This is a genomic window from Collinsella sp. AM42-18AC, assembly GCF_003467965.1.
In the GTDB taxonomy this organism is placed as follows: Bacteria; Actinomycetota; Coriobacteriia; order Coriobacteriales; family Coriobacteriaceae; genus Collinsella.
Map to the genome: position 1 here is coordinate 75,102 of NZ_QSFY01000005.1, position 57,671 is coordinate 132,772.

General features: G+C 60.1%; 51 protein-coding genes and 1 riboswitch (1 of these 52 only partly in view). Of the genes, 26 read left to right on the forward strand and 25 right to left on the reverse strand.

What is annotated here, in order from left to right; all coding sequences use genetic code 11:
* Window positions 1–894 (reverse strand): hypothetical protein (locus DW913_RS04260; RefSeq protein ID WP_117797726.1); only part of this gene is annotated, 894 nt, incomplete at its 3' end.
* A gap of 214 nt (window positions 895–1,108) precedes the next feature.
* On the opposite strand from DW913_RS04260, the gene DW913_RS04265 reads away from it, so the two are divergent.
* The gene (locus DW913_RS04265; RefSeq protein WP_117797687.1) at window positions 1,109–1,519 is read left to right on the forward strand and encodes a peptide deformylase; all 411 of its coding nucleotides are present in this window, start codon (window positions 1,109–1,111) and stop codon (window positions 1,517–1,519) included.
* A gap of 183 nt (window positions 1,520–1,702) precedes the next feature.
* Here the strand turns inward: DW913_RS04265 and DW913_RS04270 are convergent, their stop codons facing one another.
* Window positions 1,703–3,223: an aminotransferase class I/II-fold pyridoxal phosphate-dependent enzyme gene (locus tag DW913_RS04270; protein WP_117563530.1), complete on the reverse strand. Its 1,521-nt coding sequence runs from the start codon at window positions 3,221–3,223 to the stop codon at window positions 1,703–1,705.
* Window positions 3,224–3,385: 162 nt separating this feature from the next.
* A complete protein-coding gene (locus DW913_RS04275; RefSeq protein ID WP_117797688.1) occupies window positions 3,386–4,243 on the reverse strand; it encodes a LysR family transcriptional regulator in 858 nt (285 codons plus the stop codon).
* A 118-nt stretch (window positions 4,244–4,361) separates the two neighbouring features.
* Between DW913_RS04275 and DW913_RS04280 the strand changes: the two genes are divergently transcribed.
* Window positions 4,362–5,273, forward strand: a complete 912-nt coding sequence (locus DW913_RS04280; RefSeq protein ID WP_117757313.1) for a DMT family transporter — start codon at window positions 4,362–4,364, stop codon at window positions 5,271–5,273.
* A gap of 136 nt (window positions 5,274–5,409) precedes the next feature.
* Window positions 5,410–7,656, forward strand: a complete 2,247-nt coding sequence (locus tag DW913_RS04285; protein WP_117797689.1) for a KUP/HAK/KT family potassium transporter — start codon at window positions 5,410–5,412, stop codon at window positions 7,654–7,656.
* Window positions 7,657–7,737: 81 nt separating this feature from the next.
* On the opposite strand, the gene bsh is transcribed toward DW913_RS04285, so the two are convergent.
* Window positions 7,738–8,703 (reverse strand): choloylglycine hydrolase, encoded by a 966-nt coding sequence (gene bsh / locus DW913_RS04290; protein WP_117629622.1) that lies wholly within the window; start codon window positions 8,701–8,703, stop codon window positions 7,738–7,740.
* Between the two features lie 131 nt (window positions 8,704–8,834).
* Window positions 8,835–9,254 (reverse strand): peptide deformylase, encoded by a 420-nt coding sequence (locus DW913_RS04295; protein WP_117563534.1) that lies wholly within the window; start codon window positions 9,252–9,254, stop codon window positions 8,835–8,837.
* 193 nt (window positions 9,255–9,447) lie between these two features.
* On the opposite strand from DW913_RS04295, the gene DW913_RS04300 reads away from it, so the two are divergent.
* From DW913_RS04300 to DW913_RS04315, 4 genes are all read left to right on the forward strand, one after another.
* Entirely contained in the window at window positions 9,448–10,761 is a 1,314-nt protein-coding gene (locus DW913_RS04300; RefSeq protein ID WP_117797690.1) for an NCS2 family permease, read from the forward strand.
* Window positions 10,762–10,968: 207 nt separating this feature from the next.
* The gene (locus DW913_RS04305) at window positions 10,969–12,744 is read left to right on the forward strand and encodes a carbohydrate-binding domain-containing protein (protein ID WP_158566192.1); all 1,776 of its coding nucleotides are present in this window, start codon (window positions 10,969–10,971) and stop codon (window positions 12,742–12,744) included.
* Between the two features lie 271 nt (window positions 12,745–13,015).
* Window positions 13,016–14,791, forward strand: coding sequence for a carbohydrate-binding domain-containing protein (locus tag DW913_RS04310; protein ID WP_158566193.1), 1,776 nt, complete (start codon window positions 13,016–13,018; stop codon window positions 14,789–14,791).
* A gap of 208 nt (window positions 14,792–14,999) precedes the next feature.
* Complete coding sequence (locus DW913_RS04315) at window positions 15,000–15,665, forward strand: alpha/beta hydrolase (RefSeq protein ID WP_117716506.1); 666 nt, start codon at window positions 15,000–15,002, stop codon at window positions 15,663–15,665.
* A 61-nt stretch (window positions 15,666–15,726) separates the two neighbouring features.
* Here the strand turns inward: DW913_RS04315 and DW913_RS04320 are convergent, their stop codons facing one another.
* The 4 genes from DW913_RS04320 to DW913_RS04335 form a co-directional block, all read right to left on the reverse strand.
* Window positions 15,727–17,061 carry a uracil-xanthine permease family protein gene (locus tag DW913_RS04320; protein ID WP_117797693.1) on the reverse strand — a complete coding sequence of 445 codons (1,335 nt, stop codon included), beginning with the start codon at window positions 17,059–17,061 and terminating at the stop codon, window positions 15,727–15,729.
* Between the two features lie 123 nt (window positions 17,062–17,184).
* A complete protein-coding gene (locus tag DW913_RS04325; protein ID WP_233541992.1) occupies window positions 17,185–18,318 on the reverse strand; it encodes a 5-methyltetrahydropteroyltriglutamate--homocysteine S-methyltransferase in 1,134 nt (377 codons plus the stop codon).
* A gap of 155 nt (window positions 18,319–18,473) precedes the next feature.
* Window positions 18,474–19,370 (reverse strand): LysR family transcriptional regulator, encoded by an 897-nt coding sequence (locus DW913_RS04330; RefSeq protein ID WP_117769836.1) that lies wholly within the window; start codon window positions 19,368–19,370, stop codon window positions 18,474–18,476.
* Window positions 19,371–19,380: 10 nt separating this feature from the next.
* On the reverse strand, window positions 19,381–20,289 hold the full coding sequence (locus DW913_RS04335) for an HAD-IIB family hydrolase (RefSeq protein ID WP_117769837.1): 909 nt from the start codon (window positions 20,287–20,289) through the stop codon (window positions 19,381–19,383).
* A 61-nt stretch (window positions 20,290–20,350) separates the two neighbouring features.
* Window positions 20,351–20,461, forward strand: a riboswitch (TPP riboswitch).
* Between the two features lie 51 nt (window positions 20,462–20,512).
* Here DW913_RS04335 and thiM point away from each other — a divergent pair.
* The 3 genes from thiM to DW913_RS04350 are packed head-to-tail and all read left to right on the forward strand — an operon-like array spanning window position 20,513 to window position 22,389.
* Complete coding sequence (gene thiM, locus DW913_RS04340) at window positions 20,513–21,352, forward strand: hydroxyethylthiazole kinase (protein WP_117797695.1); 840 nt, start codon at window positions 20,513–20,515, stop codon at window positions 21,350–21,352.
* Window positions 21,353–21,355: 3 nt separating this feature from the next.
* The gene (locus tag DW913_RS04345) at window positions 21,356–21,697 is read left to right on the forward strand and encodes a thiamine-binding protein (protein WP_233541993.1); all 342 of its coding nucleotides are present in this window, start codon (window positions 21,356–21,358) and stop codon (window positions 21,695–21,697) included.
* Window positions 21,694–22,389 (forward strand): thiamine phosphate synthase, encoded by a 696-nt coding sequence (locus DW913_RS04350; protein ID WP_117797696.1) that lies wholly within the window; start codon window positions 21,694–21,696, stop codon window positions 22,387–22,389. The genes DW913_RS04345 and DW913_RS04350 overlap by 4 nt, the downstream gene beginning before the upstream one ends.
* Window positions 22,390–22,501: 112 nt before the next feature.
* Here DW913_RS04350 and DW913_RS04355 read toward each other — a convergent pair whose 3' ends face one another.
* Window positions 22,502–23,371 (reverse strand): patatin family protein, encoded by an 870-nt coding sequence (locus DW913_RS04355; protein WP_199580753.1) that lies wholly within the window; start codon window positions 23,369–23,371, stop codon window positions 22,502–22,504.
* 324 nt (window positions 23,372–23,695) lie between these two features.
* Here DW913_RS04355 and DW913_RS04360 point away from each other — a divergent pair, with 324 nt between their 5' ends.
* Together DW913_RS04360 and DW913_RS04365 are read left to right on the forward strand one after the other, a co-directional pair.
* On the forward strand, window positions 23,696–26,413 hold the full coding sequence (locus tag DW913_RS04360; RefSeq protein ID WP_117797697.1) for an EAL domain-containing protein: 2,718 nt from the start codon (window positions 23,696–23,698) through the stop codon (window positions 26,411–26,413).
* 127 nt (window positions 26,414–26,540) lie between these two features.
* Window positions 26,541–28,070, forward strand: coding sequence for a diguanylate cyclase domain-containing protein (locus DW913_RS04365; protein WP_117797698.1), 1,530 nt, complete (start codon window positions 26,541–26,543; stop codon window positions 28,068–28,070).
* A 286-nt stretch (window positions 28,071–28,356) separates the two neighbouring features.
* Here DW913_RS04365 and DW913_RS04370 read toward each other — a convergent pair whose 3' ends face one another.
* Window positions 28,357–28,677, reverse strand: a complete 321-nt coding sequence (locus DW913_RS04370; protein WP_117797699.1) for a hypothetical protein — start codon at window positions 28,675–28,677, stop codon at window positions 28,357–28,359.
* A 334-nt stretch (window positions 28,678–29,011) separates the two neighbouring features.
* On the opposite strand from DW913_RS04370, the gene DW913_RS04375 reads away from it, so the two are divergent.
* The 4 genes from DW913_RS04375 to DW913_RS04390 all read left to right on the forward strand — a co-directional run bounded on the left by DW913_RS04375 (window position 29,012) and on the right by DW913_RS04390 (window position 31,901).
* The gene (locus tag DW913_RS04375) at window positions 29,012–29,635 is read left to right on the forward strand and encodes a flavodoxin family protein (RefSeq protein ID WP_117797700.1); all 624 of its coding nucleotides are present in this window, start codon (window positions 29,012–29,014) and stop codon (window positions 29,633–29,635) included.
* A 12-nt stretch (window positions 29,636–29,647) separates the two neighbouring features.
* Entirely contained in the window at window positions 29,648–29,989 is a 342-nt protein-coding gene (locus DW913_RS04380) for an arsenate reductase family protein (RefSeq protein ID WP_022093957.1), read from the forward strand.
* A gap of 86 nt (window positions 29,990–30,075) precedes the next feature.
* Entirely contained in the window at window positions 30,076–31,206 is a 1,131-nt protein-coding gene (locus DW913_RS04385; protein ID WP_117797701.1) for a GTP-binding protein, read from the forward strand.
* Window positions 31,207–31,301: 95 nt separating this feature from the next.
* Window positions 31,302–31,901: a tRNA (cytidine(34)-2'-O)-methyltransferase gene (locus DW913_RS04390; protein WP_117797702.1), complete on the forward strand. Its 600-nt coding sequence runs from the start codon at window positions 31,302–31,304 to the stop codon at window positions 31,899–31,901.
* Window positions 31,902–31,930: 29 nt separating this feature from the next.
* Here DW913_RS04390 and DW913_RS04395 read toward each other — a convergent pair whose 3' ends face one another.
* The 4 genes from DW913_RS04395 to DW913_RS04410 form a co-directional block, all read right to left on the reverse strand.
* The gene (locus DW913_RS04395) at window positions 31,931–34,444 is read right to left on the reverse strand and encodes an excinuclease ABC subunit UvrA (RefSeq protein ID WP_199580755.1); all 2,514 of its coding nucleotides are present in this window, start codon (window positions 34,442–34,444) and stop codon (window positions 31,931–31,933) included.
* Window positions 34,437–35,555, reverse strand: a complete 1,119-nt coding sequence (locus DW913_RS04400; RefSeq protein WP_117797704.1) for an AAA family ATPase — start codon at window positions 35,553–35,555, stop codon at window positions 34,437–34,439. The genes DW913_RS04395 and DW913_RS04400 overlap by 8 nt, the downstream gene beginning before the upstream one ends.
* 93 nt (window positions 35,556–35,648) lie before the next feature.
* The gene (locus DW913_RS04405; protein ID WP_117797705.1) at window positions 35,649–37,652 is read right to left on the reverse strand and encodes a translation factor GTPase family protein; all 2,004 of its coding nucleotides are present in this window, start codon (window positions 37,650–37,652) and stop codon (window positions 35,649–35,651) included.
* A gap of 306 nt (window positions 37,653–37,958) precedes the next feature.
* A complete protein-coding gene (locus DW913_RS04410) occupies window positions 37,959–38,447 on the reverse strand; it encodes an N-acetyltransferase (RefSeq protein WP_117797706.1) in 489 nt (162 codons plus the stop codon).
* A 77-nt stretch (window positions 38,448–38,524) separates the two neighbouring features.
* Between DW913_RS04410 and DW913_RS04415 the strand changes: the two genes are divergently transcribed.
* Window positions 38,525–38,821 (forward strand): hypothetical protein, encoded by a 297-nt coding sequence (locus DW913_RS04415; RefSeq protein WP_055310006.1) that lies wholly within the window; start codon window positions 38,525–38,527, stop codon window positions 38,819–38,821.
* Window positions 38,822–38,869: 48 nt separating this feature from the next.
* Here the strand turns inward: DW913_RS04415 and DW913_RS04420 are convergent, their stop codons facing one another.
* Window positions 38,870–39,574, reverse strand: coding sequence for a class I SAM-dependent methyltransferase (locus DW913_RS04420; protein WP_117797707.1), 705 nt, complete (start codon window positions 39,572–39,574; stop codon window positions 38,870–38,872).
* 434 nt (window positions 39,575–40,008) lie between these two features.
* Here DW913_RS04420 and DW913_RS04425 point away from each other — a divergent pair, with 434 nt between their 5' ends.
* Window positions 40,009–40,410 (forward strand): hypothetical protein, encoded by a 402-nt coding sequence (locus tag DW913_RS04425; protein ID WP_117797708.1) that lies wholly within the window; start codon window positions 40,009–40,011, stop codon window positions 40,408–40,410.
* Window positions 40,411–40,535: 125 nt separating this feature from the next.
* Here the strand turns inward: DW913_RS04425 and DW913_RS04430 are convergent, their stop codons facing one another.
* Window positions 40,536–41,348 (reverse strand): putative RNA methyltransferase, encoded by an 813-nt coding sequence (locus DW913_RS04430; RefSeq protein WP_117797709.1) that lies wholly within the window; start codon window positions 41,346–41,348, stop codon window positions 40,536–40,538.
* A gap of 193 nt (window positions 41,349–41,541) precedes the next feature.
* Here DW913_RS04430 and DW913_RS04435 point away from each other — a divergent pair, with 193 nt between their 5' ends.
* A complete protein-coding gene (locus DW913_RS04435) occupies window positions 41,542–42,924 on the forward strand; it encodes an MATE family efflux transporter (protein ID WP_117797710.1) in 1,383 nt (460 codons plus the stop codon).
* 29 nt (window positions 42,925–42,953) lie between these two features.
* Here the strand turns inward: DW913_RS04435 and DW913_RS04440 are convergent, their stop codons facing one another.
* Window positions 42,954–43,820, reverse strand: a complete 867-nt coding sequence (locus DW913_RS04440; protein WP_117797711.1) for a LysR family transcriptional regulator — start codon at window positions 43,818–43,820, stop codon at window positions 42,954–42,956.
* Window positions 43,821–43,978: 158 nt separating this feature from the next.
* On the opposite strand from DW913_RS04440, the gene DW913_RS04445 reads away from it, so the two are divergent.
* Both DW913_RS04445 and DW913_RS04450 read left to right on the forward strand, forming a co-directional pair.
* Window positions 43,979–44,881: a DMT family transporter gene (locus DW913_RS04445; protein ID WP_117797712.1), complete on the forward strand. Its 903-nt coding sequence runs from the start codon at window positions 43,979–43,981 to the stop codon at window positions 44,879–44,881.
* Between the two features lie 88 nt (window positions 44,882–44,969).
* Window positions 44,970–45,695, forward strand: a complete 726-nt coding sequence (locus tag DW913_RS04450) for a uracil-DNA glycosylase (protein WP_117797713.1) — start codon at window positions 44,970–44,972, stop codon at window positions 45,693–45,695.
* A 50-nt stretch (window positions 45,696–45,745) separates the two neighbouring features.
* Here DW913_RS04450 and DW913_RS04455 read toward each other — a convergent pair whose 3' ends face one another.
* From DW913_RS04455 to DW913_RS04465, 3 genes are all read right to left on the reverse strand, one after another.
* Complete coding sequence (locus tag DW913_RS04455; RefSeq protein WP_117797714.1) at window positions 45,746–46,426, reverse strand: SDR family NAD(P)-dependent oxidoreductase; 681 nt, start codon at window positions 46,424–46,426, stop codon at window positions 45,746–45,748.
* A 9-nt stretch (window positions 46,427–46,435) separates the two neighbouring features.
* Window positions 46,436–47,158 carry a VUT family protein gene (locus DW913_RS04460; RefSeq protein ID WP_233541995.1) on the reverse strand — a complete coding sequence of 241 codons (723 nt, stop codon included), beginning with the start codon at window positions 47,156–47,158 and terminating at the stop codon, window positions 46,436–46,438.
* A 156-nt stretch (window positions 47,159–47,314) separates the two neighbouring features.
* A complete protein-coding gene (locus DW913_RS04465; protein ID WP_055286676.1) occupies window positions 47,315–48,928 on the reverse strand; it encodes a peptide chain release factor 3 in 1,614 nt (537 codons plus the stop codon).
* 215 nt (window positions 48,929–49,143) lie between these two features.
* Here DW913_RS04465 and DW913_RS04470 point away from each other — a divergent pair, with 215 nt between their 5' ends.
* Genes DW913_RS04470 through DW913_RS04480 form a run of 3 tightly spaced genes read left to right on the forward strand, consistent with a single transcriptional unit; the run spans window position 49,144 to window position 51,124 of the window.
* Window positions 49,144–49,524, forward strand: coding sequence for a GntR family transcriptional regulator (locus DW913_RS04470; protein WP_117743314.1), 381 nt, complete (start codon window positions 49,144–49,146; stop codon window positions 49,522–49,524).
* Between the two features lie 23 nt (window positions 49,525–49,547).
* Window positions 49,548–50,429 carry an ABC transporter ATP-binding protein gene (locus tag DW913_RS04475; RefSeq protein WP_117797715.1) on the forward strand — a complete coding sequence of 294 codons (882 nt, stop codon included), beginning with the start codon at window positions 49,548–49,550 and terminating at the stop codon, window positions 50,427–50,429.
* Window positions 50,426–51,124, forward strand: coding sequence for an ABC-2 transporter permease (locus tag DW913_RS04480; protein WP_117797716.1), 699 nt, complete (start codon window positions 50,426–50,428; stop codon window positions 51,122–51,124). The genes DW913_RS04475 and DW913_RS04480 overlap by 4 nt, the downstream gene beginning before the upstream one ends.
* Window positions 51,125–51,212: 88 nt before the next feature.
* Here the strand turns inward: DW913_RS04480 and DW913_RS04485 are convergent, their stop codons facing one another.
* From DW913_RS04485 to DW913_RS04495, 3 genes are all read right to left on the reverse strand, one after another.
* A complete protein-coding gene (locus DW913_RS04485; RefSeq protein ID WP_117797717.1) occupies window positions 51,213–52,517 on the reverse strand; it encodes a chloride channel protein in 1,305 nt (434 codons plus the stop codon).
* A 125-nt stretch (window positions 52,518–52,642) separates the two neighbouring features.
* On the reverse strand, window positions 52,643–53,176 hold the full coding sequence (locus DW913_RS04490) for a TIGR00730 family Rossman fold protein (RefSeq protein ID WP_117797718.1): 534 nt from the start codon (window positions 53,174–53,176) through the stop codon (window positions 52,643–52,645).
* 36 nt (window positions 53,177–53,212) lie between these two features.
* Window positions 53,213–53,638 (reverse strand): potassium channel family protein, encoded by a 426-nt coding sequence (locus tag DW913_RS04495; RefSeq protein ID WP_117797719.1) that lies wholly within the window; start codon window positions 53,636–53,638, stop codon window positions 53,213–53,215.
* A 274-nt stretch (window positions 53,639–53,912) separates the two neighbouring features.
* Between DW913_RS04495 and DW913_RS04500 the strand changes: the two genes are divergently transcribed.
* Both DW913_RS04500 and DW913_RS04505 read left to right on the forward strand, forming a co-directional pair.
* Window positions 53,913–56,717, forward strand: coding sequence for a transporter substrate-binding domain-containing protein (locus DW913_RS04500; protein WP_158566194.1), 2,805 nt, complete (start codon window positions 53,913–53,915; stop codon window positions 56,715–56,717).
* A 42-nt stretch (window positions 56,718–56,759) separates the two neighbouring features.
* Window positions 56,760–57,239: a pyridoxamine 5'-phosphate oxidase family protein gene (locus DW913_RS04505; protein ID WP_117797721.1), complete on the forward strand. Its 480-nt coding sequence runs from the start codon at window positions 56,760–56,762 to the stop codon at window positions 57,237–57,239.
* A 69-nt stretch (window positions 57,240–57,308) separates the two neighbouring features.
* Here the strand turns inward: DW913_RS04505 and DW913_RS04510 are convergent, their stop codons facing one another.
* A protein-coding gene (locus DW913_RS04510; RefSeq protein WP_117797722.1) for an ATP-binding protein crosses the window boundary here: on the reverse strand, window positions 57,309–57,671 show its final stretch. The gene runs 1,830 nt beyond the window's last position; the window shows 363 of its 2,193 coding nt (coding positions 1,831–2,193); its start codon lies beyond the right edge, outside the window; the stop codon is at window positions 57,309–57,311.

The window sequence follows — 57,671 nt, forward strand, 5'->3', positions numbered from 1 at the left end:
GCGGAAGCCGCCACCGTTGCGGCCGCCGCGATCACCACCGCGACCGCCGCGGTCGCCGCCACGGTTGCCGCCGAAGCCGCCACGGTTGCCGCCACGGTCGCCAAAGCCACCACGGTTGCCGCCAAAGCCGCCGCGACCGCCGCGGTCGCCGCCACGGTCGCCAAAGCCGCCACGGCCGCCGCGATCGCCGCCGCGACCGCCGCGGTCACCGCCACGGCCACCGCGATCGCCAAAGCCGCCGCGACCGCCACGGTCACCGCCACGGCCACCGCGCTCGTCACGGCCGCCACGAGGACCGCGGTCCTCGTCCAAGCCCATGGCGACAAGCGGAGCGATAACCTTATCGAGGGCGGCCATCAGCTCGGTGGCCTCCTCATAAGAAAGCTCGGGCAGGAGCTTCTCCTTCTTGTTGGCAAGCTCGACCAGGCCCTCAGCAGCATCCTCGGCAGCGAAGACGACGATCTTGCGCATATCGCCCTCGGCGTCGTCGATGCGGCCGACCAGATCGGCAGCCTCGGCCTCGGCCATCAGGCCATCAAGCTCACGAAGGCGCATGCCCAGCAGGTCGGACATCTCCTTCTGCTCCATCTTGGGCTTGAGGTCAAGGAGCTTGATGGCGCGCTCGATGTTTGCCATGCGCTCGGCCTTGGCCTCCTCCTCCTTGGAAATAGCAAAGCGACGGCTACGCAGCAGGCGGGCGGCCTTCTGCATCTTGTCCATCAGCTCTTCGTCATCGTAATCAACGGTGGCCTCGACAACCTCGGCCTCCTCGGCGGAAACCTCGTCAGCAGCCTCAATCTCGGCAGCTTCGGTCTCCACGGTCTCGACTGCCTCGACCTCGGCAGCCATGGTCTCGTTCTCGGTCTCGTTCATGATCTCTTCGTTCTCGGACATGAGACTCCTTCTTGGCCCTCTCGGGCATCATCGCCCCATTCGCGGGGCCCGTCGCGCACTCTTTGCGCTTTAAACATTCATGCCTCTCGGCAAAACGTCCACTAGTTTATGGTCTCGCCCGCCAATCTAGCTGCAGAATCTATGTGCACACATTAATGCGACATGTCGCGGTATCATGACCTGAACCAAACGTGTCCACCTTAAGGAGCCCGCCATGATTAAGCCCATCATGAAATCCGAGTTCTTTTTACGCCTGCCTTCCGAAGACGCGGGACCCGACGACGCCGTAATCGGACAAGACCTCCTGGATACGCTCCATGAGCATGAGCACGAGTGCGTGGGTCTCGCCGCCAACATGATCGGCGTGCGCAAACGCATCATCTGCGTAAAGGACGGCAACAGGGCGCTGCTGATGTACAACCCTCAAATTCTTGAGCAGGTCAATTCCTATCAGACGAGCGAAGGATGTCTCTCGCTTTCCGGCGAGCGCCCCTGTACTCGCTATCGCCGCATTAAGGTTGAGTATTTGGACGAGAATTTCGTCCACCGCATCAAAAACTTCTCGGGCTACACCGCCGAGATCATCCAACACGAAATCGACCACTGCAACGGGATTGTTATTTAGACAGCCAGGGTAACGATGCAGGTTGAGCACACGACAGCGAGCGAGCCGCATTTGCGCCAAGGTGACGTGAAATGAGAGGGCGCTGACCTTCTGGTCGCGCCCTCGAAATTGAACGTCAGATTGGCGTGAATGCGGCTCGCGCAGCGTCAGGTGGTCCGCCGTTCGGTAGAACGGCGGAACTAATTAGCTCTGGCGGTAATGATCGAAGAAGTCGGCGAGGTCTTCGAGCGACTCTTTGAGCACTTCCATGCGCGGCAGGTACACGATGCGGAAGTGGTCGGGCTCACCCCAGTTAAAGCCGCCGCCGCGCGTGATCAGGATCTTCTTCTCGTGCAGCAGGTCAAGGGCGAACTGCTCGTCGTCAGTGATGTTGAACTTCTTCACATCCATCTTGGGGAAGATATAGAACGCCGCACGCGGCTTGACCACCGAGATGCCGTCGATCTTGTTGAGTGCCTCATACACGAAGTTGCGCTGCTCGTAGACACGACCGCCGGGGCGGATGTAGTTGTTAACAGACTGATGGCCGCCGAGCGCCGTCTGGACGATTGACTGAGCCGGCACGTTGGAGCACAGGCGCATGTTCGAGAGCATGTTGATGCCCATAATAAAGTCGCTCATGCAGCGCTGGTTACCCGAAAGCACCATCCAGCCAATACGATAGCCCGCGATCATGTGCGACTTGGAAAGGCCGCTAAAGGTGACGCAGGGCAGGTCGGGAGCGAGCGAGGCAATCGAGACGTGCTCGTAGCCGTCCATGCACAGGCGGTCGTAGATCTCATCGGCAAAAATCATGAGCTGGTGCCTGCGCGCGATCTCAACGATGCCCTCGAGTACCTCGCGCGGATAGACCGAACCCGTGGGGTTGTTGGGGTTGATGATGACGAGGGCCTTGGTCGCGCTCGTGATCTTGGACTCCATATCCTCCAGGTCGGGATACCAATCCGCTTGCTCATCACACAGATAGTGAACGGGATGACCGCCGGCAAGGGTTGCGCACGCCGTCCAGAGCGGATAGTCGGGGCTGGGGATCAGAATCTCGTCGCCATTGTCGAGCAGCGCGTTCATCGAAAGCTGAATGAGTTCGGACACGCCGTTGCCCGTGTAGATGTGCTCCATCTGAACATTGGGCAGGCCCTTGATCTGCGAGTACTGCATGATTGCCTTGCGCGCGGAGAACAGGCCACGCGAGTTGGAATAGCCTTCGCAGTCGGGCAGCTGCTGGCGCATGTCCTTGATGACCTCATCGGGCGTGCGGAAACCAAAGGGCGCCGGATTACCGATGTTGAGCTTGAGAATACGCTCGCCCTCGTCCTCCATACGGGCGGCCTCGTCGACGACGGGGCCGCGCACGTCATACAGGACGTTATCGAGCTTGGTGGATTTAGAAAAAGTACGCATGGTGGTGCTCCTTGGAATTTGAGCTGAGGGATGGGGTTCGGGCTTGGGCACGTTGCGAGGCGATGATTCCTCGCCTTGATCGGCGTCACCGGCGAGCAGCCAGGAAACATCGACCTCCAAAATACGAGCGAGCAGCTCTGCCACATCGCGCCGCGGGATCGTCTTGCCGCTCACATATTGGCTCATCTGACTCTTGCCGAGTTTTTTTCCGAGCATCTCCGATGCGCGGATTACGTCCGACTGGCGAACGTCGCGATCGGACATGGTCTGTCGCAGGCGATCGCTAAACGTCTCTTGGGCCATTAGAACCTCCTTGCTGGCAAAGTTCAATTTATAGAACACGAATTGAACCTAAGTTCAATTTAGGCAGCAGTATAGCGCCGTACCTTATTCGGAAGTTCAATTTCACAAGAAAACGTACCGAACTCCGAGATTTGCCCAAGGCGGACAATGACGCGCACGCGTTTAGAGATATTCAAGGAATCGAGCGGCGGCAAGCGAAACGTCAGCCGTGCGATATATCGCGTTGATCTGCCGATGGGGATGTCCCTCGAGCGGACGCACGGCGACATCGAACTGACAGCGGCGCAAGATGAGCGCCGGAAGAATACTCACGCCCAGACCGTCCTCGACCATGGCCATAATCGCATAATCATCCCAGGTCGATAGCTTAGAACGCACCGCCAGACCCGCGCGGCGAAACAGCGGCGTAATCTCGTCGTCGCTACCGCGTTCCAGAAGAATAAACTGCTCGTTGGCCAAATCGGCAAGGGAAACGACCTCCGCGGTGGCAAGCGAGGAGTCCGCTGGCACCACGGCCATCAGCTCGTCTTGCACCAACGGCCGCGACGCCATGCCGGCGCCGCGTGGCTCGCGCGGAATAAAGCCCAGGTCGCAGCGGCCTTCCGCCACCCATTGCTCAATCTCGGAGTAATCACCCATCAGCAGCTCGTAATCGACATCCGGGTGATCAGCGCGAAACCGCGCGATCACCGGCGGCAGTACATGGGTCGCCACACTCGAGAATGTACCGATACAGATCTTGCCACGCATGAGCCCCCGCATCTCGTCCACGCGTCGCTGCAGGCGGCCAAACTCTTCGCATAACGCCTCGACTGCCGGCATGATCTGCTGCCCATCGGCAGAAAGCACCACACCCTCGCGGCTGCGGTCGAGCACCTTAAAACCCCAATCGGTCTCAAGGTCGCCCACCATGCGGCTCACGCCCGACTGCGAATAGCTCAGCCGCTCGGCGGCGCGCGTAAAACTGCCGGCCCGCACGGTCTCGAGCAGAACCTGCATCTTTTGAATATTCGTTTCCACGGCACCCCTCCACCTTTACATGAGTTTTTGTCATGTTATCCATGCATTATATTCGCTTTTCTTCTAAAGCCACCTCACCCATAGTGAACATGTTCGGATATAGAGGGGATGTCAGCACATGAACAACGGATTGTTTACGTACTTAGCAGCATTGCTATTGTTTGGCTCCAACGGCATCATCGCCGCTGCCATCGCGCTGCCGAGCTCCGATATCGTACTGTTGCGCACGTTTTTGGGCGCTCTCACCCTTGCCGCCATCCTCTTCATAACCAAGCGCCATAACCTGCAGGCTCCGTCTCGCCCCCGCGAGGCCGCAGCGCTCATCGTCTCGGGCGCCGCGCTGGGCGCCAGCTGGATTTTCCTGTTCCGCGCCTATCAGACGATCGGCGTTGGTATCTCCTCGCTGTTGTATTACTGTGGCCCCATCATCGTTATGGCCCTCTCCCCGCTCATTTTTGGCGAAAAGCTGACCGGCGGCAAAATCGCCGGCTTTGTCGCCGTCGCCTGCGGTGCTTTTCTCATTGCAGCGCAAGGTCTAGGCGGCAATATGCCCATTGCGGGCATCGTCTGTGGAATCGCCTCGGCCTTCTGCTATGCATTGATGGTCATCGCCAGCAAGGGTGCGCCGCACATCGAGGGCCTCGAGAACTCCGCACTCCAAGTGAGCGCCGCCTTTGTGACCGCACTGGCCCTCACGCTCATCACGCAGGGCGCTCCCTCGTTCCTGTCCGCCGGCGTCGCCGCCAGCATTGATTGGCGCGCCGTCGCTATGCTCGGCGTCGTCAACACCGGCATTGGTTGCCTGCTCTACTTTAGCGCCGTCGCCAAGCTGCCCGTCCAGACCGTCGCCGTCGTCGGCTACCTCGAGCCGCTTTCGGCGGTCGTGTTCTCGGCCGCCCTTTTGGGTGAAGCCATAACACCGGTCCGCCTGATGGGCGCCGCGCTTATCATCGGCGGCGCGATTTTTTGCGAACTCGCCGGCAAACGCGCAAACGCCAAGGCTGGCATCGCCCAGACAGCACGTGCTTAAAAGCCCCTGCTTTGAAATGCTACCTGCGTAGATAAATAATCCCCAGCTGAGGATTATTGTCTAAAATAACCCGATGTGCCAAACTGCTCTTATGTATAAAGACGGCATAAAGTTTTTGTCCTAGACAGATAACCGGATGTCTAAGGGAGTCCTCGTGGCACACAACAAACTGGAGGCAAACCTCCAAGACCAGCGCGGGCAAGGCGGGCACGGAGCCATCCCCCTCTCCGCTGGCATGCTGCTCGTAACGCTCGGCGTCGTCTATGGCGACATCGGCACGAGCCCCATGTACACCATGAAATCAATCGTCGCCAACAACGGCGGCATCGGTACCGTCAGCGAGGACATGATCCTGGGCGCGCTTTCGCTCGTCATCTGGACCATGACGCTCGTGACCACGGTCAAGTACGTGGTAATCGCCATGAAGGCCGACAACCACAACGAAGGCGGCATCTTCGCCCTGTTCAGCCTCGTACGCAAGGTGGCACCATGGCTGATTCTGCCCGCCATGATCGGCGGCGCGGCGCTGCTCGCCGACGGCATCCTCACCCCCGCCGTCACGGTCACCACAGCCATCGAGGGTCTGCGCACCATCGAATGGGGCCATGCGCTGCTGGGCGACGGCCAGACCAACGTCATCATCATCACCATCATCATTATCTGCGGCCTATTTGCCATGCAGCGCGCCGGCACCTCGTCAATCGGCAAGCTGTTCGGCCCGCTCATGACGCTGTGGTTCCTGTTCCTGGCAGGCGCCGGTCTGTTCAACATGCTCGGCAACCTGTCCATCTTGCGCGCGCTCAACCCCATCCGCGGCATTATGTTCCTGTTCTCGCCCATCAACCATTCGGGCATTATGGTGCTCGGCTTTGTCTTCCTGTCGACAACCGGTGCCGAGGCACTCTACTCGGACATGGGCCACGTGGGCAAGGCAAACATCTATGCATCCTGGCCATTTGTTAAGGCGGCCCTTATCCTCAACTATCTGGGTCAGGGAGCTTGGCTGCTCGCCAATAACTCCAACCCCCAGATGCTCGCGATGGATATCGTCAACCCGTTCTATATGATGCTCCCCGAGCCCCTACGCCCCTTTGCCATCGTGCTTTCGGCCGTGGCGGCCATCATCGCCTCACAGGCGCTCATCACCGGCTCGTTCTCGCTGGTATCCGAGGCAACGCGCCTCAACCTTATGCCGCACCTGCGCATCCACTACCCCAGCGACACCAAGGGCCAGCTCTATATTCCACTCGTCAACAACATCATGTGGGTCGGCTGCATCTTCATTGTGCTGCTGTTCCAGAACTCCGAGCGCATGGAGAGCGCCTATGGCCTCGCCATTACCGTGACCATGCTTATGACCACCACGCTGCTGACGAGCTATATCGCCGGCATCCTCAAGCACAAGCTGGGCGCCTGCGTCTTCGCCCTGCTCTTCGGTGCCATTGAGCTGTGCTTCTTCGCCTCGTGCCTCACCATGTTCTTTGACGGCGGCTACGTAATGATCTTCTTGGCCTCGCTGCTGTTTGGCCTTATGTACGTGTGGCGCCGCGGCACCGCCATCGAGCGCACGCAGACGATCCTGCTGCCCGTCTCCAAGTACATTGACCAGCTCAACCGCCTGCGCAACGACGAGACCTACCCCGTGCTCGCCGACAATCTGGTGTTCCTCACCAACAGCCCCGACCCGCTCACGCTCGACCGCGACGTGCTCTATTCCATCTTGGATAAGCATCCCAAGCGCGCCAAGGCATACTGGTTCATCAACGTGCACGTTACCGACGAGCCCTATACGCACGAGTATTCCGTCGAGACCTTTGGCACGGACTTTTTGTTCCGCGTGCGCCTGGACTTGGGCTTTAAGGTCAACCAGCGCGTTAATGCCTACCTGCGCCAAATCGTTGGCGACTTGATGGCATCGGGTGAGCTGCCGCCGCAGCATCACACCTACTCCATCTACGAGACGCGCGGCAACGTGGGCGACTTCCGTTTTTGTATGCTGCGCAAGATGCTCGCCCCCGAAACGGACATCAACCGCAATGACCACCGCGTGATGGCCATCAAGTACGCCGTCCGCCGCGCCTGCGGAAGCCCGGCACGCTGGTACGGTCTCGAGAACTCGGCCATCATCATCGAGTACGTGCCGCTGTTTGCCCGCATGCGCCCGGCCGTTAAGCTCGTGCGCACCCAAGTGCCGCTCGAGGTTCAGATCGAAGAGGCCGAAGAAATGGAAGTCGACATCTTCTCGGACGACCTGGTCAACGGCAACGAAGCCGGTAAGAATATGAACGTCGATCCCACTGAGCTGCTCGAGAGCGTCGCAGATACGCCCGAACAGCAACTCGACGGACTCGAGAGCACCCAGTTCAACGACGCCAACTTCTAACACGCCACCAGCCATTGACGACAACGGCCTCGCATCTCATAAGAGGTGCGAGGCCGTTTTATGTCGCAACGGACCAGTGAGCTACGAACGACGCGGCTCGGGAACCACGAGCCTATCGGGGCTCGCGCCCTCGGCATCCATCAGGCTCACGTAACGAATCGACGGATCCCCATACATCGCGTAGTAATAATTGCCCGTGCGCGCGCTAAAGCATCCGGTATAGATAGTCTTCTCGAACTTGCCATCGCCCATCCTGGACGCCCCCTCAATCATCACCACGCCCTCGAGCGAGCGGAACATGCGAACGACGTTTTCGGTCTCGCTCTCCTTTTGCGGGTAATTGGCATTGAGGTACGCCGCCTTTACAAAACGGCTCGGCGAATAGCAATCGCCCGGAATGCCGCGCATGCCGGCACCGGCTCCATAGGGCTTAAGCTCGGCGCCACGCCATGTCGCCGTCTGCGGAAAATCGCTTGTGGCGGTGATATAGGTGCGCAGGTTTTCCATGTGCCACGGGAAGGTCGGCTGGTTGGCAAGGGTGTCGACCGGATCGTCGTATACATGCAGGCCGTCAGCCATCATCTCGACCACGATGCTGCGCTGGCTGTCGCCGATAATCCAATGGAGCAGCGACACGCCCAGCCCCTCTCCGGCAGATTTGGCGACAATCACCGTGTCGCGCAGCGCGGCCTCGACCTCATCGACCGTCGAGAACGTCGCTGCCACCCACAGGGGAAACTCATAGGCCGCGATATTGTTCTTGCCGTCGACAGGGCCCTCGGCATACTCGGCATAGCCGGGAAAGTTGAGCCCCGCCACAGCCAGACCCGCATCGTTACCACAGTCGAAAAACATGGGATAGTTCTTGTAATCGATGCACATGCCGATTACCGCGTGTGCCGCCGACGCATCGTCGATAAACGAATACGGAATGTGGAACCCGCGCGGCATCACGCGAACCTGTTGGCCGTAGTCAAAGCTCCAGTCGAGGTTGCGGCCCAGATACATGTGGCCAGAATTATCGGTAAATCGAATGCTCGTGCACATAGCGCCTCCTAGCTTTACGGTCCTGCTAAGGTTATTGTCACCAAACAAAAAGGCGCTAAACACAAAAGCCCGGACATGACAACAATGTCACGCCCGGACCAAAAGAGACGAAGTGCGGTGCTTTGGTCCCCTTAGACCAACTTTCCAAGACAGTGGTCGATCATATGCTGGACCATCTGCGCCTCGAAGCCCACAAAGTCCTGCTTGCGCTCGCGCATCTTGCCATCGACGATCTGGTCAAAGGCAACCTTGCACTTGATATAGCGCGTGGACTTGGTGACCTCCTCGTGCGTCAGGCAGCTCTCCTCCATCTTGCTGGCGCCCAGGCCAAACACCAGACGGGGGTTGTAGAGCACGTGAGGCTCGCCGGCGTCGTCCAGGTAGACGCAGACCTTCTTGGTAACGCCGATCTGGTTGGCGGCCAAGCAGCCGGCATCATCGAGCGACTTGATGGTATCGATCAGGTCCTGAGCAACCGACTCGTCCTCGACGGTCGCAACCTCGCAACGCTGGGACAGGATAGCCTCGTCGTGGCAAAGCTCTTTAATCATACGTTCCTCCATAGGGGTCGTTGTAACCGCTTAAGTATACGGTACCCACACATTTTCATGCGATAAATACCGTCCGTCTGTTACAAAGCGCCGAACATCAACATGCGAGGAACAGCAAGGTTGTAAAGGCGATATAGTAAATGAGTTCGTGTCAATCGGCCTAAACTCGGGGCCGAACAAGGAAAGGGTATGCATGGACGAACTTTTTCACGTCAGTGAGCGCAAGTCCACAATCGGGACCGAACTTCGCGCTGGACTGACAACATTCCTGGCGATGGCCTACATCATCGCCGTCAACCCCGCAGTGCTCTCGGGCGCTGGCATTGATGCGGGAGCGCTCGCCTGCGCCACCTGCCTGGGCGCCGGCATCATGACCATCTGCATGGGCATCTTCGCCAACCGCCCGCTCGCCTGCGCGTCGGGTCTGGGCATCAACGCCATGATCGCGGGCATCGCCACCACCATGTGCGGCGGCGACTGGCACGTGGCCATGAGCGTTATCTTCCTCGAGGGTATCGTCATCTTGCTGCTCGTCCTGTGCGGCCTGCGCGAGGCCATCATGGACGCCATCCCCGTGGTCCTGCGCCACGCCATCTCGGTGGGTCTGGGCCTGTTTATCGCCATGATCGGCCTGTGCGACGCCGGCATCATCACCGCTGGCGCCGGTACGCTCGTCGGCCTGGGCGACATCGCCTCCCCCACCTTTATCGTCGGCATCATCTCCATCGTCGTGACGGTTGCCCTGGCTTCCCGCAACGTGCCGGGCTCGCTGCTCATCGGCATCATCGTCGCCGTTATCGCCGGAATCCCGCTGGGCGTCACCCATGCGCCCGAGGGCCTCATCGCACCGCTCGACTTCTCGACCTTCGGCGCCCCGTTTGCCAGCACTGCCGACGGCAACCTTGCCATCGTGAAGGTCCTGACCGACCCGATGCTGCTCGTCGTTGCCTTCTCGCTGCTCATGAGCGACTTCTTCGACACCATGGGCACCGCGATGGCCGTCGCCAAGCAGGGCGAGTTCTTGACCGAGGACGGCAATGTCGAGGACATCCGTCCCATCCTGGTCGTCGACTCCGTGGCCGCTGCTGCCGGTGGCTTTATGGGCGTCTCCTCCATCACCACCTTCGTCGAGTCCACCTCTGGCGCTGCCGACGGTGGCCGCACGGGCCTCACCTCCGTCACCACCGGCGTGCTGTTCATTCTCGCCGCGTTCTTCTCCCCCATCGTCACCATCGTTTCCAGCGCCGCCACCTGCGGTGCTCTGGTCTACGTCGGTTACCTCATGATGAGCGAGGCCTCCGAGATCGACTGGTCCGACGTGTCGCAGGGTTTCCCGGCGTTCATGATTGTCGCCGGCGTGCCCTTCACCTACTCCATCTCCTCCGGCATTGGCCTGGGCTTTATCGCCTACGTGATCGTCGCGCTCTTTAAGGGCGAGGCCTCCAAGATCAAGCCGCTCATGTGGATCGCAGCCTTCGCCTTCCTCGTCTACTTCTTTGTAGCGTAGGCGCAAGATTCGCAATACCAAACAGCAAAGCGCGGAGTCGCATCGAGCGGCTCCGCGCTTTGCTTTTAAAGCCAGGCACCACACGGACACGCGATGTATTGCTTCGCAAGTTTTGGACGTTTTGCTCTCCAAACGGCACTACCGACGGCTACATCCTGCAGATATGCTGGATATAACCGCATAGGCCCTATGAGGATGGGAGTAACCATGGCCGCCTTGTTCACGACCCCCAAGCGCAATGACAAAACCTCTGGAGCCCATTTTGTCGAGCCCGACCTGCGCCGTCGCACGCTGCTCGCACACGGCAGCTGGCGCCGCGTGACGCGCCGCATCGTTGTAGGCGCCGTATGCGCGCTTACGGTAAGCTCGCTGCTCATGCCGAGCATCTCGCTCGCAGCCGAGTGGGTGGACGTTGGCGGCGTCCGCCACGAAGCGGCCGCGGGCCCCACGGGAGACGCCGCCGGCACCTGGGCCTGGGACGGCGCCGACGACATGAAGCTCAACGGCTATAACGGCGGCGCGATCGAGGCAGCGGGCAAGCTCAACGTGAGCTACGAGGGCAACAACACCGTCACTAACGACGACGGCCGCGGCATCAAGGTTAAGGATGGCGCGAACGAGAACGCCGAGCTTAATATTCAGGGCGACGCGTCCAGCACGCTCAACGTGACATCTTCTCGTGACGCCATCACTTCCGTCGGCAACATCAACATCGACGGCGCTGGCACTGTCAACGCCACGAGCACCGAGCACGATGCCATCGATGCCGGGGGCGATGTCACCATCAAGGGCTCGGGAAACGTTAACGCCACGGGCGATTCGGATGGCATCAGGGCCGACGGCAACATCACGATCGACAACAGCGGAACCGTCACCGCCAAGGGCACCGAGGATCAGGGTATCGATGCTAACGAGAACCTCATCATAAAGGGCGGCGGCAAGGTAGAGGCAAGCTCTATCAAAGACAATGCGATTTGGGCCGACGGCAACATCGAGATCTCGGGTGGCAGCCAGGTCAAGGTAAGCTCCGAGGAAGACGCCGCCATCGACGGTAAAAACAGCCTCACGGTCACGAACGCTTCCCTCAACGCAAGTGGCGTTGGGTATGGCATCTATGTCTACAAGGGCATCACGCTCGATGGCGCGACCGTGACGGTCCGCGCAAGCTCAGATGGCGGGGAAGCCAGCGCACTCTTCACCGATGAGGACGACATCGTCATCAAGAACGGCTCGACTGTGGATGCGCTCGCAGAAGGCAGATTCTCGGTTGCAATCTCCACCAGTAATTTCTACTCCGGCGAAGCGGGTGGCCATATCTACATCAGCGACTCCGTTGTCAAGGCCATAGCCCGCTATGCCGAGACCGGCGGCGACGGCCCCGACCACTACAGTGGAGACCAGGATGGCGAGATCGCCCCTGAGCGCAGGGGCGTGAACTTCGGCATCTTTGCCCGGACCAAGGAGGGCATCACGCCCGCGACCATCTCGATTGTCCGCAGTAAGGTCACGGCCGAGGGAGACACGGCGGCTATCTTCGCGCTTGCCATGAGCGCGGACGGCGAGGCGATAGGCACCATCGAGATCGAAGGAGCTCCCATCCAGACGCCCACAGGCGGCAAGATCATTGGCTATCGCAACAAGGAAGAACTCGACGACGGCATCTTCTACGCGGTGGGTCAAACCATCGGCACGGGCGACGCTGTGATCGACTCCCCCTATAACGAAGCAGTCGCCAAGAGCACGGCCATCGTGCCTCCCGAGGAGACCAAGCCCGAGGAAAAGCCCGGCGAGACCAAGCCCGAGGGTTCCAAGTCCGAGGGCACGAAGACGACCAAGACCGTTGCAGTTGCAGCCACGGGAGCCAAGACCACCGGTAAGCTCGCGGCAACCGGCGACGCCTCGAGCGCAGCCATCGTGGCAGCCGCCCTTGCGGGAACAGCCGCCATCGCCGCAGGCGCCCTGGCGAGTCGCAAACGCTCGTAAACACTTTTTCGCACAGGACGGGTGGATCGCGGCTCTTGCCTTCCCCGTCTACTTCTTCGTAGCGTAAGGGCAAGGCTGCAAAAGCTGAACAATAAAGCGCGGAGTCGCCATGCGGCCCCGCGCTTTTCTTTTAGCGTCGGTCCCTGCGCCGGCGTGCGGCCTATTTCTCCCCCATTTTGGCCATTTTGCCCTCCAAACGGCACTACCGCCGGCAACATCCAGCAGATACGCTGAATCTAGCCGTATAGGCCCTATGAGAACGGGAGCAACCATGGCAGCCTTGTTCACGACCCCCAAACGCAATGACACTACCGCCGGAACCCATGTTGCCGAACCCGACGTTCGCCGTCGCATAGGACTCGCGCACGGCAGCTGGCGCCGCGTGACGCGCCGCATCGTCGTAGGCGCCGTGTGCGCGCTCACGGTGAGCTCGCTGCTCATGCCGAGCGTCTCGCTCGCGGCGGAATGGGTCAAGGTCGGCGAAACCAAATACAACGCCGGCACTGCGGCGGGCGACGAGACCGGCACCTGGTCGTGGGACGGCGCCGACGACTTGAAGCTCAACAACTATAACGGCGGCGAGATCCAGGCCGCAGGCAAGCTCAACGTGAAATACTCGGGAAACAACATCGTCACTGCCGACTGGATCGAAGGCATCAAGGCTTCTCATGGCAAAAATGAGAACGCCGAGCTCAATATCCAAGGCGACGCGGGCAGCACGCTCAGCGTGACATCTACTGAGGACGCTATCCTCTCCACGGGTAATATCAACATCGACGGAGCCGGATCCGTCAACGCCACGAGCGCTCGGTTTGATGCCATCGACGCCGAGGGCGATCTCGCTATCAAAGGTTCGGGCAACGTCAACGCCACGGGCGTATCGGATGGCATCAGGGCAAACGGCAATATCACGATTGACGACAGCGGGGCCGTCACCGCCAGGGCTACCAAGGACAAGGGTATCGGAACCGACAAGAACCTCACCATCAAGGGTGGCGGCACAGTCGAGGCAAGCTCAGCCGATGGTGAGGCCATTTGGAGCGGCGGCAACATCAATATCTCGGACGGCAGCCAGGTCAAGGCGAGCTCCGAGAAAGACGCCGCCGTCGAGGCCAAGGGCAGCCTCGCAGCCACAAACGCCTCCCTCAACGCAAACGGTGTTGAATATGGCGTCTATGCCCACAAGGGCATCACACTCGATCATGCAAACGTGACAGTCCGCACAAGTAAAGGCAGATACGGTGGCGCCATTGCCCTCTTCACCTACCAAGACGATATCGTCGTCAAGAACGGCTCCACCGTGGACGCGTTTGCGGAAGGCGAGGTTTCGGCTGCATTCTCCACCAGAAACGATCGACCCAACGAGGAGGGTGGCCACATCTACATCAGCGACTCCGTTGTCAAGGCCATAGCCCGCTATGTCGAGAACGGCGACGGCCCCATCCCCTACAGCGAAAACCAAGATGGTGAGACGAGCCCCGAGCCCCAAGGCGAGAACATCGGCATCATCGCCCAGACCAGCGAGGGCGTCACACCCGCAGTCATCTCGATCATCCGCAGCAAGGTAACGGCCGAAGGAGATACAGCGGCAATCTTTGCCCGTGCCATGAGCGCTGACGGCAAGACAATCGGCACCATCAAGATTGAGAACGCCGCCATCCAGACGCCCGAAGGCGGCAAGGTCATTGACTATCGCAAGCTCCGTGACGGCATCTACGAGGCAGGCCAAGCCATCGGCACGGGCGACGCCACGGTCGACTCCCTCTATATCAAAGCAGTCGCCAAAAGCACGACCATCGCACCTCCCGAGGTAGCCAAGCCGGAAGACCCCAAGCCCGCAGAAAGCAAGCCCGCGGAGTCCAAGCAGAACCCCAAGTCTGAGGGCTCAAAGCCGACCAAGGCCGTTGCGGCTTCAACCACGAAAGCCAAGACTACCGGCGTGCTCGCGGCAACCGGCGACACCTCGGGTGCGGCCATCGTGGCAACCGTCCTTGCGGGAACAGCCGCTATCGCCGCAGGCACCATGGCGAGCCGTAAGCGCTCTTAGACGCCCCTGCGCACATGGCAGCTCCCGCGAAGGCCCCGAGCCCCAGCACCGTTTAACAACGCCACCGCCGAGCTCCCCTCCGGCGGTGGCGTTTTCCATATGCGTCCGCAGGGGATGCACGAGATTGTCTTTGGTCTAGCCCAACCGGCATACGCTGGCGTGCGACAATGGGGGGCTGCCGATATCACAACACTGAGAGAAGCCCGTCATGGAAGCGCATCAAAAGCAGATAACCGTTTATTCGAATCATACGGAAAGCGCGCCTGTCATCTACCTTCCTGTGGTCGTGGGCGACGGCAGCGAGGTTTATAAGTGTTGCCGAGAGCTCGACTGTCCTCCATTCGCCCTCGTCACCATTGGCGGACTCGATTGGAATCGCGAGCTGAGCCCCTGGGCATGCGACGGGACCGTACGCGATGCCGAGCCTTTCGGCGGCCAAGCTGCCGATTTTCTTGATGAGCTGCTGAATCAGATAATCCCCCAGGTCGAGTCGTCGCTTCCTCAGCCGCCCACCTGGCGCGGCATTGCCGGTTACTCGCTCGCGGGCCTCTTCGCACTCTGGTCCCTCTGGCAAACCGACGCCTTTGACCGCGCCGCGAGCGCATCGGGGTCGCTATGGTTTCCCGACTTTGTCGACCGTGCCAGCACGGCCCCTTTTGCCGGCAGCCCGCAAGCCGTCTACCTGTCACTCGGCAAAAAGGAAACCAAGACGCCCAACCGCATGATGCGGCATGTACTCGACGACACACGCGCGATGGAAGCGTTGCTCGTCGAGCGCGGCATTCCAACAACGCTGGAGCTCAACCCCGGCAATCACTTTGCCCAAACCGACTTACGCATGGCCCGCGGCATCCACTGGATACTGACACATTAAAAATGGTGCCCACACGCATATACGCATGGGCACCATATCTTGTTTTAGCTGAACGCAGCTGCTACTCAGCAGCCTCCTCAAGCTCGGAGACATCAAACTCAAAGTCGTTACCCGGCAGGATGGCGTTGAGCACAATGCCCACCAGTGAGCCCACGGCAATGCCGGACAGCGAAATGGTCACGCCGCCCAGCTCCAACACGATGGCGCCGGCGGTGCTGTACGCGATGCCGAGCGAAAGCACGAGCACCAGCGCGGCAACCAGCACGTTGCGGTTGTTCTGGAAATCGACCTGGTTCTCGATGAGGTTGCGGACGCCCACAGCGCTGATCATGCCGTAGAGCACGAGCGACACACCGCCGATCACACACGCCGGCATGGCCGCAATGACAGCCGCGAACTTGGGGCAGAACGAAAGCACGATGGCGCAACACGCGGCAATTCGAATTACGCGCGGGTCGAACACGCGCGTCAGGGCGAGCACGCCGGTGTTCTCACCATACGTAGTGTTGGCCGGAGCGCCAAAGAGCGAAGCCAGAATCGTGGCAAGGCCGTCGCCGAGCAGCGTGCGATGCAGACCGGGATCGGCAATGTAGTTGCGCTCGCAAGTCGAACCGATAGCAGAGATATCGCCGATATGCTCGATCATGGTCGCGAAGGCCAGCGGCATGATGGTGATGATGGCCGTCGTGGCAAGACCGCTATCGAACTGCGGCCCAAAGAGTGCAAACACGGTGTTATCCCACACGACGGGCAAGCCAACCCAGGGAGCGGCTGCGACGCCCGAGAAATCAACCTCGCCGAGCGCAGTCGCAACGGCATAGCTCACCACAACGCCCAGCAGAATCGGCACGATCTTGACCATGCCGCGGCCCCAAATGTTGCAGATCACGATAACGGCAACGGCAATAACAGCCACAAGCCAGTTGGTCTGGCAGTTGGCAATAGCGGAGCTTGCCAGGATCAAGCCGATGGAAATGACGATGGGGCCCGTCACTACCGGCGGAAAGAAGCGCATGACGCGCTTGGCGCCAAACGCGCGGAAGAGCGCCGCCAGCACCGGATAGAGCAGACCGGCGCAGGCTACGCCCAGGCAAGCGTAGGGCAAAAGCTCGGCCTCGCCGTTGGGCGCAATCGCGGCATAGCCAGCGATAAAGGCAAACGACGAGCCCAGGAAGGCCGGCACCTTACCGCGCGACAGGAAGTGGAACAGCAGCGTTCCCAAGCCGGCAAACAAAAGCGTCGCCGAAACCGAGAGACCGGTGAGCACGGGCACCAGCACCGTGGCTCCGAACATCGCAAACATGTGTTGCAAACCCAACACAAACATGCGCGGGCGGCCGAGCGACGATGCGTCGTAGATGGCATCGGTGACGGCGGGCGTCGAGGATTGGGACATGGAAGTCCTTTCATGATGGAAGGGCGATCAGGCATATCGGATAACCTGCCCGAACGATACGATCCGAACCATTGTACGTGATATGCCATGTCTCGCACGCGCCGTCACCTGCAAACGGTAGCGTTACTTCCAAACGCGCTCGGAAATGCGCTTGACCAGCGCGATCTTTGCCCACTGTTCGTCCTCGGTCAGTTTGTTGCCAATCTCACAGCTGGCAAAGCCGCACTGGGGCGACAGGTACAGGTTCACGAGCGGCACATACTTTGCGGCCTCGTGAATACGTTCGACGATGGCATCCTCGTCCTCGAGCTCAGCGGCCTTGGTGGTCACCAGGCCCAGCACGACCTTCTTGCCGGGAGCAACATACTTGAGCGGCTCAAAGCCACCGGCGCGCGGCGTATCGAACTCAAGGTAGAACGCGTCGACATCCTCGTGCGCAAACAGGTACGGTGCAATGGGATCGTAACCACCCTCGAAGGCATACGTGGAGTGATAGTTGCCGCGGCACACGTGCGTGTTGATGACCAGATCGTCGGGCTTGCCCTCGATGGCGGCGTTGTTGAGCGCCACGCCCAGCTCGCTTACCTTTTGCAGGTCGACCGGGCTCATGCCGGTCTTTGCCACGAAATCGGTGTCGCAGTAGATACCCCAAGTACAGTCATCAAACTGGATATTGCGGCAGCCTGCTGCGTACAGGTCGGCAATCACGGTGCGGTATGCTGCCGCGATGGCATCGGCGAGCTCTTCGTCGGTCTTGTAGACGGCGCGCAGACTCTCCTGCTGGCCATCGCAACGGTCGAGCGTGACTTCGGAGAACGTCTGGATCGGTGCCGGGATGGTCTGGCGTGCAACGTGGCCCTCGCCCTCAAGTGCCTTGACAAACTTAAAGTGCTCGACGAAGGGGTGGTTCTCTCCGCTGATGGGGCCGGTCACCACGGCGGTATCGGCCGTGGTCTCCTCGTCGTGGAACATATAGCCCGCACGCGAGGTACGACGCTCGACGCCGTTCAGCCCCCACATAAAATCGAGGTGCCAGTAGCTGCGGCGAAACTCGCCATCGGTGATGACCTGCAGGCCGGCGGCCTTTTGCTTTGCCACCAAATCGCGAATGGCATCGTCCTCGACGGCCTTAAGGCCGTCGGCGTCGAGTGTGCCCGCGGCATAGGCGGCACGTGCATTCTTAACAGCCTGTGGACGAAGAAAGCTGCCGACGATATCGGCGCGAAACGGCGCGTTCGGTTGAATCGAAGTGCTCATAGATATCTCCCTTTGCATTGGTTGCTTTACTGGGACAGAGTATGAGCGCTCATATGGTCATCGTAAAATATACGTTTATAACAGTTTGATATAGATGCTTCCTATATCAGTCTGGACTGTCATAAAGAGACTTGAACCGTGCGGAGCACAGCAGCCTAGATATGCTGACGAATCGCGTCGATATAGGCCCGACCGTAGCGCGTGAGCGTCGTGTTCTTGCGCGTGATGATGCCAATCTCCATGTACTCGTCCACGTCGAGCGGAATCGAGATAATGCCGGGGCCGTTGAGCTCGTGGCTGATCACGCCCGAGCATACCGTGTAGCCGTTGAGGCCCATGGCCAAATTGAACAACGTCGCACGGTCGCGCACGCGGATATTTTTGCGACGCTCGAACGTCGAGGTCAGCTCCTCGGAATAGTAAAACGAGTTGTAGCTGCCCTGCTCGTAGGACAGGAACGGGTAGTCTTCCAGATCCTCGAGCGTCACGCTGGAGCGGCCCGCCAGCGGATGGTCGGCGCAGACGAAGACATGCGGCGTGGCGCAGAAGAGCCCTTCGAACACGAGCTCGTTGGCGGCAAGCATGCGCTCGATGACCTCGCGATTGTGCTCCGACAGATACAGGATGCCGAGTTCGCTTTTCATATGCGCGACATCCTCGATAATTTCGTGGGTCTGCTCCTCGCGCAGGGTAAAGTCGTAGCGCGCGGCATCGAACTCGCGGATCACATCGACAAACGCATTAACGGCAAAGGAATAATGCTGGCAGCTCACACTAAAGTGCGGCACCTGCTCGGACGTGCCTTTGTACTTGCCCTCGAGCAGGTCGGCCTGGTCGAGCACCTGGCGCGCGTAGCCCAAGAAGGTCTCGCCTTCCTCGGACACAATGACGCCCTTGTTGGTGCGCTCAAAGATATGCACACCCATCTCGTTTTCGAGATCGCGAATCGACGCGGTAATCGAGGGCTGCGACACAAAGAGCCGGCGCGAGGCCTCGGTGATGCTACCGCATTCGGCAACCTTAACAACATATCTGAGCTGCTGAAGCTTCATAGCCTTCTCCCTAGACGTTCGTGACGCCAAAACCTGCCGCGTCCATTTGACGCATAAACGACGGCATCTCCCCCGTCGCGGCGCAGGCGGCAATCTGATGCAGAGCCCCGGCAACCGCATCATCTGCCGCAGCGCCAATATGCCAGCGTGCGGCAGCCGTAACGGCCTCGTTGGCATTGGCGACTGCAACGGAGTTAGGAACGGCATCGATCATGGGCAAATCGTTATCAGAATCGCCGAATACGGCCACCTCGTCGGGCGTCAAGCCCAAAGCGCGCGCCAGCTCCAGCGCAGCGCAGCCCTTGTCCCAACCAGCCGGAAGGATGTCGAACAGGCGCACTCGGTTGTTGGGAAACACAAGCGAGAGTTCCGGCACCTCAGCGGCAACGCGCTCACGTAGCTCCGCGAGCTCCTCACGCGAACGGGCACTCCAGATATTCGCCTTAAACACCGACGCGTCATCGACGACGGGACGACATGGGGCCTCTTCGCCTTTGAGCCACGCGTTGCCGCCCGACTCCATGGCGCGACGAACGCGCTCGGGGTCACTCGTCACACAATGGGCATCGTTGCCCCAAAAGTCATCGCCCAGGCTGTAGACTTTTAGAAATGTGTCGTCGGTCTCTTGCTCCAGATAGTCGGCCAAACGCATCAGAGCATCGTTGTCGATTGCGCGCGAGGCGACTACTTCGCCGTCAACAAACATCACCTGGCCGTTACAGAACGCACCGGTCGAATAACACCCGGAACGGTTTTTGAACATCCAGCCCATCGCGGACGGCTGACGACCCGAAACCGGCCCAAAGTGCAAACCCGCCGCCTGCATGGCATGAATACCCTCAATGGCGTAGTCGCTGGCGCCGTCATGCCCGGCTGGAATCAGTGTATCGTCCATATCGGTCAGCACAAGTTTGATCATAGAGTCCCCCAGTCGTTTTCATCGTAACCATTGTACCGATGCGCTAGTATAGGGAACAACAGATTCGATGCGGGAGTGCCGACGGTGCAAACCACAAGGCTGAGAGGGCATGGGGCCCAATCCTTTGAACCTGTCAGTTAATGCTGGCGTAGGGAGCATGCCGCCTTTACAGGGGCGCTGTCTATGCACAGCGCCCCTTTTCTATGCCAAGGAGGCATGTGCAGTGATTGATTCGGAACAGCTTAAGCAACACGTGGTCAAGGCCGTGGAGGAGATTCGTGCCACCAATCCCATGGCAGGCTCCATCACCAACACGGTGACGATTGACTTTGTCGCCAACGCGCAGCTCGCCGTGGGCGGTTCGGCCGCCATGGTCTATCTGCCCGACGAGGGCGAGGCACTCGTTGCCGGCGGCGGTGCCATCTATCTCAACATGGGAACGCTCTTCCCCATCTACGAGGAGACGATTCCCCGCGCGGCCAAGGCGGCACACGACGCCGGCAAGCCCTGGGTGCTCGATCCGGTGGGCCTGGGCATCGGCAGTCTGCGCACCCAGCTGGTAAACGAACTCAAGCAGTACAAGCCCGCCATCGTGCGCGGCAACGCCTCCGAGATCATTGCGCTCGCCGGCCTGTGGGGCCTTGAGGGCGAAGCGGCCGATCTGAGCCGCGTGCGCGGCGTCGATACCACCGACACGGTAGACGCCGCCCGCGATGCCGCCGTGGCGCTCGCCCGCTACACCGGCGGCGCCGTAGTGGTCTCGGGCGAAGTCGACCTGATTACCGACGGCACGACCGTGGCCAAGTCCCACGGCGGCAGCCCGCTCATGTCCAAAATCACCGGCTGCGGCTGCTCGCAGGGCGGCGTGCTGGCCGTGTACGCCTGCGCCGCCGACCCGTTTACGGCAGCCGTCTGCGGCACCGCCGTCTACAACGTTGCCGGCACGCGTGCCGCCGCCGTCACCGATGCCCCGGCAAGCTTTAAGGTCGCCTTTATCGACGAGCTCTACCGCGCGACCGCCCAGGATATTGCCGACAACCGACTCGACCTCGAGGAGGCATAAGCCATGTCCGAACCCGCAACCGCTCCCGGCATGAACACACTCGTCGCCGTGGCCATCGCCCCGTGCGGCACCGGCGATGAGCTGTCCGCCGAGGTCGCCGAGGTCGTGCGCGTCATTCGCGAGAGCGGCCTTCCCAGCCGCACCACCTCGATGTTCACCGAGATCGAGGGCGACTGGGACGAGGTCATGCAGGTCGTGCGCGACGCAACCTTTGTGTTGGCGAGCAAGGGCATCCGCACCGAAGTCGTGCTCAAAGCCGATATTCGACCCGGATTTACCGACACCATGACCGGCAAACTCGAGCGCATGGAAGCGCAGATCAAAAAGCAGGAGGAAGCACGATGAACATCCGCGACAACCTTGATATCTCGGCCTATCTGGTACTCGGCCCCGAAAACACGCTCGGGCGCCCCGTGGGCGATGTGGTGGCCCAAGCACTCGACGCCGGCTTTACCTGCATCCAGGTGCGCTCCAAGGTGGCAAGCGCCCGCGAGATCATTGCGCTGACCGGCGACGCCGCGCAGGCAATCGCACAGGCTGGCAAGACCGGTCAGGTCGCTTTGCTGATTGACGACCGCCTGGACTGCGTACTCGCCGCGCGCGAGCAGGGCATTGCTGTCGACGGCGTGCACGTGGGTCAGAGCGACATTCCCGTCGAGGTCTGTCGCAAGCTGCTGGGGCCCGACGCCATCGTGGGCCTTTCGGCCCGCTGCGAGGAGATGCTCGAGTACGTCAAGACCGCCGACATGAGCCTAGTCGACTACCTGGGCATCGGCCCACTCCACGAGACCGAGACCAAGCGCGACTGCGGACGCGCGGCCGACGGCTCTATCATCACCAAGAGCTTTGAGGACCTGACCGCCCTCCATGCGGCAAGCCCCGTGCCCATCGTGGTGGGCGGCGGCGTCAAGACGGCCGACCTGCCACAGCTCAAGGCAACCGGCGTCGACGGCTTTTTCGTGGTGAGCGCCGTCTGCAGCGCCGATGACCCCTACGCCGCGGCCAAGGAGCTCGTCGACACCTGGCAGCAGGCATAGGCATAAGCCGAGCAGCCGATCCGCAGCCTCACATCTTCAGCAATGGAAAGCGCATCCCAGTTTGGACCTCCATTCCGGGATGCGCTTTCCGCCGAGATGGCGGCAGCAGCCTCTACCCTGCCAGATATGCCTCCAGTGCGGGCAGCGTCGCCTCCGCATCGCGACGGCCGATCTGGTAGATGCGCTCAAGTTCATCGGGCTCGCGACACAGCGACGGCACCTTCACCGATTCGCTCGGCCGCACCACAAAGATCTCGCCGGCAGCCTCGCGACGTGCCAGGTCATCGAGCGTGGCATTGTAGACCTCATGCCGATGCTCAAGCGCTGCGACAAACTCCGGATAGTGACGGAACACGCGCCGTAGCATGGGCATCACGCTGTTGGGCTGCTTCACAAAGCCCGCCGGCTGCGTGAGTACCACGATATTGCGGTCATACCCCTGCGCAAACAGCCAAGCGCTGGGAATGGAATCGGCCACGCCGCCATCCAGGTACTTGCGGCCCTCAATGGCGACAGGACGCGTCGCCACGGGAATCGCCGACGACGCCCGGATCCACTCGATATCGCGCTCGTCGCCATAGGGCAGGTCATGGTAGACGGCCTGCCCCGTCTCGATATCGGTACACACGCACGTAAATCGCATGGGGCAGGCGCGATATGCCTCCAGGTCGATGGGATCGCGCTCGATAGGCACCTCGTGATAAGCAAAGTCGGCATTGAACATATCGCCGGTTCGCAGCCAGCTGGTCACGCTCGCATAGCGCTTATCGGCGCAATAGGCCTTGTTATAGCGAATGGCGCGGCCGATCTGGCGCGATTTAAAGTTGTAGCCAAACGCCGCGCCCGCCGAGACGCCCACCATATGGTCGCAGGTCAAACCGTGCTCCATCCATACATCGAGCACGCCCGCCGTATACATACCGCGGTAGCCGCCTCCCTCGAGCGCCAGCCCCACCGTGCGCGTCATATTTGACTGTGCCATGCGACCATCTCCGTTCCTGCGTTTTAAAACGGGACAAGTATACCCGTCAACATATATCGTCCCAGTCGCATTTTTATCGAACATCTCATCGTCGCGCTACCGCTTGTCGAATAATAGCCGCCCACAGCATGTGCACCCATATATAATTGTGCACTATTGTTTACACTACTCAGCTGTTATCAACAGCGAACATTAGCCGGCAAATTAACTCAACAACGCGGCAAGGCGGGGGCCTGGATACATGCAAAGCGCTGAGCAACGATGCATGTACACAACGAGCTCGCCCGACGCAATCCGCCCCGACCTCAGAAAGCCGCTTAGAACATGGATACTGTCAGCAATTACACCGAAACGCTCGAAAAGACCGTCCGTGACCTTCTCGAGCGGCAGGAGGATCTGATCAGGACTGCCTTTACCGACCAGCTTACCGGGCTTGGCAACCGTGGCGGCTTTGCCCGTTCCCTCGAGGAGCTCTGGGAGCAGGACGCCCCCGTTACCATGGCGTTCATCGATATCGACAATCTCAAGCACTGCAACGACGTCTTTGGGCATGACGAGGGCAACCGCTATATCTTGCAGGTAAGTCTCTATCTTAAGCTGTATATGAAGGTGGGCGAAGCGGCGTTTCGCATAGGCGGCGACGAGTTTGCCATCCTATCTACGATTGCAACCGAGGACGACCTCGCCGAACGTCTGAAACACTGCCGAACGGTTCTGCTCAAAAACAACGATTCCGAGATGCCCCACTCGTTTAGCTACGGAGTGTCACATGCCGACCCCGCCCTGGGCGAAGCTTCCAATCGCATGACGCTCGATGCCGACCATCGCATGTACGACTACAAGCTACGTCATGCCATGCACCTCGATCGACGCAATATCACGCAAGTCCACGCCGACGACTTCGAAATAAGCGATCGTATTTTCGACGCCTTTTCGATGCTCAACGAGGGCCGTTATTTCTTTATCGAGAACTTGGACAAACATCGCACCCTTTGGTCACAAGGTGCCTTGCGCGATCTTGGCCTTCCCTCGGAGCACATAGACAACTGTCGCGATTACTGGAAAACGCGCGTCCATCCCGACGACCTTGAGGCCTGCATCAACGACATCGACCAAGTCTACAACGGCACCAAGCACCGTCGCGTCATGCAGTATCGTGTGCGCAACGCCGTCGGTGACTACGTCCTTTGCCGTGCTCGCGGGTTTCGTATCGACGGCGACGGAAATGTCCCCTCGCTCTATGTCGGCGAGCTCGTCAACCACTCACTTGCCGAAACCGTCGACGCCGCCACAGGCCTCGGAACGCAGCGCATGCTGGCCAACGCCATCGACGCCTGCCGCCGCGATCGTTGCGAGACAGGGCTTATAGCGGTGCGCGTTCGTGGCACGACAAAGCTCAACGAGCTCTACGGGGCCGAGGCTGTCGACAACATGCTTGCCGAATACGCTGGCCGCATGCTGTCGATCACCCGCGGCAGGAGCCGGGTCTACCGTTCACGAAGCGTCCAGTTCGTCGTGCTCAGCAACGACCTAGACCACAAGGCATTCGAGCAACTGACCCGCCACCTTAAAGAGGCCGTTTTCGCTCCTGTTCGAATCGCAGGCGACACCATTACTCCCGTCTGCCTTGTCGTCCCGGCCTTTTACGAGCACTTAACCCATCAAGCGACCGCCGTTTTAGGCGAACTCGACCGTCGCCTTCGCACGGCCGGCGGGCTTGTTCCCAACGACAGCCTCCCCATACCCGAGGCGGAGCGCAAAAGCGCCATAGCCGAACGTATCGACTCGCTCACGGGCCTCTATCGACCCAGCGAGTTTATGCGGCGCGCCAACGCATTTCTCGAGGCAAGGCGCAACGGCACCTGGTGCATCGCCACGGTCGACATGGGCCACATGCGCCTGTTTAATGAATGGCACGGCCAAGCCGAGGGCGACCGCGTACTCGCCGATGTGGGCACGGTCCTCAAGGACATCGAGAATGCCGACATGGGCGTCGCAGGGTACTGGGGCCAAGATGACTTTTGCGTACTCATCCCCTTTGAGCACGACACCGTCCATAAAATCTATAACCGCGTTCGCGAAGCCGTGGCCAAGCATGATAACGGCGTAGGTTTCTGGCCGTCCATGGGTGTCTACCCCATCGACTCCAACGAGGAAATCACCATCGATGCACAGGCCAAGGCCATGTTTACCAATCGGCGCGCGAAAAACGACTTTAAGGATCGCATTGCCGTCTTTCGCCCCGAGGAATACAAGCGCGAGGTTGCGTTTCACCGCACCCTCACCGAGTTCCAGTATGCGCTCTCAAACGACCGCATCACCTACTACCTGCAGCCACTGGTTGATATGGAAACCGGCGAGATCATTGGCGCCGAGGCGCTCACACGCTGGATCGACAAAGATGGATCGTTAATTCCGCCCGCGTCCTTTATCCCGGCGCTCGAGGAAAGCGGCTTTGTGGTGACGCTCGACAAGTATATTTGGCAGGGTGTCGCCTCGTGGCTGCGCAAGCGCATCGACCAGGGGCTTCGCGTAATTCCGATTTCCCTTAACGTGTCGCGTGTCGACATCATCGCCTGCGATGTCGCCAAGCACATGAGCGCACTGGCTGCTCAGTACAACCTGCCGCCCGAGCTCATGCGCATCGAAATCACCGAAACCGCCTATACCGGAGAATCCGAGGCGGTGGACAAGCTGACGGCAGACCTGCATAATCAGGGCTTTTCGACCTATATGGACGACTTTGGCACCGGCCAGTCCACGCTCGCAATGCTCAAGAACGTCAACGTCGATGTTATCAAGCTCGACCGCACCTTTTTGCCTGATGGGAAAACCGACAACCGGAGCTCCCGGATCGTGTCGTCTATGCTCGAGATGGCGCAATCGTTGCACCTGCCCGTTGTGGTCGAAGGCATCGAGACAAATGAGCAGGCACAGCTGCTGCGCCAGATGGACGCCCGCTACGCACAAGGGTTCCTCTACCACCGTCCCATGCCGGTGGAGGATTTTGAGGCATTGTTCGATGGTGGCAAAAACAACTGATACGCTCGCGCGCAAAACACCACCGTCTAGGGGAGCATTTGTCCCCATTGGCTAACTCATATCCCCAATTCAAACCGAATTGGGGATATGATACGGAGCATCCTGTCACCCAAGGAGGTTATCCATCATGAACGAGTCGTATCGCCTGGGCGAGCAATCAATCATTGCCCATCTTCAGCGACTCGCGAACGGGGTCTCAACCGCCGAGCTCGACGTTGACGCGCTGCCCACGGAGTTGCGCGCCGTCGGCGAGCAACTGCAGAAAACGCTCGCCGTCTTGCAACAAGAACGCCAGCTGCTTGAGCGCAGCGCCTATATCGATTCGCTCACCAATCTTGGCAACCGCGGTGGACTCGACCACCATGTCGATCAGCTCTGGCTCAAAGGCGCCCCCTTCACCTGCGCCTATATTGACATCGATCACCTCAAGCACTGCAACGATAAGTTTGGCCACGCCGAGGGCAACCGCTATATTCTGGGCATCTGTCGTGCGCTCACCGAAACCATGGAGCACGATGACCTGCTGTTCCGTATCGGTGGAGACGAATTTGTACTCGTGTCCCCCACGACAGGCGAAGCCGAGCTCGAGCAGCGCTTGGAGCGGACACGCACCGATCTTGTCGAGGCAACATCGGACGGCAAGGCGCCCATGATCGCCAGTTTTAGTTTTGGTTGCTCGCACGTCGACCCGCTTGCAGGCGATTCGCGTCGCCAGATGACAATGGATGCCGATCGCAAAATGTATCGCTACAAGCTCATGCACCGCGTGCAGCAACCGAAAGACAATGACGTGCCACAACACCCAATCGTCGATCAGCTTCCCTGCAACGACCGGGTGTTCCAAGCGATCTCCATGAGCTCCGAGACGCGCTATCCGTTTATCCTTAACCTCGATACGGGAGAATCGCAATGGTCGGTTAACGCCGTGCGCGATTTTGACCTGCCCTCCCAGCACCCTTTCAACTCGGTCGATATGTGGCTTGCTCGCGTCCACCCCGAGGACCGCGACAACGTACGCGCCGAGCTCGACATGGTGATAAACGGCACATGGCACTTCCACTACATGCAGTACCGCGTTATGGATGCTACCGGAGCGTACGCGCTTTGCGACTGCACGGGCTACCGCTTGGACGGCACCGATACCGAGCCCAACATGTATGTGGGCACTATCATCAACCGAAGCCTAGCAGATACGACCGACTCGGTAACGGGTCTGGGCGATGTCCACGCCCTGGTCAACGCTATTGGAGAGATGCGCCGCGTGCCGCGCGAGGCTGGCTTTATTGCCATTAAGGTCGACGATATCGCCGAGGTCAATGCCCGCTTTGGATTCGACGCAGGCGACCGCGTGCTCGCCGAAAGCGCCGCCTGCCTCATGGATTGTTCGCGCGGCAAGGGCCGCCTGTTCCGCTCAACAGGACCGACATTCGTGGCGCTTTTCGATGAGCTCGGCCCCGAGGCAATCGACGAGATCGCAAGCGACATCGAACGGTTCTTGGGTTCTCCCGTGCTCATCGGCTCGCTTGAATATCAGCCGCCCATTCGCGTGGCCACGCTCCATCTGGACGGCGTCGACCGTCAGCCCGTTTCCATTTTGAACGAACTCAAAGCGCTGCTTAAAGAGGCGCCGCAAGTACCGGGCACCAAGCTGGACTAGCGTCGTGGGGCGCATGATGGTTAATTTCCGATCTCAACCGAACACATTGAGCAAATAGGTCGTACCCGCAGTTAGCCGAACGCCCCCGCAGTCCCTCCCGGGGCCCGGGAGCACCGTTTTCGATACTCTTGGTTTCCTTCACCCGATGCAAATAAGTGCTCAACAACATAAAACCTATCCCCCGCCACGGATATGCCCTCGAGTAAATCTGTTAAGCCAACCCTATCAAATTCTTTTGACAATTGGCTGTATTGGTCCATTTTGTCGTCCATCCCGCTTCCGCTGGCTATCGCCTCATAAACACAAACCTAACGAGCCGCACGAACGACAAAGAGGCCAAGCTGAACAGAAGTAGAACCAAAACTTCAAAAACACTGGTATTCCAATCGCGCACCCAGCCCTCTACCGCCCACAAGAAAAACAGCAGCCCCATCCATAACGTCACAGAAGAAATCAACTTTGCGTAAGGGCGTATATCAATCCCGCTCTCCCTTTTTGTGACATCATATCCAGCAATTGAGCTGAGCCATCTTCCTCTTCTGTATTGGATTGAAAGAAGAATCAGGGCAATCGAAGTTATCAAGCAGACAGCATCCTCTGTTTCCATAGAACTTCCTTTGCTTTCCGTCCTAGCTGCGCGTTCACAATCGAATCAAACCAAGTGTGAATTACTCGATAGCAACCGCCTTAGTATTAATCATAGCCTCCGCAGCAGCCCGCCTTCCAAGACCTCAAAGCTCGCCATCGAGGGCGGCCCGCCCAGACCCCTTACAATCTGCTCGCACGAGGCCCCGCACTCCAACATCCTCTAGACCGTATCCCGCACGTACCTGGTGGGCGAGCCTGCCGTGGGCCCTCGGGGCCGGCATCGCGCCCCACGCCATCCGCCCGCTCGTGCGATAATCCTCTGCAGAAGTCACCAACAGCAGAGGGAGTTTGTGATGAAGGTTCTTTTGGTCAACGGCAGCCCCAAGGCAAACGGCAACACCGCTCGCGCGCTTGCCGAAGTCGCCGAGCAATTGCGTGCCGAGGGTATCGATACCGAGGTGTTCCAGCTGGGCGCCAAGCCCATTCGCGACTGCATTGGCTGTGGTCAGTGCGGCAAGCTCGATTGCCGCTGCACCTTTGACGACGACGCGGTCAACGAGCTCATTGCCGCCGCCGAGCAGGCCGACGGCTTTGTCTTTGGCTCGCCCGTCTACTATGCGCACCCCAGCGGGCGCATCCTTTCGGCCCTCGATCGCGCCTTCTATGCAGGCGGGCACGCCTTTGAGCACAAACCCGGCGCCGCAGTCGCCGTCGCTCGTCGCGGCGGCACGTCGACCACGTTCGATGTGCTCAACAAGTACTTCACCATTAAGCAAATGCCCGTGGTTGCTTCCACCTACTGGAACAACGTGTTTGGCCGCGTGCCCGGCGACGCCGATGGGGACGCCGAGGGCCTTGCCACCATGCGAAACATCGGCAAAAACATGGCCTGGCTCCTGCGCTGCATCGAGGCGGGACAAGCCGCCGGTATCAACGCGCCCGAGGCAGATCGCGCAACGACCAACTTCATTCGATAGAGCGGCGGGGCCATGAATATTCAAATCTTCGGGACTAAGAAGTCGTTCGACACCAAGAAGGCCCAGCGCTATTTTAAGGAGCGCCGCATTAAGGTGCAGTTTATCGACCTTAAGGAAAAGGAGATGAGCAAGGGCGAGCTCACGAGCGTGATGCAGGCGGTCGGCGGTATCGACAAACTGCTCAACCCCAAAGCCAAGGACGAGGAGACGCTCGCGCTCATCCAGCACCTTACCCCTAGCCAGCGCTTCGACAAGCTGCTCGAGAACCAGCAGGTTCTAGCCGAGCCCATCGTGCGCAACGGCAAAAAGGCCACCGTCGGTTATTGCCCCGATGTATGGGGAGCCTGGGAGTAGCCTGTGTTATTTGCCAGCCCGTGGGTATAAGAGCAGACGTTTGGCATATGATTCAACTGTAAGCCATGTCTAACAAAGGAGGGCACATGCCCAACAAACCCGTGAAGATCATCATGCTTACCGGATACCTCGGTGCCGGCAAGACCACGCTGCTCAACCACATCCTCGCTAACGACGGCGGCATCCGCGCCGCCGTGATCGTCAACGATATCGGCGAGATCAACGTCGACGCCAGCCTCATCGCCGACGGCGGCCTTTCCGAGACCGACGACCTCATCCCGCTCACCAACGGCTGCATCTGCTGCACGCTTTCGGATGACCTGGCCAACCAGCTGCAGGGCATCGCCGATTCGGGCAACTTCGACTACATCATCATCGAGGCATCGGGCATTTGCGAGCCTATCCCCATCGCCTACACCATCTCGAGCTTCTGCGACGAGGCTAAGGTGGGCGGCGAGCCCAAGCTCGCGCTCGACAACATCGTGGCTGTGGTCGACTGCGCCCGCATGTACGACGAGTTCAACGGCGGTCGCGACCTGCTGGCCGAGGATATCGACGAGGACGACATCGAGAGCCTGCTCATCCAGCAGATCGAGTTCTGCTCCACGCTGATCCTCAACAAGACCGATACCGTCACGCCTGAGCAGATCGCCGAGCTCAAGGCCATCGTGCGCAGCCTGCAGAAAGACGCCGTAATTGTCGAGGCCCAAAACGGCGAGGTCCCCATGGAGGAGCTGCTCGATACCGACCGCTTCGACTTTATGCGCGCCTACAACTCCGCCGCCTGGATCGAGGCCATGGAGCATCCCGAGGAGCACGACGACCCCGAGGTGCTCGAGTACGACATCGAGACCTTTGTGTACTCGCGCCGCAAGCCGTTTGACCTGCAGAAGTTCACCGATTTTGTTGAGCAGGAGTGGCCCGACGAGGTCATCCGCGTCAAGGGCCCGCTGTGGCAGACCGGCGATCCGGACATGTGCTACATGTTTGAGCAGGCCGGCCACCAGATGCGCCTGATGGAGAACGGCCTGTTTGTCGATTCGGCGCCCGAGGGCGAGAAGCAGAAGATCATCGACGAGAACCCCGAGATCATGCAGATTTGGGACGATGAGACGGGCGACCGCATGACGAGCCTGTGCATCATCGGCCGTCACATGGACAAGGATGCGCTCATCGCCTCCCTCGATGCCTGCCTGACCGACTGGCACCGCGCCTAGGTTTATCCAAGCGGGCATTTTTCCGCCCACGTAACCGCCTAACCACCACGAAGGTACCCTTCGTGGTGGTTTTTCGTTCTGAGCCAAGGAGATTCATGTTCAATATCGTGCTGTATGCACCCGAGATTCCGGCCAATACGGGCAATATCGGCCGTACCTGCGTAGTCACCGGCGCCCATCTGCATCTGGTGGAGCCACTGGGCTTTTCGCTCGATGACAAGACGGTACGTCGCGCCGGCCTGGGCTACTGGCAAAACTTGGACGTGACGACCTATGCCGGCTGGGAGGATTTCCTTGCGCGCAACGGCCTCTCCCCCGCCGACGAGCGCCTGCATCTGCTGACCAAAAAGGCGCGCCGAACCTATGCGCAGAGTACCTACCGCGATGGCGACTACCTGGTCTTTGGCAGCGAGAGCTCGGGCATTCCCGAGGAGCTGCTCGCCGCGGCGCCCGAGCGCTGCGAGCGCATCCCGATGCTGCGCGATTGCGATTCGCTTGACAACGCCGAGGCATGGGAAGCCCACGAGGAATCGCTCGGGCATACCGAGGACGACCACGAAGCCATCCTTCGACAGGATATCTGCGGCAACTTCATCAATCCGGACGACTACCGCATCAGCGCCCTCAACCTCTCCAACAGCGCCGCCATCGTCCTCTACGAAGCCCTGCGCCAGACAGGCTTTCCGGGAATGTGACAAAGGGACTGTCCCTTTGTCACATTCGGTTATAGGTAGCGACCGGTAATGCCTGCGGAGCAGGCTGCGATGTCGCCCGGCGTACCGGCGCAGACGATTTGCCCGCCGGCGTCGCCACCGCCCGGGCCCATGTCGATCACGTAATCGGCGTTGCGGATAAGGTCGAGGTCGTGTTCGATCACGATAACCGTGGCGCCCTTGGCAACGAGGCCGTCAAACACACTCAGCAGCACCTGAACATCGAGCGGATGCAGACCGATCGTGGGTTCGTCGAACACAAACACGGCGTCATCCTGTACGCGGCCCATCTCGCTCGCAAGCTTGAGCCGCTGAGCCTCGCCGCCCGAAAGCGCCGGCGTGGGCTCGCCGAGCGTGAGATAGCCCAGCCCCAGGTCGTGCAGGGTCTGCAAGCGCGCCTGGACTTTCTTGAGTCCTATCGTGGCGTCGAGGGCCTCGTCCACACTCATGTCCATGATCTGCGGCAACGTAAGCAGGCTCCCATCCTTGCCCTCACGATGGATATGCGAGGCCGCGTCGGCGTAACGCGAGCCGCGGCATGCAGGACAGACGATCTCGACATCGGGCAAAAACTGCACGTCGAGCGATATCGAGCCCGTGCCATCGCACGTAGGGCAGCGCAAGGTGCCGGTGTTGTAGCTAAAGGCACCCGCCTTATACCCTGCCGCCTTGGCCTCGGGCGTACGGGCGAAGGCGCGGCGCAGCTCATCATGAATATCGGCATAGGTCGCCACCGTCGAGCGCACGTTGGCGCCGATGGGTGTGGCGTCAATCAGATTTGTACGGGCAATGCCTTCGGCATCGACCCAACGCACGTGCCCCGGCAAGCGCTCGCCAGCTGCCTGCGCCTTGAGTGCCGGGATAAGCGTCTCGAGCACCAACGTCGTCTTGCCCGAACCCGAAACGCCCGTCACCGCGACGAGACGGCCGCGCGGGATATCGACTTCGAGCGGCTTGACGGTATGGATGGTATCGGTCGCCATGCGGATGTGGCCCTGGTCGAACATTTCGTTGTCAGTCACCTGCGGACGCAGGCGCTTGGAGTCCGAGCACAAAAACGGCGCGATGCGGCTGTCCTGCAACTGCTCGACCTCGTCCACCGTACCGGCGGCGATTACATGGCCGCCGCCTGCTCCGGCAACGGGGCCCATCTCGACCAGATAGTCAGCTTCCGCCAGCACGCGTGTATCGTGATCAACGACAACCACGGTGTTGCCGTCATCCACCAGATCGCGCATCACGCCTACCAGGCCGTCGACATTGGCAGGATGCAGGCCGATCGAAGGCTCGTCCAGCACATACAGCACGCCCGTCGACCGGTTGCGCACCACGCGGGCGAGCTGCACACGCTGGCGCTCACCCGTGGAGAGCGTAGCACCGGCGCGGTCGAGCGAAAGGTAATCGAGGCCCAGGTCGACCAAGCGACGGGCGGTGCTCAAAAACGAATCGCAGATATCCGTTGCCATGGGCTGCATCTCGGCTGGCAGCGCTGCAGGCACGCCGCGCATCCACTCAATTGCCTCGCCCAGCGTCATGGCCGCTGCCTGCGCCAGATTGATACCGCGCACCTGGGGCTGACGCGCAGCCTCGGAGAGACGGGTGCCGCCGCAGTCACGGCACGGGCCCTCGCGCAAAAAGCGAGCCACGCGCTTAAGTCCCTTATCGTCCTTAACCTTGGCGAGCGCATTCTCGACGGTATAGACGGCGTTGTAATAGGTAAAGTCGAGCGGCGTGGCACCCTCGCCGTTTTTGGGAACGTAGAGAATATGCTTCTTAACCGCCGGGCCGTGAAACACAATGTCGCGCTCTTGAGGTGTGAGCTGGTTAAACGGCACATCGGTACGCACGCCCATCTCGCCGGCCACCTGCTTCATCAGGTCCCACATGAGCGTGCCCCAGGGAAGCACCGCGCCTTCGTTGATGGTCTTTGACTCGTCGGGCACCAGGCTCGTCTCGTCCACCTCGCGCATGACACCGGTGCCGCCGCAGGTGGGACACGCGCCGCCGCTGTTAAAGGCAAGGTCCTCGGCACTCGGCGCGTAGAACTCGCGGCCGCATGCGGGGCACGTGAGCGACAGGCCCGCAGCCACGTTAAGGCTCGGCTCCACACGCGCCCCACAATGCGGGCACACGTGATGGGCGCAGCGGCTAAAGAGCAGACGCAGGCTATTGTTGAGCTCGGTCATGGTGCCAAAGGTCGAGCGCACGCCCGGCACACTGGGACGCTGATGCAACGCGAGTGCCGCCGGTACGTGCAGCACTTCATCCACCTGAGCGTGCTCGGCCTGGGTGAGCCGTCGGCGGGTATAGGTGCTGAGCGCCTCCAGATAGCGACGCGAGCCCTCGGCATACAGAACCCCCAGCGCCAGCGAACTCTTGCCCGAACCCGACACGCCGGCAATGCCCACGAGCTTTCCCAGCGGAATATCGATATCGATGTCCTTGAGGTTATGGACGCGCGCGCCACGCACCTCGATAGCCTGCGGGCTCATCTTCTGTTCCGTCACTTTTATCACCCTACTCATGCCATAAAATGCGTTCGCGGATGTACTCGCCCAGCATGGGCACGGCAAACCGGACGAGGCCGTATCCGGCGGCCTCGATGACGCGCTCGCGAATCAGGCTTGCGCGATATTTACTCGCCCAGCTCTGGGTACGGTCGCAGCGCTCGATGATATCCGCCATGAGCGTCGGTTTGCCCTCGTCAACCGCCATGGCCTCGATAAAAAGGCGCTGTGGACTGCGCAGCCCGTAATACAGGGGCGCATCGACCGCTTCGTAGAACTCGGAGACGGCATCCGCATGGCCATCCTCGACATCGCACCTTTCAATGACCTGCGAGTTGCGCCGGACAGCAGAGCGCCACATGTAATATCCCACCAGCTGAACCATATAGGGATGCCCCATACTCTTGCGCGCCGCAAGGTCCGCCGTCTCCGCGTCAACGTAAAGACCAGCGTCTTTAACCGTCTGGATATATGAATCGCGCACCTTGGGCAAAGATATCGCCCCCAGCGTACGCTGCTGGGCACGCCGCAAAAACGTCACGCTCGGCTCTTCGAGCAGGTCGTCAACCATACAGGGCAAGCCAGCGAACGCCAGCGCAAGACCGCGCTGGTCGCTATCGGACAAGCCCGTGACATCCTGATCTCCGAGCACCTGCTGATAGAGAACGGCAAGAGCCGCCAGCTCCTCGATAGACGCCGATTGCGCCTCGTCAATCGCAAACAGTATGCCCTTTCCCGGCTCGAGCCTCTTGAGGCGCTCGTCGACCAGCCCTCGCAACGTCTCGCCCTTTGCTCGCGCCGCCTCGACCGACATCCGGCCAAACGACGGACCGAACTCCATTGACGTCACAACGGGTTTATTCGAGCGAAGCGCGTCGGCCAAGCGGTCGCACAAGCCAAGCGAGGCGGAATCGGAGACAACCGCCCATCCGCGCTCGCTGGCGAGACATTGCAACTCCCGCAGGAGAACTGTTTTGCCACAACCGCGGTTTCCCGTAATGAGCATGAGCCTGCCCGGCGCTCCGGCGCCGTTATCGAGCCCTTCCTCAAAATCTTCGATGACCGACTCGCGGTCAATGAGTATCGGAGGCCGCTTACCTGCCGTTGGCTTAAAGGGATTTGGATTCATGTCGGCCTCCTCGGATTGGCAAACGCTGCTAATAGTTATACCAACTTATACCGAGTTATACCAATAGCATGTGACAAAGGGGCTGTCCCTTTGTCACATGTGGCCGAAAAACTCGGCGTCTGCTGCTCGCCAGGGACGGAAGGTGGCGGGATCGATCTTTACGTGCGCTGCGGCGGGCACGTCATACCATTTGACCGTGTAGCCGGCGCCGTGAGAGCAAAAGACCGAGTCGGGCGTGTTGGGCAGATCGGCCTCGGGCTCATAGGCGGCCGTCTCGATTACGCGCTCGGCATCATGGCAAGCCGCATAACCGGCGAACTCCAGGTACAGATGACCGCGCCCGCTCGTGTAGGCAGCCACCTCCAGCGCGTAATCCTGCACCTCGGATGCCGGCACGCGACCCACAAGCTTCGCTCGGTCTCCCGCCATCGTCGGCGGCTCGTACTCGGCACCCATGCGTGTGGCATCTGACAACGCCCGGCCCACGCACTCCCCCGGCACCTCGAGCTCAAAGTGGTACCACGGCTCCAGCAACACGTCTGCGCCGACCTCGCGCGCCTGCATCAAACCCTGGCGAATCGCGCGATACGTGGCCTGGCGAAAATCGCCGCCCTCGGTGTGTTTGGCATGCGCGCGGCCGCCCGTGAGCGTAATGCGCACATCGGTGATGGGCGAGCCCGTCAGCACGCCCAGGTGGTCGCGCTCCATAGCGTTGGTGAGTGCCAAACGCTGCCAGTTAAGATCGAGCTCGTCGGTCGAGGTCACGGTGCCAAACTGCACACCCGAACCCGCCGGCAACGGCTCCAGGCGCAGATGCACCTCGGCATAGTGGCGTAGCGGCTCAAAGTGGCCCACGCCCTCGACCGGCCGCGAAATAGTCTCCTTATAGAGAATGCCGCCGGGCTCAAACTCGACCGCAAGGCCAAAACGATCGGCCAGCACGCGCTGCACGACCTCGAGTTGCACGGCGCCCATCAACTGCAAATGGATCTGCTCAAGATGCGTATTCCAGCTTACGCCGAGCATGGGATCTTCGTCCGCCAACTCACTCAGCGCTTTAAACACCGCATGAACGTCGTGTTCGCCCGGCAGCACCGTATAGGTGAGGACCGGAGCGATGACGGGCGCATCGCCCGCGGGCTCCGTGCCCAGGGCGTCCCCTGGGCGAACGTGCGCAAGACCCGTCACGGCGCAAATACTGCCAGCAGCAACTTCTTGGGCAAGCTCATACTTCTCGCCGTTATAGATGCGCACCTGATCGACCTTCTGTTCCCACGCCTCGGCACTGGAATGCCCGCTGATCATCAGTTTTGCGCGCAGCGTGCCGCCGGTCACTTTAACCCAAGCCAAGCGCTCGCCACGATCCCCGCGGCTGACACGATAGACGCGCGCGGCAAACTCCGGGAGCCACGCCTGCTCACGCATCAGCGCGCATATACCATCCAGTAGCTCGTCAACGCCTTGGTCCTTGAGCGCCGAGCCGGCAAAGCAGGGAAAGAGCTTGCGCTCGGCAACCATGTGCGACAGCGTTGCGACAGAAAGCTCACCCGCTTCAAGAAACTCCTCGAGCGCCGCTTCGTCCAACGCAGCAGCGTCCTCCTGAACGGCGCCGCCCGCCAGCAGCTCGTTGGCATCCAGGCAGCCCTCGGAAAGACGCTGCCCGAGTTGTGCCAGCAAAACATCGCGGCCGGGATTCTCCAAATCGATCTTGTTGATGAAGATGAACGTCGGGATGTCATAGCGTGCAAGCAGGCGCCACAGGGTTTCGGTGTGCCCCTGCACGCCATCGTTGGCGCCCACCACCAGAATCGCGTAGTCCAGGGCACGCAGTGTGCGCTCCGCCTCGGCAGAAAAATCGACATGGCCGGGAGCATCCACGAGCATGACGTGGGTATCGCCGTGGTCGAGCACGGCCTGCGACGAGAAAATCGTGATGCCGCGCTCGCGCTCGATCGTGTTAGTGTCCAGATGCGAATCGCCATCGTCCACGCGGCCACGCTTGCGAATGCGGCCCGCGTTGAACAGTATGGCCTCGGCCAACGTGGTCTTGCCGGCATCGACATGCGCCAAGATTCCAACGACCGCTTGCTTCGACATGGCTCTCCTCTTATTGCAAGCCCATCGCACGCGGCAACGGGCGTTCACGCTCCACACTGGATGATACAATTTACGGGCCGGTGGGCGAAGCGGGCCCTATCCCCCGACCGAGCTCATCGCCCCGCGTTGCCGCGCGGCGATTTTCGTAGGTTCGCGCCTTGCGAAAGCCGGCACCTCCCCTTTTTGTCTGCCCGGGTTCATCTGGGGCGGTAACAATGCGAGTCCCACAACGACGCGTTTTACCAAAAATGGCCCCACTCGGGGCCATTTTTTATTTGAGCTGGGTGATGATACGTGCCTTGGCTCCTACGCCTCGCGCAGCCAATCAAACGCGACACGCGCCGTGCCGTCGGACACATAGACGATACCGACACGCTCGAACCCCGCCTTGGCGATGGCGCCCTGCATGGGCAAGTTGTCCTCGTGCGTGTCAATACGCAGATGGTCGGCGCATTCCTTGGCAAAGGCAAACATCGCCGCCGCGATACCGTGCACGGTGCCGTCGGATGCCACGCGGTGCAGCACGGCGTACGGAGTGTCGCTGCGCCATTGACCGTCCTCAATTATGTCATAGCACTCATCCGGACCCGGCAAAAAGGCAAACGTCGCCACCACGCGGCCATCGACTTCGCACACGTAACTGCCACCAGCGACAATATCGGCAGCCAGCTGCTCGGCCGAAGGCGTGCCCTCGGGCCACTGCGTGGCGTTACCATGCGCGCGCATAAAGGCGCGGGCCGCGTCATAGATAGCCATGACGGCGGGAATGTCGGTATCGAGGGTTTTTCTGATCATCACGCGGCGACCTCACGTTTATTGGTATCACTTTGATTGAGCAATGATACCAACGTTTGGAGAGGAGCGCGAAGCAGATGGGGAGCAAAAAGCGAGCCGCCTGGTCAAAAGCCAAAAGCGAGTTTTTGGGCGCTGCCACCGGCGGCGATATGAGCGACCTGTTTGCACGCGAGGACGAGCGCCGCGACGCCCTGGACGCCGAGCGCGACGAGGCTTGGCGCTATAAGTCGTGCGAGCGCAAAAACCGTTACGACACACGCGCCGAAGCCGAGGCCGTTATGGCCGACTGCGAAAACCGCGGACGGCGTGGTTTGGCCTGCTACAAATGCGAATACTGCGGCGGCTGGCACCTGACGTCGCACCCTTGGAAATAGACCCCGCATCGGCACGGCGCTGGCGAAGCGCCAGCCATCGTGCACAAGCTACGGGCGCGGCGGCACCAAAACATCGTAACGAACGGCCTTGCCCGCAAGCTGATAGCTCGGCTTAACGCCGGCAAGCAGCGGCCCCTTCACCGGTCGCTTGATAACGACCTTGCGCGGGTGCACCGCAAGCGCAGCTTCGACCAGCGTTTCCTCATCGGCGCACGGCTGCTCCAGATGGTGCAAGAGCTGAAACTTCTTTTTCACCGCCGCGCTCTTGGTGCGCTCGGGAAACATGGGGTCCAGATACACCACGTCGGGAGCCGCGAGCTCGCCCCGCTCGATCAGCTCGGCCGTATGGCGAAGACCGGCAATGCTGTCCTCGCCCGCATGTAAGTGCATGCGCGCCACGGCGGCCGCAAGCGCCGGATCATCTGCCGCGCGATCCAGGGCATCCTGGAGGAGCGCCGCGATCACGCAATCCTGCTCATACAAATCGACCGCAAAACCCGCGGCAGCCAGCAGCAGCGAATCCTCGCCAAAGCCTGCTGTGGCATCAATCGCCCATGGTTGCTCGATGCCTTTTGTGCGCGCAGCCTTCACCAGTAGCTCTTGCTGCAGACGACCCTGCTTGAGCCGTGGAAGCATGCGGCCAAAATCGGCACGCAACTCCATCGTGCCGTCGGTGAGCGTAAGGCCCTCGGACGTCCGCACGAGCTCGAGCCCAGCAGCCCGAGCAACAGAAAAGGGATCGACGACGCCCATGGACACTCCTTAGCAAGCAAAACGAATACGTGAGCGCCACCTCAGTTGGCACCCAACCGTCCGCTATTGTCCCACACGCGACATGGTCCACAGCATCCCAATGCAAAGCACCGCCATCAATCCCGTGCACACGGCAGCGATCACGGAATCGCCCATACGCCTTCCTAACGAACGCGGCTCACGCACTTGCTTGGCTCCGTACATCACGGCTCCTCCTTCGGTCCAGCTCTTACCATGGCCCCATCATCGCAGCGCCGCGCATACGCTGCCATCGATTTGACTTACGCCCAGCTTTCCTTTTTGAAAGGTTGAACCGTACAGGCAAGAGACGCTTTCAAACGCATGCATCGCCCCGTTGAACTACAATGTGCTTCACCATATGTGCAGCACATAGGGTGCGCCAGGTTGGCGTACTCGTATCGAAAGGACCAGCCATGAGCTTCACTCGCAAGACACTCAAAATCCTTGCCCTGATTTATTTTGTTCTGGGCATCGCCAGTCTCGTCATTGGAATCGCCGGCATCGCGACCGGCAAGTTCGAGTCCACCTACGGACCGAACGCCATGCTCGCCGCGGCCGTGATTATCGCCAAGGGCCTCATCGATCTTGCCGCGGGCGTTGCGGGCATCAAGGGTGCCAACAAGCCTTCGCAGGTTGACGGCGCGTTTAAGCTCGGTATCGTTGCTGCAGTCGCCACGCTTGCCCAGGCGGTGCTCACGCTTCCCGCGTTTGGCGGCGACGCCATCAACTTTGGCGCCTTTGTCATCGTGGTGTACGACCTGTTCTTTGTTCAGCAGGCGCACGCCATCAAGGCCGAGAACAAGGACCGCCTGTAAGCGCTCGCTTCTCATAGCCTCTGCAGCCAAGCAACTAAAAAGGGCCGATCGCGCATCTCCGCGGTCAGCCCTTTACGTTTGCCCAGATAAAACCTGCCAAAATAAACCTGTCCCTTTTTGGTAGGTTAGTGGCGGTACTCGGCGATGATGAAGTCGATGTCGGTCTGAAGAGTGTCCAAGTTTGCCAGGCGCTCTTTGTCGACGGGGCGCGTGCGGTAGTAGTACGGTGTCATCTGGAACACCGCCTCGATGTCGGCCTGGGTCTGGAGCGTAATATTCGCAGATATCCGCTGCGTTCCGACCAACTCGAGCTCGGTAGTCTTCGGCAGCTTCTCGTCATTGAGATATGGCGTGTCGTAGAGCACCTCCTTGAGCCCAAACAGATGACGGGCACCCGGCACCACGGTGTAGAGCGAGCCCTCGGGCGCCAGCACGCGAGAAAACTCACGCTCGTTAAAGGGAGCAAAGAGTTCGGTCACCATATCAAAGGCGCCATCAGCCACGGGGATGTCCTTCATGTTGGCCACGAAGTAGGTCGCATCGCCGCGCTTGGCGGCCAGGCGCACCATCTCTTTGCCCAGGTCGAAACCGTAAGCATCCACGCCCGGCACCGCACCCATGGCGCTGGTGTAGTAGCCCTCGCCGCAGCAAATATCGAGCAAGGTCATGGGGCCGTTCGTAGACGCGGCACGTTCAGACACCCGCTCGCGCACCAGCTCGACCATCGCATCGCGCAACGGCGCATAGTATCCACGGTTCAGAAAGTCACGACGGCTGCGCGCCTGCGACTTGGGATCGCCCATGGAGTCGCCGCTCTTGGACGAGCGCAGCAGATACAGATAGCCCTCGCGCGCACGGTCAAACCGGTGTCCGCCCGCGCACACAGCACCGCGCTCGTCGTCCACCAAAGGCTCATGGCAAACAGGACACAACAACATGGCAACTCCTTAGCGCGAACAACACAACGCCCACCATTGTCGCACGCCTCCCCCACCTAGTCATTGGGGACGTTTTGGCCGATTGCCTGCCGGGATAGCTAAAACAGCCCCGTCCCAAAAAGACTACCCGCGCTTAGGAGTATCATCGTCTGCGCAAATAAGCACGAATGAGCATGTTAGAGATTGAGAGCGTATGGCAGACACCGCATCTAAGCACATCGACATGACCACCGGCTCGCTGTGGCGCAATATTCCCCTGTTCGCCTTTCCCGTCGCCGCCACGAGCATCCTTGAGCAGCTGTCGAACCTCATCGCCACGGTCATCATCGGTAACTTCTCGGGCGACCAGGGAACCCTCGCCATGGCGGCGGTCGGCTCCAATGTTCCCCTTACCAGCCTTATGATCAACCTGTTTATTGGCCTGTCGCTTGGCTCCAACGTGGTCATCGCCAACGCCATCGGCCGCAACGATCAGAACATGGTCAAGCGCGCCGTCCATACCTCGATTCTGATGGCACTCGTGGGCTTTGTCGTCATCGCGCTGGGCGAGATCTTTGCCGAACCCATGCTCGCCGCGCTCAACGTCCCTGACGAAACCATGCCGCTCGCATCGCTCTACCTACGCGTCTTTTTGCTGAGCATGCCCTCGATTTTGCTTTACAACTTTGAGGCCGCGATCTTCCGCTCCGTCGGCATCACCCGCATGCCGCTGCAGGCGCTTGCCGTGTCCACCGTCCTCAACATTGGCCTGGACCTCGTCTTTGTCCCCGTACTCCACTGGGGCGTCGCGGGCGTCGCCATCGCCACCGCCATCGCCTACACCGTCAGCGCCGCTACGCTCTTTATCCGCCTGCTCAAGACCGACTCCGTCGTCCGCGTCACCCCACGCGACTTAGGCTTAGACCCCGTCGCCCTCAAGCGCATCGTCAAGATTGGCCTGCCCGCCGGCATCCAAAGCGCCGTCTTTGCCGTCGCCAACATCATCATCCAGTCCGCCATCAACAGCCTGGGCACCGAGGTCATGGCGGCATCGAGCGCCGCCATGAGCCTGGAGTATGTGTGCTACAACCTGCTCAACAGCTTTAGCCAGGCCTGCACCACCTTTGTGGGGCAAAACCACGGCGCTCGCCAGATCGACCGCTGCACCAAGACGCTCAAGGTCTGCCTGGTCGAAGGCGGCATCGTCGCGCTCACCACCATCGTCATCATCGTCGGTCTGGGGCGCGAGATCCTGGCGCTCTTTAACAGCGATCCCAACATCGTCTCGATCGGCTATATCCGCGTGTGCTCGATCTTCCCGGCGTACGCCTTTAGCATGTTCTACGAAAACATGTCCGGTTATCTGCGCGGCTTTGGCATCTCGCTCATGCCCGCCCTCATCACCATGATTTGCGTCTGCGGCATCCGCTTCTATTGGGTGTTCTGCGTGTTCCCGCACTTCCGCACCTTTGCGAACATCATGATGGTCTACCCCATCAGCCTGGGCACCACAGCGTTCTTTATGGTCGTGGCGGTATTGCTCTGCCATCCGGCACGCACCTATCGTCTGGCGCAAGCCAAGACTGGGGCGCGCTAGACACATCCAACAAGGTGGCGCATCGGCAACTAGCTCACGATATGTGAGCTCATGTAGTCGATAAAGCGCCTCGTGGCGATCGGCATGGTATCCCAGCTGCGCCAGGCTGCCACGACGTCGCGTGAGGGAGCGTGCACGATGGGACGCACGCAAATATCAGCCTGCATGCCCTCGACCGTACGCCGGTAGAGCATGCTCACGCCGAGGCCCTCCTCCACCATCGCCATAATGGTGTAGTCGTCGGTAACCTCACTTGTCACGTGCGGGGACAGCCCGTGCGCCGCGAATGCATCGAGCACCAGGCTCTGCTCGCCCTCATCCAGCAGCACAAACGGTTCGGACGCGAGGTCGGCGAGCGTCACCTTTTCCTTTGCCGCCAGCGGATGGGCGGCTGGCAACAGCGCCACCAGCTCGTCATGATAGGCCACGCGCTTCTCGAGCCCTGTGGTAAATCCACGCGCCGTAAAGCAAAAGTCAACCACGCCATCGTGCACCCATTGGGCGTTGCGCGTGTAATCGCCCTGCTTGAGGGTAAAGCGCACGCCCGGATGCAGGGCCCCAAAGTCGCGGATCACGCGCGGCAGCACGGTACGGCTCACGTTGGTAAACGTCGCAATGCGAATGTCGGTCGATGAAAGCCCCAGCAACTCCTGACGCTTGCCCTCGAGCTCGGCCTCGGCCGTTACGATCTGGCGCAGATACGGCAGATACTGTTTGCCGTCGCGCGTAAGCGAGACGCCCTGCTTGCCGCGCTCGATAATCGTGGTGCCCAGCTCGCGCTCGAGCGCCTTGACGGCCTGGCTCACCGCGCTTTGCGTATAGCCCAGCGCGTCGGCGGCACGTTTCAGGCTGCCGCAATCGACCACCATACATACAATCTGATACCGCGATGCCATCGTGCCTCCACTTCGATGTAGCCGTAAAACGTTTTGCCAGGGTTTTTTCTTCCAACATTAGTATTTCTTAATCATACTGAAGATACATTCTCTTTACTACATCCATATCTGGGAGCAGAATCCTTTTTGCGAAACCGTTCTGTAACAAAAGGAGTCCCATGGATCGCAAAAAAGCAATCGCGCTCTCATTTTCCGTTCCCGTCGCATGGGGCTTTTCGTACCCCCTCATGAAGATCGGCATGGACAGCATGAACGCCACGAGCATCGTCGCGCTGCGCTGCATCATCGCCTTTGCGGCCTGCCTGCTGCTCTTCCACAAGCACGCGGTGCGCATCAACCGTGACCTGATGGTCCGCGCCGCCATCATCGGCGCCATCATGGCAACCGAGATCACCTGCATGTGCCTGGGCTCCAGCCTCACCTCCGCCTCCACCGCCGGCTTTTTGCAGAGCCTGACGGTCGTGATCGTGCCGTTTGCCAACGCGGCCCTGCTGCGTCGCGCCCCCGAGCGCAAGGTGCTCATCGGCACAGCCATCGTCACCTGCGGCATGTTGCTGCTCTCGGGCGCCGACTTTACCAGCCTGAATCCCGGCGCGATCATCATGCTGCTCTCGGCCTTTATCTATGCCGGCCACATTATCATCGCCAAGCGCTTTGTCGAAGAAGTCGATCCACTGGCTCTGGGCGTTTGGCAGCTGGGCTTCGGCGGCTTGTTCTCGGGTATCGCCGCATTTACCTTTGGCGGCTTCACGCTTCCCAGCACGCCGAGCGAGATCGTCGTTATCGTTGCGCTCGCACTCGTCTGCTCTGCCTACGGCTTTATCACCCAGACGCTCGTGCAGCCCCACGTACCTGCCGAAACCACTGGCTTCGCCTTCTCGCTCGAGCCGGTCTGCTCCGCCGTCTTCTCGTTTTTCCTGGTCGGCGAGGTCCTGAGCTCCATCGCCTTCTTTGGCGCCGCCCTCATCCTCACCGGCGTCATGGTGGCAACCGTCGAGCTTCCGCGCCTTCGCGCACATGGACACGCTCATATGGCAGGAGCGCCCGAGCACGTCTCGTAGACTCCGCTCTTCATACAGCCGTGGCATAAAGGCAACCGGTGCGCCTTTACAATAGATACCAACAGAGCATCTGCCATAAAGGAGCCCCATGGACACCGCAACCCGCGACCGCAACATAGCAACTTGGTTGGGCGATGCGCCGCAGCCGGTACGTGACACGACGAACCAGCTGCTCGAGCGCATCGCCCTTTTGCGTGCCGAGCAGACCATCTACCCGGCACAAGACGACATCCTCAATGCCCTCGCCTACACGCCGGCCGACCAGGTCAAGGTCGTCATCTTGGGTCAAGACCCCTATCACGGGCCCAACCAGGCCATGGGGCTGTCGTTTTCGGTCCCCGCGACGCAAACCAAGTTGCCGCCGAGCCTGCGTAACATCTATAAGGAGCTCAAAGCCGATCTGGACTGCCCCATTCCCGCCACGGGAGACCTCACCCCCTGGGCTCAACAGGGCGTCCTGCTCCTCAACACAACGCTCACCGTGCGCGAGCATGCCGCGAACTCGCATGCCAAGCTGGGCTGGAGCACGCTTACCGACTACGTTATCGAGCGCTGCTGCCAGCTGCCCCAGCCGGTCGTCTTTTTGGCATGGGGCCGCTTTGCCCAGCAAATGGTTGAGGGCAAGCTCGACGCGATCGGCGCGGGCAAGGCAACCGGCAAGTTCTGCCTAGCTTCTACGCACCCCTCGCCGCTTTCGGCCAACCGCGCCACGGCAGAACTCCCCGCCTTTATAGGGTCGCGCCCCTTCTCGGCAGCCAATCGGCTACTCGAACAGCACGGCTCGACCCCCGTCAACTGGACTTGCCTCGGCTAAAAATCAATACATCAAAAACGCGCCCGACGGATTTCCATCGGGCGCGTTTCCTATTCGGGCCAAATAAATTGTGTGCGGCCGGCCTCGCCGCCATCGATCAGCAGGCTCTGCCCGGTCATAAACCGGTTGGTCACGCCCGCAAAGTAGATCCACTCGGCGATCTCTTGGGCGGTGGCCCAGCGTTTAAGCGGCGTGAGCTCCATAATCTGGTTCCACAGGCGCTCGTCTTCCATCACGCAACGGTTGAGCGGCGTGATAACGCCGCCCGGGTCCACACTGTTGGCGATGGCCTGCGGTGCTAGGCGGTTTGCAAGGTTCTTGGTGTAGGCGATAACGCCGCCCTTGCTGGCGGCATAGGCGGGAAACTCCGATCCCGTATGTCCGCTCGCCGACCCCACATTGACCACGGATTTGATAGCCGGCGTCGGCTTGGCGGCAAGCCCCTCCCCCACAAAGGCGTAGCGCTCGGTCACGTTGATGGTGCCACGCAGGTTGGCGGCGATGTCATCGGCCGAATCCTGCGTACCGGCAACGTTCACGATTACCTGAGGCTCAAGGTTGCCCGGAAACGAGTCCGGCTCGCGGACATCAACGATCAGATGGCGGTAGCGCTCGTGTTCGATCGCCGCCAGCAGCAGATCAAAGCCCACGACCTCGTGACCCTCGTCCAAAAAGCGCTGCACGCACGCGGCTCCGATACCGCCCGAAGCGCCCGTGATCAAAACCCGCATACTTGCTCCTTAGGCGGTTGCGTGGCGCTCGAGGTACTCGGCGCCCACGTTCTCGCGCTCCCAGCCACGCACAACCTTGTAGCCCACGGGGCTCAGGAAGACCTCGCACAGCAGCTCGGCGACGGCGCCCGTCAGCGAGCACATAATGACCTGCACCCAAGTCCAACCAAAGAACGTGTGGCTCACCACAATGGCAAAGACCAAGTTGTCGATAAACTGGCCAACACCCGTGGACACATAGGAGCGGAAGGCAAAGCTCGCAAAGTTATTCTTTTTGAGCATACGGCCGAGCGACTGGTTGAGCGTGGAATTAACCACGGCAGAAACGAGCATTGCCAGCGAAGAGCCCAGCACCACGTACCAGGTGCCGCCAATGGTGGCGTTAAGGGCAGTGTTGACCTCGATCATGCCCGTGTCGTAGTAAGCGCCCCACATGCCGGGCGTGAGCGAGCACGCCCAAAAGCACAGGCTCACGGCCAGGTTGACCAGCAGCGCGAGGACAGAGATTTTGATGGATGCCTTGGCGCCAAAGCGCTTGCAGATCATGTCCTGGCACAAAAACGAAACCCAGCTCACCACAAAGCCGCAATCGAGTGCCAGATACGGCAGGCTGATAAGCTCTTTGTTGGCCAGCAGGTTCATCATGATGACACTCACGAAAAACAGCGAAACCGTTGCCGCGGGAATGCTCCGCAACAGGACCTTGTAGTCCTCCATGACCTTCTTGATCATTATGTACTCCTTTGGTTTTAGGTTTAACGAGCAGGATATCGGACCCGAACTGCTCGGACGTCACGGGCTTGAGACGACGATGGGTATAATAGCCGCTCACACGGCATCAGGCAAGCAAACGGCGCGGCAGCCCCACAGGGCCACCGCGCCGATGCATTAAAAGGCTACGTTGCCAAACTCCGACAGGATAAGATCGGGGTTGTGATCGGTTGCCCAATCCACGTTCCACGGGCTCGTGAACAGCAGCAGCTTACCGCCGCGCATGTCCTCGACGCGCAGCGTGTCACGCGTGAGCGAAAGGCCCGGGATATCAATGGTATCGGGGTCGTTCTGAATCCAGCGGATGTCCGTATAGGGCAGCGGCTGGCGACGGACCTCAACACGATACTCGGCCTTGAGGCGGCGCTCGAGTACCTCAAACTGCAGCACACCGACCACGCCCACGATGACGCTCTCCATGCCGGCACCCAGCTCGCGGAAGATCTGGATGGCACCCTCCTGGGCAAGCTCCTCCATGCCCTTCACAAACTGCTTGCGCTTGAGCGTGTCGACCTGCGTAATGCGGGCGAACATCTCGGGGGCAAACGTCGGGATCTGCGGATACTGCACGTGGCGCTTGCCGGAGCACACGGTGTCGCCGATGCTAAAGATACCCGGGTCGAACAGGCCCACGATATCGCCCGCGTACGCCTCGTCCACGATGGCGCGGTCATCGGCCATCATCGACGTGCCCGTGGCAAGCTTGAGCTTGCGGTTGCCCTGCACGTGGAAGGCGTCCATGCCACGCTCGAACTTGCCCGAGCAAATGCGCACAAAGGCGATGCGGTCGCGGTGGTTCTTGTCCATATTGGCCTGGATCTTAAACACAAAGCCGCTAAAGTCATCGCGGCAGGGATCGACCGGTTCGCTGGTGAGCGTATCGGTATAGGCGCGCGGCGTCGGGGCCAGACGCAGGAACTCCTTGAGGAAGGGCTCCACGCCAAAGTTGGTGAGCGCCGAGCCAAAGAACGCCGGGCTCAGCTTGCCGCAGGCCACGGCATCCAAGTCGAGCTCGTCGCCGGCGCCATCGAGCAGCTCGATGTCGTCCATCAGGTTCTTATGGTTCTCTTCGCCAATAAGCTCGTCCATGGAAGGATCGCCCAGCTCGGCCTCGACCTCGGCGACCTTCTTGGTGGCGTTGGCGTGGCCGTCGCCCTCAAAGGCAATGACGCGACGGGTCTGACGGTCGAACACGCCGCGGAAGTTGCGGCCGCTGCCGATCGGCCAGTTCATGGGATACGTATTGATACCCAGGACGTTCTCGATCTCTTCCATGAGCTCAAACGGATCGCGAGCCTCGTGGTCGAGCTTATTCACAAAGGTGAAGATGGGAATGTGACGCAGCGTACAGACCTTAAAGAGCTTTTTGGTCTGGGCCTCGACGCCCTTGGCGCCGTCGATGACCATGACTGCGGCGTCGGCGGCCATAAGGGTACGGTAGGTATCCTCCGAGAAGTCCTGGTGGCCGGGGGTATCGAGGATGTTGACGCAGGCGCCATTATAGGTGAACTGCAGCACCGAGGAGGTAACGGAAATGCCGCGCTCCTTCTCGATGTCCATCCAGTCCGAGACGGCGTGCTTGGCCGAGCTCTTGCCCTTGACCGAACCGGCAGTCTGGATGCTGCCGGTATAGAGCAGCAGCTTCTCGGTAAGCGTGGTCTTACCGGCGTCCGGGTGGCTGATGATCGCGAATGTGCGGCGCGACGAGATTTCATCCGACAGGCTTGCCATGCGGATCCTTTCTTGCATTGAGTGCATTACGTCGATGTAACCGCACTATTGTAGCCGCGAAATCCCGCTCTAGGGCGCCTATCAGGACAAATTCATCAGTTGGGGCCTGGGTTGCCGGCCCAATCCGAATTTGTCTCTTGCGTAACTGTACATAGTGTATATATACTGTGCTTACCGGTTATATACACGTGTAGCCCAACAGCTAAGGAGCCGCTGTGGACATCATCCTATCCAATTCGAGCGACAAGCCCATCTACGAGCAGATCTCCTCGCAGGTCAAAGCTCAGATCCTTTCGGGCGCACTCGCTGCGGGAGCCAAACTCCCCAGCATCCGTGCACTCGCGAGCGACCTCGGTGTGAGCGTCATTACCACCAAGCGTGCCTATGCCGACCTGGAACAGCTCGGCTTTATCTGCACCGTGCAGGGCAAGGGCTGCTTTGTCGCCGAGGGAAACCAGGAGCTCTTGCGCGAAAACCAGCTCTGCCATATCGAAGAGTTGCTTGCGCAGGCCGCTACGCAGGCCGAAACCCTGGGCGTCACGCGCGACAAATTGCACGAGATGCTCGACCTTGTAGCCCCCGAAACCATGCAGTAGCCATCTGCAAGAAAGGCTATACCATGCAAAACTTGCTAGAACTCAAAGGCGTTTCACGCCGCGTAAGCGACCGCTTTTCGCTACGCGATGTCACACTCACCGTGGAGCCCGGCCAGATTGTCGGCTTTGTGGGCGCAAACGGCGCCGGCAAGACAACGACCATTCGCGCCGCGCTCGGGCTCATAAAGCTCGATGCCGGCGAGGTGCAGCTGCTTGGCCAGCGCTGCGATGCCAATGCGCCCGGCGAGGCACAGCGCCACCTGCGCTCCCGCGTAGGCCTTGTCCTGGACACGTGCCCCTTCCCCTCCACGCTCAAGGTAGGCCAGATCGAGAGGCTCGTAGGCCCGGCGTACCCCACGTGGAGTAGCGAAACGTTCGCCAGATTTATCGACCGATTTGGCCTTGATCCCAAAGCCAAGGTCAAAGACCTCTCCCGCGGCATGGGCATGAAGCTGCAGCTCGCCTGTGCGCTCAGCCACAATGCCAAGCTGCTCGTTTTGGACGAAGCCACCGCGGGCCTCGATCCCATGGCGCGCGAGGAACTACTCGATGAGCTGCTCGCCTTTGTTTCCGACGGCCAGCGCAGCGTACTGCTCTCGAGCCACATTACGTCCGACCTCGATCGTACCGCCGACCGCGTCATCTGCATCGATAACGGCTCGATTGTATTTGACCTGCCGCGCGAGGACATTACCGACCGCGCCGGCATCGCCCACTGTACCCAAGCACAGGCCGCCGAGCTTACGGCTTGCGTCGAAGGCGCCCGTGCCGCCCGCCACGCCTATAGCGTGGACGTGCTCGTGCCCAACCGTCGCGATACGCTCGAGGCTTTCCCCGAGATTCCCTGCGATCGGGCAACCATTGATGATTATCTTCGCCTCATGCTGAAAGGGGCTTCGAAATGAAACGCGCCTTTATGTCCGAGCTCGCCATCGTTCGCACGCTTATCCCGAGTATTGCGGGCGTCGGCTTATTTATATTCATCGTGTTGACCCTCGCCAACGCATCGGATGGAGATTCCGGCATGAGTGCCGGCGCCTGTGCAGTCAGCGCCATGTCGCCCATCATGGTCATGAGCTCGCTGGCCGGCTTCGACAATCAAAACGGATGGGAGCGCTATCGGGCAACGCTGCCCATCTCGCGCAAAGACATTATTTGTGCCCGCTACCTGTGCATCGTTGTCTTCTCGGCCATCATGGCCTGCGCCGCCGTGCTTTTGAACATCATCGTCCTTCCGCTCTTCAACAGTGCGGGCGTGACCTCGACAGGACAAACCGTCTTTGAGATCGCAATCGCCTCGGCAGCCTCGATGCTCATCTCACTCATGATGGTATTTCTGGCGCAGCCGCTGTTCTTTCGCTTTGGACACATGGAGGCGTTGCGCCTATCCGTTGGCCTGTTTGCCCTGCTTGGTTGCGGCACCATGGCCACGCTGAGCTCCTCCAACCCCATCAGCAACCGGCTCATGTCGATTGCCGGAGCGAATCCCGATCCTGCCGTCCTCGGCTGCTTGTGCGCAGGAATTGCCGTCCTGGCCCTCGTGCTCTTTGCAATGAGCTGCACCATCAGCACCAAGGTCTATCGAACACGCGACCTGTAGCCACGCGAGCCTCGATCCACGAAGGACGCGGTCGTCCCCTCCCCGCAAATCCGTGGCAAACGGCATGTCCCCGGCGTGCGCCACCGCGCTACTTGCGCAGCGGCTTGGGCAGCGGAATGCCCGCCGCAATGACGGCGGCGATGATCATGCAGACGATACCCTTGAGTGGGAAGCACATGAGCAGCAGGCCCACGACCATGACTGGCTGACGCATGACCGCACCCATCGTCGAGGCGGTGCAGACAGCGACGCAAAAGACCGGATCAGCGCCGGTGAGGACGGCAAGACCGTAGCCCAGGCTCACGCCCGAGAAGATAACCGGGAAGAAGTGGCCGCCGCGCCAGCCCATGTTGATGAGGGCGGGCGTCAGCATGGCCTTGACAAGACCGGTTGCAATAAGCACACCAGCGGGAATGGTCATATAGGTCTCCATGAGCACATCGGCTTGTGTCTCGCCGGCAAACATGGTGTAGGGCAAAACCGTGCCGCAGATGGCGAGCGCCAGACCGGCCAGCATGGCTTTGACGACAGGGCGCTCCCCTATGGCGTGGGCCAACGCCTCGCTCGCGTGCTCAGAAACAAAGTACAGCCAGCCGCAGATTGTTCCGATCAACGACAGAGGAATGAGCCAGGTAAGCTCCAGGTTGCCCACCACGGCGGCCTCGAACCTGGGCATGCCCATGCCGCCGCCCATAAGCTGGCCGAGCAGCAGGTAGGTACCCAGACCGCCGGCAATCGCAATGCCGTAGACCACGGTCTTTTGCGCCTTGGGAAGCTTGATGGTGATCTCGTCGGACGCTGAGTCCCCATCGCCGTTGGCGCCCTGGCCGTCGGCGCTACCGGCGAGCGGCGCCACTAAGCCAAAGACGGGCGCGGTAAAGAGCGCCGTCAGGGCGGCCTGGGTGCCCAACAGCGTGAGCTCCCTAAACTCGGCGCCAAAGCGGCGCATGCGGTCGCCGACCCAGCTGCACAGACCCGCGATGACGCCGGTCAGGCCGGCTTCTGGTCCAATGCTTCCGCCAAACAGCAGCGGCAGCAACGCCGCAAGCGAAAGCTTGCCCAGGTTGTCGTACGGGTAGCGGCCGTCGCGCTTTACCTTGGCCATCACCTGGTTGAGGTCATCGGTCTTGGTGCCCGTCATCTTTTCGTACAGACCGATCAGCAGGCCGCCCAACAGGCAGACGAAAAACGGGTAGGGCAAAAAACCGAACGGACCACTCGCGAGCTCGGGCGAAGCGACACCCAGCATATGCGGGATCTCGGTCCATAGATAGTCGATGCCATGCTCCATCGCAAAGAAGAACAGCCAGACCGCGGCGCCCGCAAACGCACCGGTCACAGCCACGCTCACTAAAAACAGCGCACGGTTTTTGGGTTTGGCAAGGTTACCCATCGGGTCCTCCCGTGGTCAAAGTCAACATAGATACGCTTTATTGTAGGGCGAGCGTTGTCCAGACGAGCCAACCATCTGCGCTGCAAACGGCACCATTGGGAGCCATTGTGGGGCAGGCTCAAGACTTATCCGTTGATAATCGAGGCAATCTCGCGCGAATCGTCGGCAAAGTAAATGCCTTGCTGGCGCCTCGGACTCGAAAGCCCCTTATCAATCATGTGCCCGAGCAGCGCCTTGAGGTCGTTGTAGTAACCGTCCAGGTTATACAGGATGCACGGAGCACTCAGGTGTCCCAACGATACCGCAGACATGACCTCGGCAATCTCCTCGAGCGTGCCCGTGCCACCCGGAAAGGCGATAAACGCATCGCCGAGCTCGATCATCTTGGCCTTGCGCTCAGCCATATCGCTCGTCACGATAAGGTCGTCAATACCTTCGTGCTGAAACTCTGCCTCGATAAAAAAGCTCGGCTCAACGCCCGTCACGTGCCCGCCAGCATCGAGCACGCTATCGGCAAGCGCGCCCATCAGGCCCGATTTGGACCCGCCGTATACCAGCGCGTGCCCGTTGGAGCCAATCCAGTTGCCCAGCTCTTGCACCGCAGGCAGAAACGCCGGGTCATTGCCGACGCTGGCGCCCAGATACACGGTGATATTCATATTCAGTCCCCCTCGTCGTGACGCACGGCGCCCGTTCTAGCGTTGGCGTCGGCGATATTCGCGCACGCGGCGCGACAGGTCAGCGAGCTCGTCACGATCGAGCTCTTCCAAATGCTCAAGATCATCCATAAATCGCGCCATGGTGTCCTTTTGGCGCAGTTTAATGAGCGTATTGCAGTAGTTCACCGCCACACCCGTGAGCATGGCGATGTAGAAGATGCTGATGACGCTCAGGATGACGGTGATGGCGCGGGCAACCGGCGTTTCGGCCGGGATATCGCCAAAGCCGACGGTCGAGACCGTCTCAAAGCTAAACCAGAGACCATCGCCAAACGTGAGGGTCGTGGGCTCGGACAGCCAGACAGCCGTCGAGCACAGCAGGTAAAAGATAAGAAACAGGCCCGTGATGCGTGCAAAGCCAGCCTGTCGCAACACGTCGGCAAGCGTCCTCAACTTGTTCATCGCGACCCCTTTTCCCAGACGCCCAATCACATTCGCTCGGTATTGTCCCACATCCGGCACTTGGGGACGTTCCTTTTGTGCCGGCAGAAAGTAGTCATTGGGGACGTTCTTAAATGACTAGTCAAACAAGAACGTCCCCGATGACTAGTCGTTTAAGAACGTCCCCAATGACTAGTCGCCAGTGCCGGGCGCGACCACTTAGCGGCGCGTCCGGCAGCTGGCCAGCTGAGCTGGTATCCTAATGCGGTACCGTCTCGACTCGATAGGATTGCATGTGAAACCTTCCGCCGTCCTTCGCTTAGCTCTATATCGCACCCTAGCCGTCGCGCTTGCCGCGCTCGCCATACTGAGCACCGTCATGCCCACCCCGGCCTTTGCCGCCGACTCCGACCAGCAGGTCAAGACGGTCCGCGTCGGCTGGCTCGTCAACAACGCAGGCTTCCAGGAAGGCACGCCGGGCGAGCGCCTCTCGGGATGGGGTTATGAGTACCTCCAGACCCTCTCGTACTACACAAAGGGTTGGCAATACGAATACGTTCCTGGCACTTTCACCGAGCTTTTGGACATGCTCGAGGCGGGCGAAATCGACCTCATGCCCAACATCTCGTATTCGGCAGAGCGCGAGCAGAAGCTGCTCTTTTCCTCGAACCCCGAGGGCACCGAGCGCTACTACATCTACGCCAGGCCCGATCGCGACGATCTGACCAAGGGTGACCCCCAAGCGCTTCAAGGCCTCACCATCGGCTGCAATTCTGGCGTTATGCAAACCGTCGTCGGCCAGCAGTGGCTCGCCAACGAGGGCATCGCCTGTACTTATAAAGAAATCGACACCGGAAGCGCCCTCTTTGAGGCACTTTCAGACGGCGAGGTCGACGCCATTATCATGAACGACACCATTTCGTCGCCCGACGCGTCGCCCATGTTCTACGTAGGCTCGAGCGACTACTATTTTGCCGTCCCCAAAAGCCGCCCCGATCTGATGAACGACATCAACTCGGCCATGGCGGCAATCAACCGCACCAACCCGCGCTATAACGACGAAGTCAAATCGAACTACTCGGCCCAAAACAGCGGCTCATCATCACTCACTGGCCCCGAGCGTTCCTGGCTCAAAGCAAACGGCAACACCATTACGCTCGGCTATCTTAAAAACGAACTTCCCTACTGCACGCAAAACGACGACGGCGAGATGGAAGGGTCGCTCGCCTCGCTTGCAACGACATTGCACGACAAGTTTGGCATTACGGTTAAAACAGTCGCGTTCTCGAGCAACAAGCAAATGGTCAAAGCCCTTTCCAAAGGAACCATCGATGTCGCGCTGCCGCTGTTTCGCGACTACTGGCTTGCCGAGCAAGGGGGAGCCGTCCAGTCGAACCCGATGGGAACGGTCTCCCTGACCGCCATTCACAGCAGCAACAACCTGGACGGCGACCTTAAGAATATCGCTTGTACAGAGGGCGCGATCGTCAACCGTTTTGAGCTCGAGAGCTTATTCCCCGATGCAACGGTAACCGAATTTCCGAATGCCGACGAGGCGCTCAAAGCCCTCAATAAGGGGACGGCAAGTTGCATCATTGTCCCCAGCACGCGTCTGCAAACCATCCTTGACGCCCACGACATCGAGGACTTCGAAACACAGGAACTCACCAACACGGCGCAACTATCGTGCTTGATTTCGCGCGGCAAACCCGAGCTGTTGGGAATCATTAATAAGGGCATCATCAATGCAGGCGAATCGCTCTCTGCAAGCAGCTATTCCCCCACATCGTACTCGGCGCAAGAATCGGACACGTTCCGGTTTATCTACCGCAACCGCATCGCCGTTGCGACCGTTATCATCTGCGTATTGCTCGCCGGCATCGTCGTCCTTATCTGGTCGCTTCATCGCGCGCAGAAAGAACGCCAGAAAGCCGACGCCGCCAACGCCGCCAAAACCGCTTTCCTCACGCGCATGAGCCACGATATCCGCACACCGCTCAACGGCATGCTGGGCCTTATCGAAATTGAGGAATTGAAAGAAGGCGACATGCAGGTCGCCAGGGAAAGCCGCGCCAAGGCGCGTGTTGCCGCCAACCACCTACTGTCGTTGATTAACGACATCCTCGAGATGGGCAGGATCGAGGAGTGCAAAGTGACGCTCGAGCACGAATCATTCAACCTCAAAGAGCTGTGCGACAATGCGCTCGTGCTGTGCAAGCTCCGCGCATCTGATCGTGGCATAACAATGCTCGACACCAGCGAGCCCTACGCTGTCGACCAATACATGATCGGCAGCCCCACCCATATTCGACAAATCCTCGTCAACCTGCTCGACAACAGCATCAAGTACAACAAGCGCGGTGGCACCGTCACATTCTCGTCGATTGTCAAACCGCTCGATGACGAGCACGCAGTGTTTTGCTTTAGCGTCTCGGACACCGGCATCGGCATGTCGCCCGAGTTTCTTAAACACATCTACGAACCGTTTGCCCAAGAGGGCAACGATGCCCGCAGTAAATTTCAGGGAACTGGCATGGGCATGCCGATCGTCAAATCGCTCATAGACATGATGGGCGGCACGATTGAGATTTCGAGCGAGGTCGGCGTGGGAAGTACGTTCAACGTCCAGATTCCGCTCGATATCGACAAGAACCCTCAGGCAAGAGAAGGTGCGGACGAGCAGGCGATCAGCTGCTCGCTTGCCGGCATGAACGTTCTTTTGGCCGAAGACAACGAGCTCAATGCCGAAATTGCCCAGGCCCTGCTCGAAAGCGAAGGCATCGTCGTAACTCGCGCCGCCGACGGCAAAGAAGCGGTCGAACTATACACTAGTCGTCCCGCCGGCAGCTTCGATGCGATCCTGATGGACATCATGATGCCGGGTATGGATGGCTACGAGGCAACTCGCGCGATTCGTCTGAGCGAGAAGGCCGATGCAGCCGACATCCCCATCATCGCGCTCACCGCCAATGCCTTTGCCGAGGACGCCAAGGCGGCACACGATGCCGGCATGAACGCCCATCTGCCCAAACCGCTCGACTTTAACAAGCTCAAAAACATCCTCGCCCGCATCAAGAAAAACGGAACTGTTTCGCTATAGTTTGTGCCCAACTGTCATGCACAGCTAGAAAGGAAGCCGACGATGTTTAGACCCTTACGCCGAAAGAAACGTGCCATCACCGACGAGGAGGCGCGCGAGCTGCTGGCCACCTGTAAGCGCGGCGTCTTTGCCGTTAACGGCGATGATGGCTACCCTTATGCCATTCCCGTCAACTACTTCTTTGACACCGAGCACGACAAGATTTATTTCCATGGCGCCAAGGCTGGCCACAAGGTCGATTCACTCAGGCGTGATGACAAAGTCTGCTTTACCGTTTACGGCAACGAGTGGTACAAGGACGATGACTGGGCTCCCTACGTTATGAGCGCCGTGGTCTTTGGCCGTTGCCACCTGGTAGATGAGGCCCCCGCGTTTATCGAGGACAAAGTCCGCCAGTTAGCGCTTAAGTACTACCCTTCTGCCGAAGAAGTCGAGGAGGAAATCGCCAAAGACATCAAGGGCGTCCAACTCTACGAGATTTCGATTGAGCATCTTTGCGGCAAGCAGATCCATGAAAAGTAAGCCTAAAGGCAGGTCCTACAAATAGCAAAATGGCTCGGTTCCAACCAGTATTGGAACCGAGCCATTTGTTTATGAAGCGTCGGCGGCTATGTGCGCAAGCGCCTCAACGAGATCCTGAGAACTCACGGGTTTGCTCAGATGCGCGTTCATGCCCGCCTCGCGCGAAAGCCTACGGTCGTCGGCAAAGGCATTGGCGCTCACGGCGATAATCGGCGTGGTCGCGGCGTCCTCGCGATCGAGCGCTCGAATCTGACGCGTGGCCTCAAGGCCATCGATGCCGGGCATCATGATGTCCATCAATACCACGTCGTACTCGTGCGGCGCACTCGCGGCAAACGTCTCGACGGCAGACTCGCCATCTTTGACATGTGTCACGACGGCACCGGCGCGGTCGAGCGTAAACTGTGCGATCTCGGCATTCAGGTCGTTATC

Bases quoted from the DNA above. Each gene is read 5' to 3' on its own strand.
- DW913_RS04480 (WP_117797716.1), top strand. From the start codon at position 50,426: ATGAAACGCGCCTTTATGTCCGAGCTCGCCATCGTTCGCACGCTTATC.
- DW913_RS04420 (WP_117797707.1), bottom strand. From the start codon at position 39,574: ATGGGCGTCGTCGATCCCTTTTCTGTTGCTCGGGCTGCTGGGCTCGAG.
- DW913_RS04435 (WP_117797710.1), top strand. From the start codon at position 41,542: ATGGCAGACACCGCATCTAAGCACATCGACATGACCACCGGCTCGCTG.
- DW913_RS04375 (WP_117797700.1), top strand. From the start codon at position 29,012: ATGAAGGTTCTTTTGGTCAACGGCAGCCCCAAGGCAAACGGCAACACC.
- DW913_RS04495 (WP_117797719.1), bottom strand. From the start codon at position 53,638: ATGAACAAGTTGAGGACGCTTGCCGACGTGTTGCGACAGGCTGGCTTT.
- DW913_RS04430 (WP_117797709.1), bottom strand. From the start codon at position 41,348: ATGTTGTTGTGTCCTGTTTGCCATGAGCCTTTGGTGGACGACGAGCGC.
- DW913_RS04355 (WP_199580753.1), bottom strand. From the start codon at position 23,371: ATGGCACAGTCAAATATGACGCGCACGGTGGGGCTGGCGCTCGAGGGA.
- DW913_RS04265 (WP_117797687.1), top strand. From the start codon at position 1,109: ATGATTAAGCCCATCATGAAATCCGAGTTCTTTTTACGCCTGCCTTCC.
- DW913_RS04285 (WP_117797689.1), top strand. From the start codon at position 5,410: ATGTCTAAGGGAGTCCTCGTGGCACACAACAAACTGGAGGCAAACCTC.
- DW913_RS04360 (WP_117797697.1), top strand. From the start codon at position 23,696: ATGGATACTGTCAGCAATTACACCGAAACGCTCGAAAAGACCGTCCGT.
- DW913_RS04440 (WP_117797711.1), bottom strand. From the start codon at position 43,820: ATGGCATCGCGGTATCAGATTGTATGTATGGTGGTCGATTGCGGCAGC.
- bsh (WP_117629622.1), bottom strand. From the start codon at position 8,703: ATGTGCACGAGCATTCGATTTACCGATAATTCTGGCCACATGTATCTG.
- DW913_RS04400 (WP_117797704.1), bottom strand. From the start codon at position 35,555: ATGAATCCAAATCCCTTTAAGCCAACGGCAGGTAAGCGGCCTCCGATA.
- DW913_RS04295 (WP_117563534.1), bottom strand. From the start codon at position 9,254: ATGATTAAAGAGCTTTGCCACGACGAGGCTATCCTGTCCCAGCGTTGC.
- DW913_RS04305 (WP_158566192.1), top strand. From the start codon at position 10,969: ATGGCCGCCTTGTTCACGACCCCCAAGCGCAATGACAAAACCTCTGGA.
- DW913_RS04370 (WP_117797699.1), bottom strand. From the start codon at position 28,677: ATGGAAACAGAGGATGCTGTCTGCTTGATAACTTCGATTGCCCTGATT.
- DW913_RS04310 (WP_158566193.1), top strand. From the start codon at position 13,016: ATGGCAGCCTTGTTCACGACCCCCAAACGCAATGACACTACCGCCGGA.
- DW913_RS04460 (WP_233541995.1), bottom strand. From the start codon at position 47,158: ATGATCAAGAAGGTCATGGAGGACTACAAGGTCCTGTTGCGGAGCATT.
- DW913_RS04300 (WP_117797690.1), top strand. From the start codon at position 9,448: ATGGACGAACTTTTTCACGTCAGTGAGCGCAAGTCCACAATCGGGACC.
- DW913_RS04485 (WP_117797717.1), bottom strand. From the start codon at position 52,517: ATGGGTAACCTTGCCAAACCCAAAAACCGTGCGCTGTTTTTAGTGAGC.
- DW913_RS04475 (WP_117797715.1), top strand. From the start codon at position 49,548: ATGCAAAACTTGCTAGAACTCAAAGGCGTTTCACGCCGCGTAAGCGAC.
- DW913_RS04320 (WP_117797693.1), bottom strand. From the start codon at position 17,061: ATGTCCCAATCCTCGACGCCCGCCGTCACCGATGCCATCTACGACGCA.
- DW913_RS04270 (WP_117563530.1), bottom strand. From the start codon at position 3,223: ATGGCCCAAGAGACGTTTAGCGATCGCCTGCGACAGACCATGTCCGAT.
- DW913_RS04315 (WP_117716506.1), top strand. From the start codon at position 15,000: ATGGAAGCGCATCAAAAGCAGATAACCGTTTATTCGAATCATACGGAA.
- DW913_RS04490 (WP_117797718.1), bottom strand. From the start codon at position 53,176: ATGAATATCACCGTGTATCTGGGCGCCAGCGTCGGCAATGACCCGGCG.
- DW913_RS04330 (WP_117769836.1), bottom strand. From the start codon at position 19,370: ATGAAGCTTCAGCAGCTCAGATATGTTGTTAAGGTTGCCGAATGCGGT.
- DW913_RS04505 (WP_117797721.1), top strand. From the start codon at position 56,760: ATGTTTAGACCCTTACGCCGAAAGAAACGTGCCATCACCGACGAGGAG.
- DW913_RS04325 (WP_233541992.1), bottom strand. From the start codon at position 18,318: ATGAGCACTTCGATTCAACCGAACGCGCCGTTTCGCGCCGATATCGTC.
- DW913_RS04335 (WP_117769837.1), bottom strand. From the start codon at position 20,289: ATGATCAAACTTGTGCTGACCGATATGGACGATACACTGATTCCAGCC.
- DW913_RS04410 (WP_117797706.1), bottom strand. From the start codon at position 38,447: ATGATCAGAAAAACCCTCGATACCGACATTCCCGCCGTCATGGCTATC.
- DW913_RS04445 (WP_117797712.1), top strand. From the start codon at position 43,979: ATGGATCGCAAAAAAGCAATCGCGCTCTCATTTTCCGTTCCCGTCGCA.
- DW913_RS04465 (WP_055286676.1), bottom strand. From the start codon at position 48,928: ATGGCAAGCCTGTCGGATGAAATCTCGTCGCGCCGCACATTCGCGATC.
- DW913_RS04415 (WP_055310006.1), top strand. From the start codon at position 38,525: ATGGGGAGCAAAAAGCGAGCCGCCTGGTCAAAAGCCAAAAGCGAGTTT.
- DW913_RS04345 (WP_233541993.1), top strand. From the start codon at position 21,356: ATGTCCGAACCCGCAACCGCTCCCGGCATGAACACACTCGTCGCCGTG.
- DW913_RS04455 (WP_117797714.1), bottom strand. From the start codon at position 46,426: ATGCGGGTTTTGATCACGGGCGCTTCGGGCGGTATCGGAGCCGCGTGC.
- DW913_RS04350 (WP_117797696.1), top strand. From the start codon at position 21,694: ATGAACATCCGCGACAACCTTGATATCTCGGCCTATCTGGTACTCGGC.
- DW913_RS04450 (WP_117797713.1), top strand. From the start codon at position 44,970: ATGGACACCGCAACCCGCGACCGCAACATAGCAACTTGGTTGGGCGAT.
- DW913_RS04280 (WP_117757313.1), top strand. From the start codon at position 4,362: ATGAACAACGGATTGTTTACGTACTTAGCAGCATTGCTATTGTTTGGC.
- DW913_RS04365 (WP_117797698.1), top strand. From the start codon at position 26,541: ATGAACGAGTCGTATCGCCTGGGCGAGCAATCAATCATTGCCCATCTT.
- DW913_RS04405 (WP_117797705.1), bottom strand. From the start codon at position 37,652: ATGTCGAAGCAAGCGGTCGTTGGAATCTTGGCGCATGTCGATGCCGGC.
- DW913_RS04390 (WP_117797702.1), top strand. From the start codon at position 31,302: ATGTTCAATATCGTGCTGTATGCACCCGAGATTCCGGCCAATACGGGC.
- DW913_RS04380 (WP_022093957.1), top strand. From the start codon at position 29,648: ATGAATATTCAAATCTTCGGGACTAAGAAGTCGTTCGACACCAAGAAG.
- DW913_RS04395 (WP_199580755.1), bottom strand. From the start codon at position 34,444: ATGAGTAGGGTGATAAAAGTGACGGAACAGAAGATGAGCCCGCAGGCT.
- DW913_RS04385 (WP_117797701.1), top strand. From the start codon at position 30,076: ATGCCCAACAAACCCGTGAAGATCATCATGCTTACCGGATACCTCGGT.
- DW913_RS04425 (WP_117797708.1), top strand. From the start codon at position 40,009: ATGAGCTTCACTCGCAAGACACTCAAAATCCTTGCCCTGATTTATTTT.